We start from the raw sequence: 57,671 nt of genomic DNA, 5'->3' as shown, positions 1-57,671 counted from the left end.
GGATATGACAGTATAGAGGTTTAAAGGGGCAATTCGATAAAAGAATTGGCCTGACTAAATAAAAAATGTGTATTTTTGGTACATTGTATTAGCAAACATAACGACAATTAATATTTATGAATTACGACATTATTGTTATTGGTAGTGGTCCAGGCGGTTATGTAGCTGCCATTAGAGCTTCTCAATTAGGGTTCAAAACGGCTATTATCGAGCGTGAAGCATTAGGAGGAATCTGCCTTAACTGGGGTTGTATCCCGACAAAAGCACTTTTAAAAAGTGCCCAAGTATTCGAATATTTAAATCATGCTGCCGATTATGGTATTAAAGTGAATGGTGGAGAAGCAGACTTTGACGCCATTGTGAAAAGAAGTCGTGGTGTAGCAGATGGCATGAGTAAAGGTATACAGTTCTTGATGAAGAAGAATAAAATCGACGTCATTATGGGAACTGCAAAAATAAAAAAAGGTGGTAAGATTGAAGTGAAAGCTGCCGATGGTACTACAAAAGAATATAGTGCTAAACACACTATTTTGGCCACTGGAGCTCGCTCTAGAGAACTTCCTAATTTGCCACAAGATGGTAAAAAAATAATCGGCTACCGCCAAGCAATGAATTTACCTAAACAGCCTAAATCTATGGTTGTGGTGGGTTCTGGTGCTATTGGTGTGGAGTTCGCTTATTTCTACAATGCTATTGGAACAAAAGTTACGATTGTAGAATTTATGGATCGTATAGTACCTGTAGAGGATGAAGAAATCTCAAAACAATTGGAGAAATCTTTGAAAAAAGCTGGAATCAATATATTAACCAAATCTGAAGTTCAATCGGTAGATACGAAAGGCGAGTTAAGCAAAGTAAATATTAAGTCTGATAAGGGAACAGAGGTTATCGAAGCTGAAGTTGTTTTATCTGCAGTGGGAATTACGCCTAATATCGAAAATTTAGGCTTAGAAGAAGTTGGCGTAAAAACGGACAAAGGTCGTGTATTGGTTGATGATTTCTATAAAACAAACATCGATGGGGTATATGCTATTGGCGATATTGTAAAAGGTCAAGCATTGGCTCACGTGGCATCCGCTGAAGGAATTACCTGTGTTGAAAAGATTAAAGGATTGCATGTTGAAGCTATTGACTATAATAACATCCCAGGCTGTACCTATTGTTCACCAGAAATTGCTTCTGTTGGATATACCGAAAAAGCAGCTAAAGAAGCGGGTTATGATATTAAAGTCGGTAAATTCCCATTCTCAGCATCCGGAAAAGCATCTGCTGCAGGAGCAAAAGATGGTTTTGTAAAGGTTATTTTTGATGCTAAATATGGTGAATTCCTAGGTGCACATTTAATTGGCGCCAATGTGACAGAAATGATTGCTGAAGTGGTGGTTGCTCGTAAATTAGAAACAACTGGTCATGAAGTATTAAAAGCTGTACATCCTCACCCTACAATGAGTGAAGCGATTATGGAAGCGGTTGCAGATGCTTATGGTGAAGTTATTCACTTATAAGAACGCAACAAAACTTATATAAAACAGGGGATATCTTTGGATATCCCCTGTTTTTTTTGAGCTCTTATTCCTAATTTTTTTCACAATTATTTAGCATTATTTTAATTGATGTTTCTTAATACATGGCTATTTTCGACTACAAAATAGTTAAGAAATGAATACCATTATTTTAGTGCTGGGATCAACCAATGACGAAAAAGGAAATTTATCAGTGATGGCTCAAGATCGATTGACCTGTGCATGGCAACTCGCAAAAGAGAATCCTACAATTAAAGTGATTTGTACCGGGGGCTTCGGCGAGCGATTTAACCCTACCTTAAAAGCACATAGTGAATATGGAAAACAATTTTTAATCGGTTTAGGCTTAAAAAATGAACAGTTTTTACCCTATTCCTTATCGACCAATACGATAGAGGATTTTAAATTAGCCCTTCCCATACTCCATACGCATAATCCAGATTGTTTAATCATCATAAGTTCTGATTTTCATATGGCTAGGGTTAAGCTATTAGCAGAACGAATATTACTAGGTTTCAATCCCCTATTTATCTCTGCGAAATCCAGCTTGTCGGACTTGGACTTAAAACCCCTCATCCTTCATGAGAAAAAAGCCATTTCCTTACTGTATGAGCGCAATTTTGATTTTTAAGTACAACTATTTAGCTTATTTCTTTTTCCAAATTTTCTCTGCCCAGCGACCTACAAACCAAAAGGACAATGCTAAAATTAAAAAGAAAATAGTTCGATTGATATTATCCCAAAGGTATTCGACAAATCGAGTGTACAGGTTGATAATAAAAAAGATAAAGCCAATATCTCTTGAAGCATGATCTTTGGTTTTCAAACCATAAATCGCTAAACCTAAGGATATAGCGATACCCAACAGTCCCCAATAAAAGATTTCGTATTGACGTATTTGGGTCCATTTTTCAAAATCACTATAATTTCCAAAAATCGACAAGCACCATAAAGCAATCATGCTGTATAACAATCCAATCACATAAGATGTGGATTGAAAAGCTTGCAGTACTTTTATTTTGGGTTGAAGGAAAAACGCAAATGCAGTCAGAAGGAATCCAAATATGGTAAACCGTAAGGGGTAATTCATGCCCCAAAACCTAAAGCCCCAATTACTGTGATAGGCCGTCTCGGTAGCAAACCAAATTCCTAAGGCTACAAGCGTAAATACCCAGATGAGCTTTGAATTTAATTTGATGGAAAGTACTGCATATATAACAATGGAAAGTAAAAACAAGAGGCTATAATGCGTTTCGTTACGATCGAGAATTTGACCTAAAAAACCTATACAAGCTGCCGTAGAAAATGAGCCCGCGAGCATGAGGGTCTCATTAGAAAATGTTTTATCGGGGTTTTTCTGTTTAAATCGAAATCCTAAAGCATAAAACAAGATGGCTAGACCAGCAAAAAATAAACAAAACACCACATTTGGGGTATCGTAAAATTGTTGGACTAATTGCTCTAAGTAATCATCAGAAAACAAGGAAATCACCGCAAATATCATGGATGCGAGTGCGATCCAGAAGGCATATCTAGCCAATACGCCCCATTCAAAACCTTTATCATCTAAATTGTGAATTAATTCTTTGGCTTTATCTTCGTTTATTAATTGTTGTTCTTGCCAATGTTTAACAGCACTTTCAATTACTTCTCGTTCGTTTTTAGTTACATCGAATTTATTCACTTGCGCATAATTAGTAAATTAAAGGTAATACTTTTCATTTCAGTCTCATAATCTAAAGTTTAGGGGCTTGCATACTCTTCCGTCAATTTAAAAATCAGTAACTTTGCACATTCCAAAAATTAGTTTAATGGCTGAACAAAAAGCAATAGATTTAGGAGAACAGCAGGAAGTAGAAGTATTTGGTGCTCGTGTCCATAATCTAAAAAATATTGATGTATCCTTTCCAAGAAATGAACTTGTTGTAATAACAGGTTTGAGCGGTAGCGGAAAATCTTCTTTAGCATTTGATACGATTTATGCTGAAGGTCAACGTCGTTATATGGAGACCTTTTCGGCTTACAGTCGTCAATTTTTGGGTGGGATGGAGCGCCCTGATGTGGATAAAATATCCGGATTAAGTCCTGTCATCTCTATTGAACAGAAAACTACGTCTAAGAACCCAAGGTCAACCGTGGGGACGATCACTGAAATTTACGACTTTTTACGTTTGTTATTTGCTCGTGCTGGAGAAGCATTTTCCTATGTATCGGGCAAAAAAATGGAACGTATGTCGGATGATGAGATTACGGATCGAATATTAAAAGATTTTGATGGGGAAGGGATTTATATTCTTGCCCCAGTGGTAAAGGGACGTAAAGGCCATTATCGGGAGTTATTCGAACAGATTCGTAAACAAGGATACACGAAAGTTCGTGTAGATGGTGAAATATTGGATTTGGTTGCTAAAATGCAAGTGGATCGATATAAAATCCACGATATAGAAATTGTAGTGGATCGAATTGTTGTAGAAAGCGAATCCCGAAAGCGTTTGTATTCTTCCATTGGACAGGCTTTAAAAACCGCAAAGGGGATTATAAAAATTGCAAATAAGGAAAATAAAGAACAGTTTTTTAGCCGGTACTTGATGGATGCGGAGTCTGGAATATCTTATGATGAACCGCAGCCAAACACCTTTTCTTTTAATTCTCCTTATGGTGCTTGTCCTAAGTGTGATGGATTGGGCTATATCTATGAAATAGATAAAAATATTGTTATTCCAGATCGTAGTTTAAGCATACAAAAAGGAGCTATTGTCCCGCTTGGGCCGCTGAGAGAATCGTGGAACTTCGCCGTATTAAAAGCTATTGCCAAGAAATTTGATTTCTCGTTAACGGCTTCTATCGATAAACTTCAGGAAGATACCATTGATATGCTACTTTTTGGAGCTGAAGAGCCTATTTCATTAACAGTATCCTACGGAACCTATGGTGCCCGGGAATATGCGGTACAATTTCAAGGCGTTTTCAAAATGCTGGAAGAAATGAGTGCTAAACAACAGGAAGATGGGCAGGCATTGGATGATTTTCGCACACAAGTTGTTTGTCCTTCTTGTCATGGCGCGAAACTTAAGAAAGAATCTCTACACATCAAGATAGATCAAAAAAATATTGCTGAACTAGCTGAATTAGATATCGTCGCTTTGAACGAATGGTTCGAAGGAATTGAGGAACGATTATCGGATCGTCAAGTTATCATAGCAACGGAAATTATCAAGGAAATAAAGACTAGAATTGGCTTTTTATTGGATGTAGGGTTAAATTACCTGACCTTAAACCGAAGCTCGAAAAGTCTTTCTGGTGGTGAGGCTCAGCGCATTCGTTTAGCGACGCAAATCGGCTCGCAGCTGGTAAACGTACTTTATATTTTGGATGAGCCAAGTATTGGGCTTCATCAACGAGATAATGAACGATTGATTAAAGCTTTAAAAAACCTACGTGATATTGGTAATTCCGTGTTAGTCGTGGAGCATGATAAAGACATGATCATGAATGCGGATTATGTGATCGATATGGGTCCGGCTGCAGGAATTCATGGGGGTAGAGTGGTTGCTCAAGGTACGCCGAAGCAACTCATGAAAATGCATACGCTTACTACGGATTACATCAATGGAACTAAAGCGATTCAAATTCCTGAAGTGAAAAGAGCAGGAAATGGACATACGCTTTCCTTAAAGGGTGCAAAAGGACATAATTTAAAGAATGTAAGTATTGATATTCCTTTAGGCAAATTAGTATTGGTAACAGGTGTTTCGGGTTCTGGAAAATCCAGTCTAATCACCAATACCTTATACCCTATTTTAAATCATCATTTTTTTAGGGCTAAAGCAAAGCCTTTGCCGTACGACAAAATAGAAGGTTTAGACCAGGTGGATAAGGTGATTGAAATTGATCAATCGCCAATAGGAAGAACGCCACGTTCAAACCCTTCAACCTATACGGGCGTATTTTCAGACATCCGTGCCTTGTACGTACAATTGCCTGAAGCAAAAATAAGAGGCTATAAACCCGGTCGGTTTTCTTTCAACGTGAAAGGTGGCCGCTGCGAGACTTGTCAAGGTGCTGGAATGAAAATTATTGAAATGAATTTCCTTCCTGATGTGCAGGTTCCTTGCGAAACGTGTCATGGCAAACGATACAATCGGGAAACCTTGGAAGTAAGGTATCGTGGAAAATCCATTTCTGATGTCTTAGACATGAGTATCGATGAGGCCGTTTCCTTTTTCGAAAATATACCTACGATCTATCGTAAGATTAAAACCTTACAGGATGTTGGGCTTGGTTACATTACTTTAGGTCAGGCTTCTACTACCCTATCTGGTGGTGAAGCTCAACGGGTTAAACTGGCTACCGAATTATCTAAAAAAGATACTGGAAAAACCTTTTACATCTTAGATGAACCGACTACAGGTTTGCATTTTGAAGATGTAAATGTATTGCTGGGTGTCATCAATCGATTGGTAGACCGTGGCAATACCATTTTGGTCATCGAACATAATATGGATATGATTAAGGCTGCAGATTGGATTATCGATATGGGACCTGAAGGTGGAATGAATGGTGGTCAATTATTGTTTCAAGGTACGCCTGAGGAACTAATAAAACAAACAAATAGCGAGACAGGTCGGTTTCTGAAATTAGAAATGGACTAACCGCGATAAGGTATAGAAAAGGAAAACGCCCAACAGAACGAATTCTGCTGGGCGTTTTTATGACTGAAGTTTTGTATTTATCGCTTATGAAGCGGAAACTTCATTATTGATAAAGCTGGTTGAATAACATCTTAAAGGTACCATGACTTTGTGCCCTATTCGTTGCTTCAGGTCCAATAGCAATTAATTTTCCTTTTCCTAGGTTAGAAACTAGCCCTATACTCACGCCTTTTAAATAATGTTGCCCGTGAGCCCATCCACTTAATAACGATTGTTCTGTGGTAATTTCTCCTAAAGAGTATAAATCTTTGGTTTCTTTAAATTTAAAGACCGGACTATTATTGAAAACGATATTCACCTCTTTTTTCAACCCGTAGTTTTCGGGAAGATTGGGATGCAAGCTAGCTTTTAAAATACTGGTCGGAATGTAATATTTGATATTGGATAGCTTTACGCTTTTCCCCTCTTTATTTAACTCCATTAACGGGTTTTCTACCGGTAGATTAAAATGATATACCAATTCTGAAGAGGATCCTATGGTTATAATTTTCCCTCCGGCTTCTACATACTTTTTCAATACTGGAATGGATTGGTCTACACTAATGGCTCCTAACGTATACCGCAAACTATCTGGCACTAAATCCTTAGCAGGCATACGACTTGCTCTAGTAGCTTCGGTACTTGGTATTCCTGGCCCTATAAATAATAAGACATCGTATTTAGCAATGTGGTTCTGATCAACATCTTGTGGATAGAACAGCTCATAATCATACCCATATTGTTCCAATATCCACCTTACCCATCCGGAGGGCATAGATCCTCCATATTGATCGTACAAACCAATTTTTAGGGATTTCACAGGTTTTAATTCTTTAGGCTTTGCTGGGTAAGGTTTGATGATTAAGGCATTTTTTGAAGCATAAGCCTTCAACGGAGCGGCTGCTTTTGCTTCCACATAGAAATCTTTGCTCTCTAAATCCCGAAATACCTTATACCCATCTTTTAAAAGTTTATTTACTAAGGTAAATGCATCATTTGCTTTGGCATTGATCTGATACCCAAACTTACTTTTAGGGAGTGTTAAGGAAGGGGGTTCTATAAAATCACCAGGAGCTAATTTTTGAAATGGACCGTTTAACTCTTCGAAAACGCGATCATACTGCAGCCCCATTTGCAGGGCTAAAGTCCATCCTGCTGCATCGTAAGGTCTGATCGGTGGACCTCCTTCATAGGCTACATCATGGGGATGGTCCTGAGCTTCAAACATATCGATGACCTGCGGTCGGAAGGCTTGATTGGTTTTTACAATGATGGAATGCTTAGGATATTGCACGCCTCCGTATTCAAATGCTTCAGTCGCCTGATAGGCATATACCCCAGATTTACTTAGCGCATTGACAAACTTGATAGCTGTTCCAAAATCATCCTGATCTGCCGATATAATGTAAGCTCTTGCATCTCTATTCTTCGGATTTTTATAGATATCTTCGTAATAACTATTCGGAATGATGGTAGAACGGTAAAAAGAATTATTTTCCGCTACTTTTACCTTTCCGCTTTTGAGGTCTGAATCGTAATTCTTTTTTAGTTGATCTGCATATTTGGAATAGTTAGTCCAATGATCTTGATTACCACGATCGATAGCGTTTTTACCTGCCTTATAAAAGTTATAAAGCAATTTATCGCCATTCCTGGAGGCATAATCTAATATGGCTAAATTTAATGAAACAGAATAATCGATAGACTTTTTAAAGTTCCAGGCTTGAGGAGCAACTGGAAATGGTAATCCATTTCTAGGTACTTGACGCTCTGCAACTAATGGAATTTCTGACGGGGTAGGATTTCCTGTTATTTCAGTCAATATACCGATCATGTTATGAAAATAGGGGGCTGTTCTTAAGCCGCCATTCCACCAAGTAGAAAATCCAGATTGATCCATGCGTACATATCCAGGTTTGCCTTCTTGATGTAATCGATCGATCATCGAAAATCCAACTCCATCTATCCCTGTAACGACTAAGGGGTCGAATACATGATTAAATGGATCTCGGTAAGGTGGCCCTGCGACAACGGTACCATCTGGAGACGTTTGGTGATGATTGTAGATTATTTGAGGTAACCAATCGATATAAACCACCTTCGCAAAATTGCTTGCCTCCTTCATATTGAACATAAAGAAGTCGCGGTTATTGTCATGACCTACATATTTATGGTATAGGCGAGGTATAGCCATATTCCGTTTGGTTTTATCCTCATATTGCATATACCAATCAGCAAGCAAATCTTGTCCATCAGGATTAACATGCCACATCAATATAACCACCTTATCCAAGTAATTCTTAATTTCTTCTTCTTGACTGCTGGTCAATTGATACAGGGTTTCTATTAATTGATGTGAACCTACAGTCTCATTTGAGTGCATTCCTCCATCGATCCATACAATTGGTTTACCTACTTTAGAGAGTTGCTTGGCTTGTTCTTCAGTTAGCCCTTCTGCTCTTCCTAATTGTTGGGAAATCTTTCGATAGTCTTCTACTTTTGCTAAATTCTCCGGAGATGAAACGATGAGTAAATATTGTTTTCTTCCTTCTTCGGTCAAACCAGCTTCTTGTATTTTTACTCGATTTGATTCCTTGGCAACTGTTAGAAAATAAGATTCCATCAGTTTATAATTCGCCAACATATAATCATCTCCAATATCAAATCCAAAATGCGCCTTTGGGCTTGTTACTTCTTGTGCAGAAATACTGCTTGCTACCCCAATAAACAATGCTATTAGGGAAGCCTTTGCCTTATTCATCCTCATCCGATTACTTCTTGTTTTTAACATGTGTTTCTAACCACTGGTGTTGTTCCCAAAAGGTATGTAAAACACCTTCTCTACTCCGATAACCATGAAACTCTTTTGGCAACATAACTAAACGCACCACACCTCCATGGCCTTTAATAGCAGCATATAAACGCTCACTTTGAATTGGGAATGTGCCTGAATTTTCATCATCCATGCCATGGGTCAAGAGTAAAGGTTTTTTGATTTTAGGAGCATATGTAAATGGAGACATGGCATCGTAAACTTCCTTGGCCTGCCAATAAGTACGTGCTTCTCCTTGGAATCCAAAAGGCGTTAGCGTACGGTTATATGCTCCACTGCGTGCAATTCCTGCTGCAAATAAATCGGTATGCGCTAATAAATTAGCCGTCATAAAGGCGCCATAGGAATGCCCTCCTACGGCAATTCTATTCCTATCTGCAACTCCTAGATCCACAATGTAATCAATTAATGCTACCGCATTATCTTCGATTTGTTGGATAAAAGTATCATTTGGTTCGCTGTTTCCCTCCCCTACAATTGGCATATCTGCTTGATCTAACACCGCATACCCTTGAGTCACCCAATACACGGGTGATCTGAAAGCCAAACGTGGAAAACGATGTGGCGACCCTTTTACTTGGCCTGCCGCTTCTTTCGTTTTAAATTCCCTTGGATAAGCCCATATTAATACTGGAAGTGGCTTATCGCCCTTTTTAAAATCGGCGGGTACATACAACGAAGCCGAAAGGCTTAATCCATCTTTTCTAGGGTAGGAAAGCAGGGATTTCTTCACATTAGCCAAGGAAGGATATGGATCTTGAAAAGTGCTGATTTGTTGTTCTTTCTTTTTCTTTAAATCGATAGCAAAGACATTCGGTGCTTCTTTTGCCGATTCTCTTGCTACATAGAGCAAACCGGTATTGTTAAAAAATAGCGGTTCTTCATAATAATTCCTTTTGGATTTGTATAAGGTATCCTGTTTACCTTTGAGTACATCCCATTTCAAGATGAAAGGTCTATCGCCTTCGGCTGAAGCTCCTAATCCCTGGGTAAAAACAGCTCCTTTCCCATCGCTTAGTAATAATCCTTTGGAATTACTGATAAACGTTCCTGGATCGGTATAGGTGTCTTCTGATTTTCGAGTAGCCAACACTTTAATTAGTGTACCTTTCTCCGCATCTACTAAACTTAACTTCGAGGAGCGATCTTTTCTCCATGATTCAGCTACGATAGCAAATTGTTCTGACCATTGAACATCTCTAATTCGGTAAGATCCTGAATAAATTTTCTTCGCATTGGATACTTCAAACGGAGCAGACAGCGCAAATAATTCATCGCGAACGTCTGTTTCCGTTGCTGGATTTCCTTTATCCTTAGCAACAATATATAAGATTTCAGCAGGCTTATCTTTACGCCAGTCAAAACTTCTTGGCCCTTCGATTACCGCATCAAAACTGGAAGGTAAATTATCTGCTAATGGTTGTGTATAGACTGTTTTCACCAATTGGCCTGCACTTGTATAAATGCTAATTTCTTGCGGAAATAATGGAATAGGTACTAGGTAAGAATATGGTCTTACTACGCGTTGTACAAGGATAAAAGCGCCATTTGGCGAGTAATCAACTTTACTAAACACCCCTTTTACTCCGATAGGCTTTGCGACAGCATTTAAATCTACTTCAACCAATTGAGAAGATAGATAATATTCCATCAATTGTTCATCGTATGCATTGGCGAGTAGGTTTTGATAGGTTCTGGAGGGGGTAACTCCGCCTAAATTCTCTTGAACAATTGGACCTGAAGGTACTGGATTAAACACAGGCAGCTGTCCTCGGTCACTAATCACTTGCTGTACCAATAAACTCGAACCATCTGCATTCCATTGCATGGTATGTCCATAAGTATCGTTGACTTGAGTCAAGATTTTCTTGGCCGATTTACTATTCAAATCCACTACCCAAAGTTCTGTATCTGTTAAGGATTTATTTAAAAAAGCAAATAACCCTTCCTTCGATGACCATAATACATCGGACAATTGCAAATTACTTGGCAATCCAGCAATAGAAAACTCTTGATTTGTCTTTAGATCACGAACCAGCACTTGTTTATATACACCAGGATGCTCAGCAACCGTGGTATTAGTCAAGGGATTTATCCGTAAACCTGCAACGCCAAGTACAGGCTGTGAAATCTGTTCAATGGTTTGATATCCTGGCGCTTCCAACAACAGCATATAGCGACCATCCTTACTAAACTTTTGCACCGGAATTTGTGCAGCATCTACTAAATCAACTATACCCTTAGGCGGTAATTGATACTTAATAGCTTCTTGCGCTTGATTGGTCTGGGCAATCAATAAAAGAGCCATCAAAACACTTGATTTCAACGCTAGTTTGATCATCGTATTATTTTTTCTTATAAAATTCATCAGCATCTAAATTAAGTTTGATCATACAATTTTTCGGCATATAGACCATATGGCCTGCTTCATAATAAGTAAAAGAGACTTGCTTACTTTGTTCTGGTCTCAAATTCATATGTTTAAACACGTATTCTGCAGCATGGTATGGCGTTGCCAAATCATAATAGCCTGCGATAACCCATACTTTTAAGTCAGGATTTTTAGCCATCGCTTGTCGCAGCAACTCCGAAGCATTTAAATATTTATTTTGAACGTTATTATAATTCCATGGATGCACTGATCCGGAGAAATCATAAGGCAAATCATTTTTATAGTTCAATTCCGCACGTAGAATATGGTTTAATGCTGACGCAAATGTACCTGCAGTTTTTCCTGCGGGGTCAAATTCGGTTCGCTCTCCTGTATCATCATAATCTCTTCCCACACTGCGACTATCTAAACGACCAACTGTAATACCCTCATCCCTACGCAATTCTTTACAGAATTTATGAATATTGATTCTTAGGTTAGTCTCTTTAATATAAGCCGCAGATAAACCCGTGTATCTAGCTAATTTACGAGTAATCTCTTCAAATTCCTGATCGGTGATATCAGAGCCTTTATTTAAAGCCAATAAGTACTCCGTATTCGCAAAATGTTCTACTTCCTTCAATGTAGCTTGAAGATCTTTCTGCAAGTCCTCGTCCAATTGTTTATGGTAAAAAGCCGTAGCAGTGTAGGTTGGTAAAAATAAGTGGTAAGGTAAATCATTCCCTATTTCGAAGCGGGCAGTTTGCATATTCAAAATGGAACTAAGCATAATTACTCCGTCGAAATACATACTATAGCGATTCTGCATGTATTGCACTAAACCTGCCGCACGTGGAGTGCCATAACTCTCTCCCATGATATACTTTTTCGAATTCCAACGCTCGTATTTAGTCACATATAAGCGCATAAAATCAGCTACTGATTGTACATCTTCTACAAATCCGTGAAATTGTTTTGGATCCTCTCCCGTTACAGCACGACTATAGCCTGTTGATATGGGGTCGATAAATACCATATCCGTTTTATCTAACCAAGTTTCAGGGTTATCTGTATAATCGTAAGGATAAGCGGCGTCACCTCCATCGGTCAACACGGGACGCTTTGGTCCCATAAATCCTAAATTTACCCATACCGATGCCGATCCAGGTCCACCATTGAATGCAAAGGTGAGCGGTCGGTTTTTGTCGGGAGAATTCGCGATATATGCCATGAAAAACACGTTACCTTTTGGATTTCCCTCCTCATCTTTCAATTGAATATAACCAGATTGCGCCGTATAAGAAAGTGTTCCTTTACGCAGTTTGGCAATATGTTTGGTTTCAACTACATCGGGTATAAACATCGAATTCGAAGTAACTACCGTCGAATCTAATGGAATGGAAACAGCACTTTTCGATTTACTATATTGCGGCCCTTTAGGAATGACAGGCGCTAAACTTTGCGCCTGTAAATTCCCGAAGAATATAATTACTGCAATGATGGTAGCTATGCTTAATTTTATCATATTCTTCATCTTTGTTAATCGTTATTTTCCATTTCTTTATTTAATATCAATTCATCACTTGGAATAGGCAATATATAAGCAGGATCATCGGAAGCAATTGCTTGAATAGCATGTTGACTTTTTGCAGGAATTGTTAATCCTAAGCGCATCAAATCCCCATTACGAATTCCTTCGCCTAAAAACTCTATCCTACGCTCTTCAATTATCCGCTCTAAAAATGCTGTTGCATTGGCAAAATCAGCAGTAGCTAACGATTCACCTTCATTAGACCTCCCATAAACCGCATTAAATAAACTAAGCGATCGGCTATCAATACTTTGTGTACTTCTTGCTAGCGCTTCCGATAAATTCAACAATACTTCTGCATAGCGAATTACAGGCACATAGTCCAAATAAGGCGAAGCTTGATTAAACTTCGATAACCATACTTTTCCAGTACGTGAACCCAATACTGTCAGTCCTTTTCGGGCATCCGTTGCTTTCCAATTGCTAGAAGCATAAATACCTTCTATCTTATTCAATGAATATTCACCAGCCCCATTACTTGTGCTCGTTCCTCCATCGCCTGTACCAGGTAAATAATATCGAGAGATTGCTGATCCTGGATTGTCGTTACTTGTAAATGGCATCGAGAAAATCGATTCATTGCTTGTATATGGTGATTTAAAAACATTCGCCACATTCGCTTCCAATTTATTAGCGACACCAGATCCAGCCACTAATGTTCCCGTGGATGGAACTATTTTATTCGCTTCCGTGATAACTTTCGGGTAATCTCCTATACTAAGATACACCCTAGTTTTCAACGCTATGGCCGTATTTTTATGGGCACGCGAAGTATTTAAAAATGCAGAAGAATACGTGCTTGGCAGGTTTTGTTCCGCAAAATCAAGATCTTCAATAATCTGTGCATAAGTTTCCGCAACCGAGCTTCGTTTTAACGAATAGTCACCAGGGCCCGTATTCCCTTTCAATCGTAAAGGCAATCCTGGCTTACTTCCATTAGCATCCCAATAAGGGCGTGCATACATTTGCAATAAATAATAATAAGCCACTGCCCGTACTAGCTTGGCCTCAGCACGATAAGCATTCGCCACGTCTGCTTGCAATACCGCATCGCCACCCTGATCTAATCCATCCAGAAACACATTCACGCGATTAATTGCAGCATAACCTGCCACCCAGATATTAGTAACATCTGAAGTAGTGGTTTGCGGCAACATAGAATACATCGTTGCTCCAGATGCTGCGTTCATATTACTACAGTGAAACTCTCCAGTTCGCACATCTGATATAATCGTGTACCAACTTCCTAAAAAGTTGCCTGCTTTTAAGCCTGAATATAAACCATTAACCTGATTTAATATCCTTTCAGGGGTGCTGAATGCCGTTCCATCCGTAATATAGGTGCTAGGTTCAGGATTTAGCCATTCGGTTTTTTTACAACTAGCTAAAAACAATGAACAACCTGCCGTAAATAATATAATATGTTTCCTAGTTTTCATCTTTCCTCTATTTAAAATGTCCATTAAAATCCTACAGTTACACCAAAAGTTATGGTACGCGCATTAGGTCCTTGATTCTTATCAATACCCTGTCTGATGGCATTATTTCCATTGGTGGTGATATCCGGGTCATATCCCGTATAGTTCGTCCATAGTGCTAAGTTTTGTCCACTAACATACATCCGAACATTACTTAGATTAGCTTTACTTACCCAAGCCTGTGGTAAGGTATAAGCCAACATGACATTCTTTAGTCTTAAATAATCTGTAGAACTCACATTATGTGTAAGTGGAAGGGTATTCCCGTTAGATACATTATCATTATTTACCACTCGAGGAATATCGGTTTCGTCCCCCGGATTTTGCCACCTATCCATCATATCTACCGAATTGTTCCAAAACCTTAAATCCCTCATTGTACCCTGATTTCCATTCATCATATATCCACCCAATTGGTAAGTCAACAAGATATTTAAGTCAAAATTTCCGTAAGAAAAATTATTAGTCCATCCACCAAACACAGTCGGAGCTGTCGTTTTAAATGGTTTTGCATCATCGGCAGGCGTTATAGCACGAGCTCTCGTACCATCTTCATATTCCCATTGATACTTTACCGCATTGGTCGTAGAAATACTTTGTTGATAAAGCACCTTTCTTCCATCGCCATCTATAAATATTCTTCTACCTGTCGCTGGATCTACTCCTGCCGTTTCAATTGCGTACAACATTCCTGCAGCATATCCAGGCATCGTAATATTCATCCCATCCAGTGTACCAGTAATGATGCTTGGCACACCATTCGCCAAAGACACGACCTCGTTTTTATTGGTAGTTATGTTGAAAGAACTATTCCAAGAGAATTTTTCCTTTTTGATTGGAGATCCCGATAAAGTAAATTCAATACCACTGTTAAACATTTCACCAACGTTTTGTAGAATGGAGTTTGCTGTACTATTCGGAATACCCACAGATGGAGGAAGTGGAACCGCAAATATCAACCCATCAATATTATTTTTATAATACCCTATCTCACCAGTAATTGCACTATTGAACAAACCAAAATCAACACCTATATCAAACTTTTTACTGGTTTCCCATTGCAATTCATTGTTTCCTGTAATCGAATATGCCAAGCCAGATTGCCCACCATACAAAACTGCAGAATAGGTATTCAAAGCACCAAAATCGCCCAATCCACCAACATTACCCACTTTTCCATAACTGCTTCTCAATTTGAAAGCATTTAATTGTTTTCCCAAGGCACTCTCCTGCCAAAAAGATTCCTTCGCTAAATCCCAGCCACCTGAAATACCCCAGAAAACCCCACGTTTATTATTAAAACCTAAGGCTGAATATTCATCTTGACGTAGATTTGCTGTCAAGAAGTACTTTTTCTGAAAATCGTATTGTGCTCTGGAGAATAATGAATATAAGTAGTTGTTAATTTCCTGATTATCGGTACGGTAATCAAACACATTTTGCCAACCCCCTTGAATATTGCTGTAATGTGGATCCGTTTGCCCTGTGCGTTGCAAACCAAACATAGAACCTGTCGTTTTTTGTTGTTCCTGACCCAACAATAGACTGATACTATGGTCCTCAAACTTCTTATCCAAGCTCAATGTATTGGTCCAAACCCAACGTTCCCGTTTCGAATTAACACTGCTGGCAGATCCGTTCGTTGCAATAGCTTCACCACTGATCGGTGCAGAATAATTATCATAATTTACATATCGATAATCAATACCATAAATGGATTTATAAGTCAACCAAGAAAGGGGTTTAATTTGGACATACGCATTCGACTGAATATTATTTCCAGTATTATTAGAATAATTATTATCCAAGGAAACCACCGCATTGTAAAAGCCTAATCGCGACTGGTTTAGGTGGCCTTCATTATCCATTAGGCCCAAAAAACCATTTGAAGTATAATTGTAACTACCGTCATTATTATATGGACCAACGATAGGCGCAGAGATTAAGGCTAGTCGTCCCATGGCACCAGAAGATGAGGAAGACTGGAAAGATCCTGAAGATCCACCACCTGTGGCCATTGCGGTAAGGTTATTTTCATTAGCGAAGTTCAATTTAACACCGAGTTTCAACCAATTGGTTGTTTGGTTATCGATATTAAACATCGCGGACTTGCGTTTAAATCCATTTTTTTGAAATATTCCCTCTTGGTCTACAAAAGAAGCAGATCCATAATAATTGGTCGTTTCGGATGCTCCCGAAATATTGACATTGTGGCTTTGGGAAGCTCCCGTTTGATAGATGTAATCATACCAATTGGTGTTTATTGTATTCCCATTTGCATCTTTACTAAATCCATAATAATTGCTATTATCATTGAATGTACCGTCATTTTTTAAGGCTTCATTTTTTATCTCGACATATTGCTCTGCATTCAATAACTGAGGCAATCTATTGGCCGTTGAATAACCTAACCAACCATCATAATTTACTTTAGCAGCTCCGCGCTTCCCTTTTTTCGTCGTAATAAAGATTACACCATTTGCAGCACGTGAACCATAGATACTCGTCGCCGCAGCATCCTTTGCAATATCAATGCTTTCAATATCTGCCGGATTAATCGCTGACAATGGATTACTTGCCGCATAACTAGGTCCTGAATCATCATTATCATTAAAAGCTGGAACTCCATCAATAACTACGAGCGGATAGGTGCTTAATGATAAGGAGTTTGCACCTCTTATTTTAAACACAGGAGCAGAGTTTAATACCCCAGCACTCGCATTTACTTGAACACCAGACGAACGTCCGGCCATGGCTGCATCAAAACTCTGAACAGGTGTTTTCGCCACATCCTCCCCTTTTACAGAAGTTAAACTTCCGGTGGTTTCCTTTCTAGATTGTGTACCGTAACCAATAACTACTACTTCATCTAATTCTTGATTAGATTCTTTTAATTGGATGGTTATGGCTGCTGAGGTATTCACTAGCTGCTCCTGTTTCTCATAACCCATGTAGGTAATCACGATAACAGAATTTGCCGGAACTTCAAAGGAGAAATTTCCATCCTTATCTGTTGTAGTACTTAAAGAAGAACCTTTAACGATAATTGAAGCGCCTGCAATAGCTTGACCACTTTCATTGAGGACTTTCCCCTGAACACTTAATTGTTGAGAAGCGTAAATAGCATGACTTGCTGATAATGCTGAACTTTTTAGAGGAATTGCAAATAAAGACAAACATGCAATACTTAGAACTGGCCATTTGAGACTAGGCATAGAAATTCTATCCCCCATTTTTTGGGTAGTAATTTTTTTCATAATTAGGATTTAGGACTAAATGTTCTTAAAAGGATACTATATCATAATAAGAATAATTTAAGGGGGTGTCTTATTCATATTTCGTTTTATCGTTTAGTTATCCAAATATAGTAATTATTATATATTTCAAAACGTTTTATTGATTTTTTTATCAATTTATCAACGTAAGCCATAATTTTATCAAAATATAAAAATGACATTTGAAAATTATACAATCCTAAAAATTACCTTATAAAAGATTTTAAAAAATAATTAAGAAATATTTTTTTGCTAAGAAGAAACCATAAGATTTTAAAAAACTTAATCGGGGTGAGTTCGCAATTTATTAGAAAAGAAACAATATAAGCTATTACGCTCAACAGTTAATCAACACAACAGTAAAATAGCATTGAGGTTATAATGAAACCAAAAGGGTTAAAATTATTATAACGGTAGGTTAATTGGCTCAGAATTTATTTATATTCCAATATCGCAACAATCGGCTGTCTAAATCGCGTTTTTACAGTTTGGTTATTTTTAACACCAGGCTTCCATTTAGGGGACTTTTTCATCACGCGCATGGCTTCTTTGGCGTATGCTGGACTAATTTTGCTTTTATTTAATATTTTTATATCACAAACCTCTCCATCTTCACAAACGGTAAATTCTAGGATGGCGGTTTGCTTAGCCCCAAAATCAACGTATTGGGTGCTGTCCATTTGTTCGATAATGGGAAATAAATTCATCTGACCCGTTACAAACTTTTGCCAACTTCGACTTCCTCCCACAAATTGCGGCATTTCATCGAGATCTTTAACTAGGGCACTATCAATAGGCTGAGCTTCCTGCGCGCTGCAAAGAACGCAAGTTAGCATTAGAACTATCGACAATATCAGTTTCATATGTAAAAATATAAGATAAAATTACTAATAATGAATGAATTAGCAATAAAAAAATTACAGTGGCAAAGTAATATCTGTGTTAAAATTACCTTCAGCATCCTTTAAATAACTCATGGGTTCTTCCGGATTCTTTATGATTTCAAAAAGCGTAAATCCCCAAGGCTTCCAAAAGTTTTCTAAAACCTGGCCAAATGTTTTCACCTGCCAATTATCGAAAATCGGCTTCAGCGTCCAATCGTTCAAGGGCATGGGTTCTACAAAAACTTGCTCCCCAACCTCCATATAGGTATATTCCGGCAGGCGGTTAAATAAATAAGCAGAATAAAAGTAGCGTGCGCAAATTTCCTCAAACTGAATAGGATGTAATACCTGATCCTGCTGCACAGCTAGAGCTTCCTCATGATAAATGGCATGGGTACCATTGTCTTGAACTGTTGCAATTAATGCAAAATCATTCATTCTCAGCGAAAAGATCAAGGTATTTATTTCATCGCGATACACAAAGGTATTATCTGGATTGTTGACCGGAAATACAGCAATGCTGAACGGATTTTTATGTTCAAAAATCATCGGTACAGTCAAGGATTGCAACATGGCGTGCAAATTTCTGAACTTTTGCACCAAGGCTTGGGAGAAATTCATCGATTCCCCAGATAAAAATGCTTGACGAATACCTGCTTGAATTTCATTAAAAACAACCCCATATAATATCCGCCCAACCCATTGAAATAAGCGTTGTTGATCCAACTCTTTGACCGCATCATACCCTATTTTTGCAGCTTCTTCCATTTGATCATCTAATGCCGAAATAAGCGTTGCCACTGCATCCGAACAAGGCAAGACTAGCTTATCATAGGTACTAAAAGACTCATCTAGCATTTTGAAAGGTTTATCTCCGAGATCAAATGATTCCATCATCCAGCGAGGAAATACGGGTATTTGTTGCCCATCATGTGTCAGGGATTCACCGGTTAAAAAACAAGTTTTATTGTCAAAATGGAAATCCACAAAAGGATTATAGAGTTTTGTCGTCATAGCTGCCGCAAAGTTAATAGAATTCAAAAGGAACAAAGGCTACTTTTCGACATATTACCAAATCATGACCTGATTTAAGAAATATTACAACAAAAAATTACGAATATGAAAAGAAATTTCAGCAGCCTTATTCCATACCATAAAATGTCCAGCTCCTTTTATACGAATAGAATAATCTACCTGATGAATGGGGATAAGACGATCGCTATCACCATGAATATGTAAACAGTTTTTAGGCACTTGTCGGTTCACCCAGTGCACTATTTTTTCTATAGCCCATTGCTCAAAGTCTGGGTCAGCATCGGCCATAATCTCCCTTAACAATTGTTTTTCTTGTTCCGTTTTAACGCCAAAAAACCAATAAATTAAAGGGTTTGCCCACTTAAACCGACTTGGGCTAGGTATTTTTTTATGTATAGAAAACAATTTGGAAAAAGAAAGCACCTGTGGAAGTTCATCTTTGGTTTTAGCGGATGATATTAGGATGGTTTTGTTGAAATCATAATATTTAGCTAATTCACTTATGCAGATCCCTCCAAAAGACAATCCCAGCACAGATGCACCTTGTTTTGGAATCTGATAATGTGCTGCTAATCGAAAAACATAACTCTCTAAAGCTTCCGCAGGCCTGGGTTTAAGCCAATGCACATGTTTCACCTCAAATCCAGATAAATCTAAATGAGCAAATACACGGTGGTCAGCCCCCAATCCTGAAAAGAGGTAGATTGTTTCCATCTACCGAATATACTCAATTAAGAAACAATAACCTTAAAGTTTTCAAAAACCAATGCCGCATTCACGGTTTGACCTTCTTGGTTTTTAACGCCACTCAATACCGATGTTTTACCTTTCTCGAGTAAATTCTTCATTTCCTTTTCCTCTAAAAATACCCCATTCAATGTTCTCCAAATCTTAAAATCGCAACCGCGAGCGTAATGATCACATTGCGCTATTTTTTCATAGAGATGGATTTGACCCGTTTCACATTTCGGACATTTAATTTTTCCTTTCTGTTGCGGTTTCACTTCTTCCTGAGCAATGGCTACCCGCAATTGCAACAATTCCTTCGTAATTTTGACGGTATAGTCTTTAATATGCTTCATAAACACATCATAACTCACTTGATTGGCCCGCATCTCTTCCAATTTCTGCTCCCATTTACCCGTCAACGTGACCTTAGCAATCGATCGGTCTTTCACTAATAAGTACACGGCCAAGCCTTTTTCTGTAGGAATTAATTTCTTTTTATCGCGTTTAATGTAATCTCGCTGAAAAAGTGTCTCTATGGTTGCTGCACGCGTAGCAGGTGTCCCTAGACCACAATCTTTCATGGCTTGCCTCATCTCCTCATCCTCGATCTCTTTTCCAGAAGTTTCCATGGCTTTCAATAAAGATGCTTCCGTATGGATTGGCCTAGCTTTCGTAAATCGTTCTGCCAGCTCCATGGTTTTGATTTCTAAAGATTCATCTTTAATCAATCGAGGTAACTGAGCATTCTCATTATCTTGCTCATCGTTATTTTTATCTTCATCTGGCAAATCCACCTGATCGGCAGATAATCGCCATCCATACTGCCTAATTACCGTACCTTTAGCGATCAATTCTACGCCAGAAGCATCCATGGTAATGGTTGTAATATCCTTTAAGCATTGTTCCGAGAAACTTTCCACCATACGCTTAGCAATCATATGGTAAATGTTTTGTTGCTCCATAGGCATAGGCCCTGGCTTCTCATCCGTAACTAATAAGGCATGGTGATCCGTTACTTTCTTATCATCAACAGATCGTTTATTCAATTTTGCGCCAATTAAATTTTTGGCAATGACTGCAATATGCTCAGCAGCTGTATTTGCTAAATGTTGAAATAATTCTTCAATCTTTTCAAAAACGTCCTCCCCTATATACCTAGATCCTGTACGTGGATAGGTTATCACTTTTTTCTCATATAGTGTCTGCGCAATTGTTAACGTTTGATCCGCTGAGTATCCAAATTTTTTATTGGCATCCTGCTGCAAGGAAGTTAAATCATACAATAATGGAGGTGGTTCCTTAGTTTCTTTAGCCTCCACTTGCGTGATTACGGCACTCTCGCCAACCTTCAATTTCGAAAAAGAAGCTTCAGCAACCTCCCTTTTATCAATTTTAGCCGAGGTAGCTTTAAAAGAAATCCCTTCTTTTTCAAAACCAGCTTGAATTTTAAAAAACGCTAATGGTTTAAAATCTTTATTCTCCAAATACCTGGAACAAATCATAGCCAAAGTAGGCGTTTGAACCCTACCTAAAGACAGTAAACCCTTATTTCCGGCAGCTAAGGTAAGCGCTTGTGTGGCATTGATCCCGATTAACCAATCGGATTCCGAACGGGACCTAGCCGACATATACAAACTATCGTATGCTGTTCCTTCTTTTAATTTTGCAAACCCTTCTTTGATGGCCTTATCTGTCTGCGAAGAAATCCATAACCGTTTAAATGGAACCTTGCATCCGAGGTAATAATATATATTACGAAAAATAAGCTCCCCTTCTCGCCCAGCATCCGTTGCCACGATAATCTCTTCGGCCTGATCTAATAAATATTTAATGGTGTTCAATTGTTTTAAAGCACCAGAATCGTCCATTTGCTTACCTTCTTTGCGCACTTTCTTAACCTCTAAATTAAATTGGGTTGGAATAATAGGCAAATTGGAAACAGACCAATTTAAAAAGCCATAAGCCTGTGGGGTGCACAATTGTACCAAATGACCAAATGCGTAAGTGAAGGCATAACCATTCCCAGCAATATATCCGTCCTTTACCTCTTTTGCGCCCATTACTCGAGCCAAATCTCGCGCTACAGAGGGTTTTTCTGCTATGACTACTTTCATCTATATTTATTTAGCGTTTAGGCTAAGGAAAAATCTTTATTCATGTAAATACACTGTTTAGAACAGCGTTTTCTGACTTGCTTAATCCAACGATGCAATGGAAATACCTTTAATTTTTCGGAATAAATCCACTGCATATACATCCGTCATTCCAGACACAAAATCCAATACCGCACGAATTTTAGAATAGGCATCTTCTTTATCCGTATGAAATTGAGATGGTATCATCGCCACTATTTTTTTATCAAACATGGTTTTATTTGATTTTAAATAAGCCGGAAGAAATTCCTCTAACAGGGCATTCATCACTTTAAAGCCTGCAATTTCAATTTGTACTACCGTAGGCGCATTATATATCCGTTGCACCGATACATTAGATATCAATTGCATTTGCTCCACAATTTCAGCGGACAATGCATCCATCAAAGGTTTTTCAAAGCTGCCTGCCAAAAATTGTTCCTCAGCATTTACAAAAACCGAGGCACAAGCATGAATCAATGTATTTATTGCTTTTGCCCTGAGTAAAGAGACTTTACTCGCCGTATCAGCCAGGCTATCCAAGCGAGGTTGTAGATCCTCTTGACCACATAAGGGCAATAATAAATTTTCAACTTCCTGATAAGAGAGTATCTTTAAATGATGCGCATCTTCTAAGTCTATAATATTATAACAAATATCGTCTGCTGCTTCCACCAAATAGACCAATGGATGACGTACGAAACCCTTGCTATTTTGAGGATCTTGCGCCAAACCCAATTCTTCAGCAATACGTTGAAATGTTGCTTTGTCCGAATCAAAGTAACCGTATTTTTTTCGATGATGAGCTGTTTTCACATGTCCATCAATCGCTGCACATGGATATTTGACTATAGATGCCAAGGAGGTATAGGTCAATGCAAATCCGCGAGGATCTTTCCCATTGAATGGATGTGTCAATATTCGCAAAGCGTTTGCATTTCCTTCAAAATGAATTAAATCTTCCCACTGCTCTTTACTAACCATTTCTTGGTATTTTTGCCCGATTCCTTCAATAAAAAATGAAGAAATTGCGGCCTCCCCTGAATGTCCAAAGGCAGGATTTCCTAAATCATGCGATAAGCATGCTGCAGAAATGATATTCCCTACTTCCTGCAAATATGGAGCTTCTTGATCAAGATTAGGGTGTTTCTTTTTTAAGAGGTTATAGACCAACCTTCCTAAGGAACGCCCTACAGAGGCTACTTCCAAACTATGAGTCAAGCGATTGTGCACAAACACTGCCCCTGGCAAAGGAAAAACTTGTGTTTTATTTTGCAAACGGCGGAATGGGGAAGAAAATATCAATCGGTCATAATCCCGTTGAAATTCTGATCTAGCATCAAATTGTTCCGTAAGTGCGCGATCTTCATACCCCCAGCGTTTGGCAGAAATTAGTTGTTTCCAATTCATCTTGTCTTAAGCAATTTTAAAAGGCAAATATACTATTTTAAAAATGGAGCTAAATGCGATCATTCCGTCATTTCTATTTTTATTAGGGCCTTGAAACAAACGGAAAAAATCAATTTCCACCGCAACACACAGCCCTAACAACCTGCATATCAAAACCAATAACTCCCTAAGGAATGATAGCTTACATGAGGAATAAGCTGATTTATATTCTTTTGCGTTTATAAAATAACCCCGCGAATAAATTGGCTAGGTAGCTGAACTGCATGAAGATGAGAATAAAAAAAGAACCCGCAAAAAATTGTTGAATCTTTTGAATACGCTCCATTTGCATCACTTGATTTATTTGATCTGCTTGAACATGATAATAACGTTCTATAAAACCGTATGCCCACACATTTAATAGCAAACAGCAAAAACATATAAAATGCATGATAGACCATTGAATAGAAAAAAGAAAGGTGGAGGTAAAATAGTATAAAAATGAAAAAACCAAAGAAATACCTGCTAAGATCAAAAACATTTGCCGCAGCTGAATCACAAAGTATGTATCAAAAAAATGCTGAATTACTAATTGAGAAGTTGAACTCATTACAAATAGCGCAAAGGAAAGGATGAGCAAGCTGCAAAGGAAAAACATTTTTGAGGTTAACATATTTTTTTCTTTAATCACAATTTACAAATAATAATGAAAAAGATAAATAAGAATTACTGTCATTTTCAAAGAGATCCTTACCCGAATTACGCTATGAAAAAAAAATAGCATAAAAGATATATTTCTTGACAGCATTATTACACAAAATCCCATAATGTACCTATGATTTATTATCTTTAGGCTCCATAATCCTAATAATATGAGCACATACAAACTACCACTAGCAACAAATTTTACAACTAAAATTGATAATAAGAACACCCACCTCATTACATTAAAAAATCGTACAGGAATGCAAATTGCATTGACTGATTATGGCGCACGATTGGTGAGTGTTTTGGTACCCAATAACCGTGGAGAGTTGATCGATGTAGTATTAGGATACGACAGCATAAATGGCTATATCGAAGCGCAAGAACAATATCAAGGTGCTACTGTAGGTCGATTTTGCAATCGTATAGCGGCAGGAAAATTCACCTTAGCAGGGGAAAATTATGAACTAGCACAAAACAATAATGGCAATTCCTTACATGGAGGAATTGAAGGATTTCACCGTAAAATATGGGATAGGCAAGTTAGTTTTAATAAACAAGTGGATTTTTATTATGTATCTCCCGATGGAGAAGAAGGTTTTCCGGGAGAACTTAATACTACCGTATCCTACGAATTGACCAACAATAATGAAATTATTATCCGATTCAGAGCAAGAACAACGAAGACAACGGTTATTAACCTTACGAATCATGCTTATTTCAATTTAGAAGGCGAGGGCCATGGCGACAGCTTAGGTCATGAAATCTGTATACATAGCGATGAATACCTTCCAATCAATGAAAAGCAAATCCCTACAGGGGAAATTGCCCCGGTAGCAGGCACCGTTTTTGATTTCAGGACACCTAAAATGCTAGGCCTAGATATTGGAGCAGCAGAGGAACAATTAATATTTGCTAGCGGCTACGACCATACATTTGTAAACAATCAACCTATCAGTCAAGCCATCGCATCGGCCTATTCAAAGACCAGTGGGATTGAGTTAGAAGTTTATACCTCAGAACCGGGTATTCATTTATATTCTGGAAATTTCATGGCTGATGATAAAGGAAAATCAGGGAATAAATACCTGAGGTATGGCGGATTTTGCTTTGAAGCACAACATTATCCTGATAGCCCTAATCAGCCTCATTTTCCTTCGGTGATTTTACAGCCTGGGGAAGAATTTAATAGTGAAATACGATTTAAGTTTAACCTAAAAAAGGAGGCTTAAGCCTCCTTTTTTAGTATTCTATTTGCTGTCCTCAAGATTTGACTAAGCGTTCAATCGCTTGGTCTACCTTATCAAAATTAAAGGAAGACTTCACCGCTTCGAAAAGTTGCGCAATTTCTTTATTATTTAAGTTTCCAATACTTCCTTCATGCGTATGGTTTACTTCTTTCGCTGGCTTAAACGTCCCCTCCTCTATGTCTAATCCAATTTGTTTATAGGCCTCACGAAATGGCACTCCTTTTAACACTTCGTTATTTACAACCTCGACACTAAATAGATAATCGTATTTTGGATCATCCAATATATGGTCTTTTATACTGATATTTTCCAACATATACTTGGATATCGCTAAGCAATCATTCAGCGAATCAAATGCAGGAAATAGGTTTTCTTTCAGCAACTGTAAATCACGATGATAGCCTACTGGCAGATTGGTTGTCATCAATGCTATTTCATTCGGCAAAGCCTGAATTTTATTACATCTGGAACGAATCAACTCAAATACATCTGGATTTTTCTTATGTGGCATAATACTAGAACCGGTAGTCAAATGTGCAGGAAAAGATATAAACCCAAAGTTTTGATTGATAAACAGGGTAACATCCATGGCAAATTTGGCTAGTGTAGCTGCAATAGAACTCATCGCTTGCGCTAAAATACGCTCCGTTTTTCCACGTCCCATTTGCGCATAAACGACATTGTAATTGAGGTCATCAAAGCCTAACAATTGAGTCGTCATTGTTCTGTTTAAAGGGAATGAGGAGCCATAGCCTGCAGCAGATCCTAACGGATTCTTATTACAGATGGTCCATGCCGCTTTCAATAAATGTAAATCATCAACTAAACTCTCTGCGTAAGCCCCAAACCATAAGCCAAAAGAAGATGGCATAGCAATTTGTAAATGGGTATAGCCAGGCATTAAAACCTGCTGATATGTATTGCTTAACTTTTGTAACTGATGAAACAATTGTTCGGTTTGTTCAAATAAGCGTGCAATCTCTGCCCTGAAATAAAGTTTTAAATCCACTAAAACTTGATCATTCCTAGATCTTCCTGAGTGTATCTTTTTTCCAGCTTCCCCAATGCGTTGTGTTAACATCATCTCAACTTGGGAATGCACGTCTTCTACGGAATCTTCGATTTCAAATTTCCCAGCTAATATCTCTTGGTAAATATTTTTTAATTCCTGTTGTACTAGGCTTAAATCTGATGCCGTCATCAAGCCGATACTGGCTAACATTTGCGTATGTGCTAATGAACCTAATACATCTGCTGCTGCTAAATGCATATCCATCTCCCGATCTCTACCTACGGTAAACGATTCTACAAAGGAATCTACATCAATATTTTTTTGCCAAATCTTCATGCTTCATTTATTGTTCCGCAAAAGTACCAATAAAAAGGAAAATATAGGTATTTGGTTTCGCTTCCTTCATCTGCGAACCCTAAGTATGGATCCAATGTTGATTGACTTACTTGTTATTCTGAATTCAAAATACAGCAAATGCAATTTTTTTTTTGGAATTACTTGTTAATGCAACCTTAATATATGATTCGCAATAGCTTAATTTAAGCTATGCTCAATTTTAGCATTATACCTTTAAAAACTCCATGAATGAGGATTTATGGCTGTTTCTCGCCTATCAAACTAGTAAATGACATTAAGTCAACATTAAACAAATGTAAAAGGAATATAAAGTAATCACTTACTTTTTTTTAAAAAACATTTGGTTTGTACCTAAGTAAAGACCTATGTTTGTGGTGTAAGGGAGATGAAAGATTGAAAAAAGTGAGCTTACACTCACGTGATAACCAACGAGAAAATTAAAAATATGATAGACCCAAAAGTCTTTAAACTTTGAAAAAATTATTCTATCCAATTATAAACTAATTTTGATGAAAGACTTGTCACCATGCCCACGACAAGTCTTTTTTTATGCCTTGAATTTTTGTGATTAGTACGGATCAGAATCAAAACCTGTGGACTAAACAATTAATTTAGTCAATCTAAACAAGAAAATTTAATATCTCCTACACCTCCAAATTGACTGCTGTAAGCTTTTATCTTAGCATTAAAGGACTCCGCTGAAGCATTCGTACACTTGTTTGCGAAGTAATTCCATATTTTTTTGTGATGGATATTTATCGTTCTAGAGACGGTATTGAAAGACTTGAATCCAGCTTTCTCAAGCCTATCGGCCCATTTAGCTAGCCTTGGTAAAGGCTTATATCTTATTAATAGTTGTGTTGAAAATCCAAGAGAGTTCCTGGGCTAACCTATAGGACATTTTCTACATCCGGATATCGTTCAAATAGCACAATAGCCTTTTCTCATTGTTCCAAAGTCCATTTATGTTTATTTTTATAGAGCAAATAACGGCTTCTTGCTAACATTTGTTTTACGGTATCTCCATTGGACAATAGCTCTGGCAGATAGGTTCCTTTAGCTTTCCTAGCCATTTCAATCGCTTTGTTTTCCTCATCTATTGCCTGAATCCTTATTTCCTGAAGCGCTTCGGCAGCTCGTTGCTGCGCATGGAAACGGTCTATTACCTGCACAGTAGGTCATTCTTGGTTCATATCTTCGTAAAGTTTATGCATCAATAGCTCAGCGCCTTTCTCCTTTTTTTTAAAACTCGACTCTTTAAATAAAATTTCATAAATCTATTAAAGATGAGTTCATGCGAAAATAAACCTATTTCAGAATAAGACCGTTCTTTCTTATACGGATCTCCTTCGGAGATTAGACGGATATTAAACGGAATTGACTTGAAAACATCCAAGCGAGATCCGTGTTAACAGCGATGAATATCCTTTAATAATTGCCAAAAGTTCTGGACAAAATACCTTCCACAGATTCAGCCCTGAAAAAGAAAACACTGGAATAAGAAAGCATAGGTTTGAAATTCGAATAATGACAATCCTCTGAAAGGTTTAGAAACCCTAAAACAGGTAATTTGAAAAATCCGTATATTTGTCGTCAAGAAAAGTAATTGAGCTTTTCAACAAAGTCGCAGAACATGGGAACAGAAAGTAAAAGACAACAACGATTTGCAGGCGTAATACAACAAGATTTAGCAGAGATGTTTCAACGTGAAGGGAAATCTTGGGCTCCTGGAGCTTTTATAACGGTGACCAAAGTTCGCGTTACGCCCGATTTAGCCATTGTACGGGTATATCTAAGCTTTTTAAATACCCAAACAGCAAAAGCAGATTTAGATCAAATACGTAGCAAAGCAAATGAAATACGCTATAAGTTAGGTGCACGTATTAAAAATCAGGCACGTATCGTTCCTCATTTAGAGTTTTTTCTAGATGACACCAATGAATATGTGGAGCATATGGAAAAAATCTTTGATGTGATCAGCAAAGAACCTCGGCAACCTGATTAATACCAACATTTCATCGAATGATATTTTGGTTAGACGATAAGGACATTCATTTTCCAGACCCTTCCCTATCCGAACCTGATGGTTTATTAGCCGTAGGTGGTGATCTTCAATTGGAACGATTATTAGAAGCTTATCAACATGGCATATTTCCTTGGTACGATGAAGACTCTCCCATCCTTTGGTATGCACCTCAGGAAAGATTTGTATTATATCCTGAAGAATTAAAACTGAGTAAGAGTCTTAGAAAAACAATTCAATCGAGAAAATTTGAAGTTAAGATCGATTACGATTTCCCTCAAGTCATTCGATCATGCGCTACTATCGATCGTAAAGATCAAGATGGCACATGGATAATACAAGAGATGCAAGAAGCTTATATTAAATTGCATCAAGCTGGATATGCGCATAGCATAGAAACATGGCTGGAAGATGAGCTTGTAGGCGGTCTTTATGGCGTACAAATCGGTAACGTTTTCTGTGGGGAAAGTATGTTTTCTAAAGTAGCAGATGCATCAAAGGTTGCTTTGGCCTATTTAGCCCAAGAACAAGGCTTAGATTTGATTGACTGTCAAATTCATTCCGATCATTTAGAACGTTTAGGTGCGCGAATGATTCCACAAAAACAATATTTTACTATATTACAAGCACAAAAATTATAGACACATGCATTTCAAAGAAAATTTCGATATCCCCGAAGAAATAGTATATCTAAATAGCCCTAGCAATGGATTATTACCAAAAGAAACTAAAGCTTGGAGAATGGTATGGGATAAGGAATTTTTTGATACCCAAGGATCATTCAGAGATCAACAACCAGAATTTATTGCAGATGTAAAAGAAACAGTCGCTAAATTCTTCCATTCCGAAATAAAATCAACATTTTTAATTCCAAATTTTTCATTCGGATATTCCACGTTAATAGATTTATTACCTCGGCATTATTCTTATTTAGTGCTTACCGACGAGTATCCTTCCCTACAATATCCTATTGTTAATCGCAGACTGAAACATACGGTTATCAAACCAGAAGAGCATGTAGAACAAGCCATAGAACAAGCGATCGATGAGTATAATCCTGATGTTTTTATTGTCAGCATAGTTCAATACATCACAGGTTTAAAAATAGACTTGGAATTTATTCAAAGATTGAAGCGTAGAAATCCCAGCCTATTAATCATTGCAGATGGAACCCAATTTCTAGGCACCGAACCTTTTAATTTCAAACAATCGGGTATTGATGCGCTTGCCGGATCTGGATATAAATGGTTGTTATCAGGTTATGGAAATGGATTTTTACTCATGAGTGATGGCTTGACCAGAAGGTTACAAAATATATTAAGCGATGTTCCCTTACCTAAAGTGGCCATGTGGAAACATAAAGGCATTTTAAACACCTTTTTTGAACCAGGGCATCAAGAAACACTAAGCCATGGCACTTTAAAACAATCCCTCCTCAAATTAGAGGAATTAGGACTGGAAAACATCCAACAACATATTCAACAAGTTACTCAAGAAGCCTATCAATTATTGGCAGAACGCAATTTGTTATTGCCCGAGATTAAAGAAAGAGAAGTCCGTTCTTCACTTATTAATATACAAGTAGATCCTCAGCTTTACGATCAACTCACAAAAGCAGGGGCTATTTGTTTTCCAAGAGGAACAGGTATACGAATTGGCATTCACTTATACAACGATATCAGTGATGTCCATCGATTAATAGAAATAATAGACAAACTAAGATGAATTTTAAAATAGGCGATTTAGTACGCTTCGTAGACGAACCCATAGAAGGACATATCACTTCTTTCATGAAGGATGGACTAGTAGGTGTTACTGACGATACAGGGTTTGAAATCCCGGTGGCTAGTCAAAAAATCACCTTGGTGCATGGCAATATGCGTCAAGTGGAAGATGAATTGGAAGAACAAAATATTCCTGTAGGAAAATTTATCGAAAAGGGCATATACCTCGCATTAACTGGAGAACAAAAAGATGGATTGGTGAAGTTCTTCTTAGTGAATGAGACGTCCTATGAATTGCTCGTATCTGTTATGGAAGTACAAGGCACCAAACATACAGGTTTATACGCAAATATAATTCCTGCGCGTGAATACCACCAGATTTATACAGCAAACTTCTCCACCATACATAAATGGCCTGGGTTGCTTTTTCAAATCATCAGAACTTCCAGAAAACCACATAACGCCGTTCCAATGATTGAAAAAAATCTGAAAATAAAAGCATTAGACTTGATTAATTCTAAGGAACATTCGGAAGTTCTTCCAGAAAAAGCTTGGCTTTATGAATTGGATAAAGTAGAAGAAAATATAGGAATCGATAAATTGAAAGATCATTTTATCTCGCATAGACCTACAAAAAAATAAGGTACTCTAAGAGTACCTTATTTTTTATCACTAATCTGAAAGAATAAGCCAATAACTAGGCTTCCGTATTCAGAGCAATTTCCTTGCCTTTTCTAACAGAAAAATAGATTAATAAAGCCCCTAGCATAAGTACAACCCAACCCCATCTGAGCTGTAATGTTTTTGCTAGTAATCCATCAATAATTTTCAATCCGAAAAAGTTATTGATTTGCAAATACACCAATACAAAGGAAAGTACTATCCAAAGCACGAGTACAATGGCAGAAATGCGAAATGCATTTAATTTTCGCATAAAAAACAGCAAGACCGATAAGCCTAGAATCCCCAATGTAATGAAGAATAAACCACTATCGACCTGATATAAATTCCAGTTTGCTTGCAGTGGTACCTTAAGAAAAGGGCAAAAAATACTAGCAGTAAATACTACTATAAAACCGATTAATGCGATTGGTTTGTATAAACGAGTCATTCTTTTTTCTTCAAAGATGGGAATTAGCGAGGAAATTATCTGCTGAGAGGCAGAAAAATTCATTCGATTTAATGTAATCTTCATCACAATTTCATATTGAGATAAATGATCTTCATCACTACAATTTCATTTTATATCTACAACACACTGTTTTACAATACTTTATAATTTTTCTAATGCTATTTATAATCGTTCTAAATTCGTTCTATTGACAGATTCTTGACAATCGGCATGATGTTTTAATCTACATTTGCATAACAAAATTATTGGCGAATAAATTAAGCTTTGAAGAATTTAAAAGTTATAGCGTTTACCCACAAACACATTGACCTAAAAGATTTGGGAAATTTGGTTATATGCAATGAAGAGTTGGATAGTCGCTTGATTAACCTTAAAAATAGTTTAGACATTCCTGAGATATTTTACATTGGTACTTGTAACCGTGTGGAATTTGTTTTTTATGGACCTCATGAATTAAACGATGATTTTGTTGTTCAATTTTTGGACAAAATGAATTTCTGTGTCCCAGCAGAACGGATGCAATGTTACTTAGGCCAAGTAAATCGTTACGAAGGGTTAGAAGCATTGAATCATTTATTCCGCACCTCTTGTTCATTAGAAAGTTTAGTAGTTGGGGAAAAAGAAATTTTGGCCCAAGTACGTCGCGCATATGATCGTTGTAAAGCAGCGGGATTTACGGGTGATTTTTTACGTTTAATGATGGACCGTTTAGTAAAAACGGCCAAAGAAGTTTATACGTACACGAACATTTCTAGAAACCCAATATCAGTTGTTTCATTGGCCTATCGTAAACTGCGAGAGCTTAAATTCAACGATAATCCAAGAATCTTATTGATAGGATCAGGGGAAACGAATCAAAACTTAGCCAAGTACCTTAAAAAACACAAGTATAGTAACTTTACTATATTCAATAGAACTTTAGCAAATGCTCAGCCATTAGCTCGAGAACTACAAGCCAGAGCATTCCCATTAAGTGAGTTAAAAAACTATAAGGAAGGTTTTGACGTGATGATTACTTGCACAGGAGCACCTGAGGCAATTATTCATGAAGACCTATACCGTTCTTTACTTAATGGTGAAGAAGATAGAAAAGTGATTGTTGACTTAGCGATCCCTAATGATATTGACGCGGAAATCATCGCGAAATACCCAATTCAATACATCGAGGTTAGTGGTCTTCAACAAGTAGCCGAAAAAAATATCCAAGAGCGTTATTCCGAATTGGAGAATGCCGAAAAAATTATCGAAAAAAATATTCGTGAGTTTCTACCCCTTTTAAAACAAAGACGTGTGGAAGTGGCTATGAAAGAAGTTCCTGAAAAAATCAAGGAAATCCGATCGATGGCGATGACTGAAGTTTTTGCTAATGAGGTGGAACAATTAGATCCTCAGGCTCGTGAAATATTAAATAAGGTTATTAACTATATGGAGAAAAAATACATCAAAGTTCCGATGGTTATGGCTAAAGAAATTTTGGTAAAATCTGTAGAATCAGAAAATAATTAATCGAACTTTCTTCAAAAATTTAGGTAATCTGACACAATTCGGGCAGAACTAATAGCCTATTTCCTTAACTTTGCCCTCAACATATTTATTTGTAAAACTTTGACCGTGAATAGAACACTAATAATTGGAACGCGTGGAAGCGAATTGGCCCTTTGGCAAGCAAATTTTGTAAAAGACCGATTGGCAGAAATTGGAATTCAAGCTACGTTGAAAATCATTAAAACTCAAGGGGATATTATTCAACACCTGCGTTTAGATAAATTAGAAGGGAAAGGTTTTTTCACCAAAGAATTAGAGGAAGAATTATTATCAGGGAGCATAGATTTGGCGGTACACTCGCACAAAGATTTACCCACTAAAAATCCTCCTGGCTTAATCATTGCCGCAGTATCGGAACGCGAAAATCCTGCTGAATTATTAATTATTCATAAGGATTGTGTGGATCTAAGCAAAAGACTATCCCTCAAACACAATGCAACCATAGGAACCTCTTCTAACCGTCGGAAAGCACAACTGCTTTCTATACGTCCGGATTTGGAATTCGATGATTTACGTGGTAATCTACAAACGCGAGTGCAAAAACTACGCGATGAGAAATACGATGCCATTATGCTTGCGAAAGCGGGTATCGCTAGAATAAACATGGAGCTTAGTGATTTTCATTTGGAAGAAATTGCGCCAGTAGAACTTATTCCTGCTCCTGCACAAGGCGTACTTGCTATCCAAATTCGCGAAAACGACCAAGAATTATTCGACACCTTACAGTCTATTCATAACCACGAAGTTGCGGAAGCAATTGCAGTAGAGCGTAAAGTACTCAATCTATTTGATGCAGGTTGCCATGCCCCTTTGGGGTCTTATTGCCGTAAAAAAGATGGCAAGTATCAGTCTTGGACTTCCATAGCTGATACCAATGAAGATTTTCCTGATCGTGTATTTTTAACCTCAGATACTACGGAAGGGATGGCAGAAAAAATCTTTGCCAAATACGATAAGCAACGAAAATTACCAAGTTCGGTATTCATCACTCGTGATTTAGATGAAAACTCCTACTTAGGCCGATATTTAAAAAAACACGAAATTCAGGTAGACGCCAGGTCATTGATCCGAATATTCCCAACCATCAATAAATTAGATTCTTTTATTCTTAAACGTGCCGATTGGATATTCTTTAATAGTAAAAATGCTATTGAACATTTCTTCAATTTGGAACCCTTAATCTTAAAGAAAACTAAAATTGCTGTATTAGGAAGAGGATCTGAAAGCACCTTAAGAAAATTCAATCGAATTGCTGACTTTTCAGGAGATGATTTAGGCATTGAAACAGCGGATATTGCTCAGGAATTTTCAAAATTAGTCGATGGAAAAACGGTGTTAATCCCTCGTGCTGAAGGTTCTTTAATGACTATTCAAAAATCATTAACAGAAAACACGAAAGTCATTGATATGCCAATCTATGAAACAGTGATTGAAGAGCAGGTCGATAAAACCAATGCCGAAGTGATGATTTTTACAAGCCCTAGTAATGTGGAAGCCTACTTTAAAGAAAATTTAGCAGATCCAGGACAAAAAATCATTTGTATCGGGCATTCAACAGCAAAAGCCATAGAAGCCTTGGGTCTGACTTACACCCTTCCATTTTCACCAGATGAGATGGGCTTAACGGAAGCCATATTTGGATTAAATTATTAAATCAATATAGTTAACAGGGGGAGCAATCCCCTTTTTCAGGATATATAATACAACGAGCATGTTACATCGTCCAAGAAGAAATAGAAAATCAGCTGTCATTCGTGACATGGTTCAAGAAAACCACTTATTTGCTGCAAATCTAATCTTCCCATTATTTATTGTTGAAGGAGAAAATCAACGAGTAGAAGTCTCTTCCATGCCAGGCATATACCGGTATTCGGTAGACAACTTATTACGGGAGGTAGAGAGTTGCATGAATTTAGGTTTAAAATCTTTTGATTTATTCCCAGCCGTAGAAGAATCCTTAAAAGATAAATATGCGACCGAAAGTTACCGACAAGGGACTTTGTATTTACGTGCTATCGAAGCGGTAAAGAAAAACTTTCCAGAAGCCTGTGTCATTACAGATGTGGCCATGGACCCTTACAGTTCGGATGGCCATGATGGTATCGTTGAAAATGGAGAAATCTTGAATGATGAGACCCTAGAAGTATTAGGTAAAATGGCCTTAGCACATGCTGCTGCTGGAGCGGATATCATTGCTCCCTCCGACATGATGGATGGACGAATAGGCTATTTAAGAGCGCTACTAGACGAGCAAGGTTTCAGCAATGTATCCTTAATGTCCTATACCGCAAAATACGCCTCTGCATTTTATGGTCCATTTCGCGATGCCTTAGGCTCAGCACCAAAGAATGGCGATAAAAAGTCGTATCAAATGAATCCTGCAAATAGCAAAGAAGCCTTAATAGAAGCACAATTGGATGCGCAAGAAGGCGCGGATTTTTTAATGGTAAAACCTGGTTTGCCTTACCTGGATATCATCAAATTATTAAGCGATAATTTTGACCTACCGATTGCGGCATACAATGTGTCTGGTGAATATGCGATGCTTAAAGCGGCCATTGCCAATGGTTGGTTGAGCGAGCAGGCTATAATAGAAACCTTACTCAGTTTCAAACGTGCCGGAGCGACTTCCATTTTAACGTATCATGCGAAGGAAGTCATCCAAAAAGGTTGGATAAAATAAAATTAACAAACGTCATTTCTAACAAAATGACGTTTTTGTTTTATATAAAACCACGGACAAAGCACTTAAATTTAATAATAGAAACCGACAGCCTTGTACCAGTTCAAAGCCGTGCAAGGATTCGTTGTCTTCGTAAATATTTATCATTAACAAATTGACATTTATAGCTAAAAAACCAATTTATTGGCTATTTTTGTAAGCTAGGAAATCAAGCAGTACTATTATTTTTTCTTTAAAAATGGAACATACACGAATAAAAGAATTATTAAAATCTGAGGAGTTCGGAAAAGAAGTTATTATCAAAGGTTGGGTTCGTACCTTCCGTAATAATCAATTTATTGCGATTAATGACGGATCTACCATCAATAATATTCAAGCTGTCATTGATTTTGAGCATACGCCAGATGAGTTGTTAAAAAGAATAACAACAGGTTCTGCACTTCGCGTGAAAGGTACATTAGTAGCATCTTTAGGAAAAGGACAACGGGTAGAAGTTAAAGCAACAGAAGTGTCTGTAATTGGGGACTCAGATCCTGAAAAATTTCCATTACAACCTAAAAAACACAGCTTAGAATTTCTACGCGAAATTGCGCATTTAAGGTTCAGAACTGGAACGTTTAATGCTATTTTCAAAGTACGTAATGCGTTATCCTTTGCAGTTCATCAATTTTTCAATGAACGTGATTTCGTCTATATGCACACCCCTATCATTACGGGTTCGGATGCAGAAGGTGCTGGAGAAATGTTTAGGGTAACTACCATAGATTTAAATAATATTCCAAGAACAGAACAAGGGGAGATAGATTTTAAAGAAGATTTCTTTGGCAAATCGACAAATCTTACGGTGTCTGGACAACTAGAAGGTGAATTAGCCGCTTTAGCATTTGGAAACATCTATACCTTTGGGCCTACATTCAGAGCAGAGAATTCCAATACAACTAGACATCTGGCAGAATTCTGGATGATCGAGCCTGAAATGGCATTCTACGAATTGGAGGATAATATGGATTTAGCCGAAGCATTGCTAAAATACGTGATTCGCTATGCCTTAGAAGCTTGTCCTGAAGAGATTGAATTCTTAAAGAATAGGTTGTTAGAGGAAGAGAAATCTAAACCGCAACAAGAACGTTCGGAATTGAATTTAATTGAGAAATTAAATTTTGTATTGGAACATGATTTTGAAAGGGTAACTTATACCGAAGCTATCCACATATTAAAAGCGAGCAAACCAAATCAAAAGAAGCAGTTTAAATACCTAATTGAAGAATGGGGTGCAGATTTACAATCGGAGCACGAACGCTATTTGGTCGAAAAACACTTTAAAAAACCTGTTATCTTAACGGATTATCCTCGGGAGATTAAATCATTTTACATGAAACAAAATCCTGTAGATACTGAAGGTAGACAAACCGTTCGCGCGATGGATATCTTATTCCCAGGAATTGGAGAAATGGTAGGAGGATCACAACGTGAGGAGAATTTGGAAAAACTATTGACTCGCATGGATGAAGTAGGTATCCCAGCAGAAGAGATGGATTGGTTTTTAGATACTCGAAGATTTGGCTCTGTTCCGCATTCGGGATTTGGAGTTGGTTTTGAACGATTGGTGTTATTTACCACCGGGATGACCAATATAAGAGATGTAATTCCTTTCCCTAGGACACCAAAAAACGCAGAATTCTAGGAAACAACAGATCAGCTAAACAAACCGTCAAAAAACTTCTTTTGACGGTTTTTGTTTAAACTATATCGGATATTTCTTTGCGAAGAGGTATCAAGCAAAAAAATAGAAATAATAAATAATCTTATGCTTTTAAAAATTTACAATGATAACCCTAATCCTAAAGCCATTGAAGAGGCAGTAGCTATACTGAAAAAAGGAGGTGTCATCATTTATCCAACGGATACTGTTTATGGTATGGGTTGCGATATCAGCAATCAAAAAGCGATTGAACGAGTGTATGCGTTGCGAGGTTTAAAACCTGAAAAAAGCAATCTTTCCTTTATTTGTTATGACCTAACCCATATATCGCAATACACCAAACCATTTGATACTGCGGTATTCAGGGTCTTAAAAAAAGCACTTCCAGGACCTTTTACGTTTATTTTTAACGCGAGTTCTCAGGTCCCCAAACTGTTAAGCTCCAAAAAGAAAACCGTGGGTATTCGTATCCCTGATAACAACATCGTTCGAGAAATCGTTCGTGTTTTAGGCAATCCTATCGTGACCACTTCTATTCATGATGATGATGAAATCTTAGAATATTCTACGGATCCCGAATTAATATATGAGAAATTTCAGGATAAGGTCGATTTGGTGATCGATGGTGGATATGGCGATCATGTGGCTTCCACCATAGTGGATGTTACCTCAGGTGAGTTTGAAGTAATCCGTGAAGGTAAGGGAGAACTTGATCAATACTTATAACAAGTCCTCTACCCTCTTCTTTATCGCTTTATTAAATGTATTAAAGCCTTGTTTGGTATTTACATTTATCATTTTTTTTAAAAATGGAATTAGGATTCCCGAGAAGTTCTCCCCTTGGGTAAGTTTGGTTTGATTAGGCCCTGATGCTTCTAATTTAAAATAATGTTCCCCATCAAATATACCTGGAATAACTAATTTTCCTTTCCAACGAATTTCTTCCTGTTCCGCAATAACAAGAAAAACAGGATTCATAACTATTTTCATCGACTCTGGAGCTTCCAAATGGACCTTAGTTCTTCGACCTACCTCAGGAATACCATCAAATTGCTTGATAAACTCGCTCCATAGGGGATAGCTTTCAAAATCACTTAATACATCCCAGACGTTCTCTATAGGAGCGAAAATCTGTATTTGGGTTTCAATTTTTGCTTTCATAAAACAAAGTTAATGGGAAGATCCTGCTAGACACTTGACATTTATCAAGAATAATTTTTTATAAATTCCGTTAATATTGAAATGTTTAATCATGGAAGAACTGATATTAGATAAAGTCTCTAGCACCTTATCCAACTTCGCATTTATTCAGGGTATTGTATTAGGGGGATCCAGAGCAACAAATACAGCTACTAGCCAATCGGATATTGATATTGGTATTTATTATGATCCTATAGGATTAGAATATCCTCCTTTACAAAAGCAAATACAAGATTTAGATGATGAGCACCGAGATAAATTATTGGGAAAAGAAGGGGATTGGGGAAATTGGGTGAATTTTGGTGCTTGGTTAAAAATAGAGGGGATAGCTGTTGATTTAATATTTCGGGATATTAATCGCGTGGCCAAGGCAATGCAAGAAAATGCTGCAGGAATTTTTTCCAGCAACTATCAAGTGGGTCATCCTCATGCTTATTTTAGCCATATGTATCAAGGAGAACTTGCTTCAAGTAAACTTATATTCTCAAAAGATCAAAACTTTATAAATCTGAAGACAAAAGCTGAAAACTATCCATTGAAGTTACAGGAAGCGATTATTCAACAGCAGTTGTTTGAGGCTGTCTTTTCTTTAACATTGGCGAATAAAGCCTTTGAAACAACTGATTTATATTATATTACTGGGCATATATTCAGGTCGATCTCTGCATTAAATCAGGTGCTTTTCGCCAAGAATAAAGTGTTTTTTCTAAATGAAAAAAGGGCATTAAAAAGAATTGATCATTTTGACTACGCTCCAAGCCATTATGAAGATCGGGTTCATATTATTTTGAACCTATTAACAAAAGATACTCGTATTGCCTTTGAACAATTGAATGAGCTCATTGCTGAAATAGAAATTATACATACCAAATTAGGCGATTAAGCCTTAAATTTTCTTCCGTATTCTACTTAAAGTCTCTGGACTCATCCCTAAAACCGAGGCGATGTATTGTAAAGGAACATGCTGAAAAAGGGTTTTATGATGCTCAAAATATTGTTGATATCGTTCTTCTGCAGTTAAAGCTATAAAATCAAAAATTCGATTTTCCATTTGTATAAAGCACTTGGCGACAAATCGTTTTTCAAAGATATTCCAATCAGGTATTTCCTGCTCAAAAAGATGATAATCTGATTTCTTCAAGGTCCATAAAGTCATCGGAGTTAATGCTTCTATGTTCCAATTGGCTTTCTGATCAAAAAGGAAAGACGATAAATCAGTAAGGAAATATCCAGGGCTACCAATCCATTGCGTCACCTCCTTGTCCTCAGTTGACTTGTATACCCTACAAAATCCTGAGGCTATAAAACTCAATTCTTGACAAAGTTTGCCCGACTCTAAGATAAGATCAGCACGTTGGATATCTCGTCTTTCAAACTTAGCTTGTATCGTACTTATATTTTGAGTCGATGTTTCGAATAGATGAAACAAATGATCTTTTATTTCCATACCCATCCTTTAAGACAGTTGATTTTTCCTCTTCTCATACCAGTAAGAGATATTAAAGATACAAATAGCTAAAATAATTAAAGAGAAGGCACTGATCTGATATATATTAATGGGCTCTTGATAGTACCAAACGGCTAAGCAGAAACTGATAATCGGATTAATATACAGCAATATACCTACTAATGATGAATCTAAGCCTTTTAATGCATATATGTTTAGAAAAAGTGGTACGATGGTATAGAAAATAGCGATAACAGCAATCAACAAATAAAACAAATCTGTTTTAGGCGTTTCGGTGTCCACAAAATTTAGAATAGGTAATAACAATATCGTACTCACCAAAATGTGAATGCTCAGTGTAAAAAATTTATCTAATTTGAAGGTGTTTTTTTGAAGAACCAAATAAGCAGCATAGGACAATGCAATAAGGAAACTGTAGAATAAATCGACAAAATGCCCATAAGCCATAATAATGCAGCTTATTAGACTTAATCCTACGGCAATCCATTGGCCCCGATTTAAATGCTCTTTAAGGAAGAGGTTTGCTAATACAGTCGTTAAAATGGGGCATATAAGATACGCTAAGGAAGTCGCATTGACGCTAACATTGTTCATCACGTAAATAAAAAGAAACCAATTTAAACCTAATAAAATCGCACTTCCTAGAATATTGATCAATAGCTTTTTCCTTTCAGCGGAAGAGCTGTTTCTTAAGTATTGAATACTCTGAAGGGTGGGTTTTCTTCTAAATAGAAAGCAAGCCAGTAAAATAGAGACAGAAGCAAAAAGTACACGGTAGATTAAAATGTCTAGAGCTGCAAAAGCCCCAAGAGGTTTAAGAACTAGAGCGAAAGTACCCCAAATCAAAAAACCTGTCATGGCCGACAAATAATATTTCATAAAGAAAATTACTTAAGGATGTATAGTATTATAGAATGATAAACTCTTCGATGATCACCTGCCCGACATGTTCATTCACTCGCCCGATTATTTGCTTACGCATCATGGCTAATTCATTTTTAATAACAGCAGATTCCACGCGTACAAAGAGTTTTTTGTCTTTTATAAAGATTTGTTGCGTGCGGTTTGCAATGGCAATTCCAATAATTTCTGGCCAGGCAGATACAATCGAAGTCTCGTCAAACTTTCTACGAAGTCGATATACATCCAACAATTTCTCTACTGCTTGTTTGATGGTAATATCATCGCTTCTTCGAAAAGTATCCTCATGCTTATATTTCGCCATTTACCTGTCCTCCCTTTACATCAAATATACGAATAGGCTTCCCTATTTCATTAAATATTTTCCTTATCCGCTCTGCGTCGGTATCGGTAAGAAATATCTGTCCAAACTCTTCTTCAGAAACCAGTTGCATTAATTTTTTGGTACGCTCCTCATCCAACTTATCAAAAATATCATCTAATAGCAGCAGTGGTTTAAACTGCTTTTTATTCTTAAGAAAAGCATACTGCGCCAATTTCAACGCAATAAGAAATGATTTTTGCTGTCCTTGAGATCCAAATTTCTTCAATGACATTCCCTCGTGAATACTAAAAACTAAATCATCTTTATGTATCCCAACGGTAGTTCGTTCCAAAGCTCTATCTTTATCCAGATGACTCTCGAGAAGTGCTAGGAAATCCGAGGAGGTCATTTGCGACTCATAAATTAATGAAACCTGCTCTGCATCATCCGATAAAAATTGATAATAACGCTGAAACTCCGGCAGAAATTCCTGCATGAATTGTTTCCTACGTTTATATATATTGTCGCCACATTCTACCAATTGTAGATTGAGCACCTCCAACAAGCCTATATCAAATATTCCAGTATCCCGGATATTCTTTAATACGGTATTTCGTTGCAGCAATATTCTATTGTAAGAAATGAGGATATCCAAGTAATGATTATCAGTTTGCGAGATAACATTGTCAATAAATTTTCGGCGTTCTTCACTCCCGTCCATAATAATAAAACTATCATTCGGGGAAATCATCACCAATGGAAATTGACCAATATGATCTGCTAATCGGGAATATTCTTTCTTGTTTTTTTTGAATTGTTTCTTTTGGTTTCTTTTCATGCTGCAAGAAATTTGATCGAATTTTAATGCCCGATCAAACTCTCCTTGTACCATAAACCAATCTTCCCCTTGACGAATATGTTGGGAGTCTATGGGATTAAAATAGGATTTACAAAGCGATAAATAATGGATAGCATCCAATAGATTCGTTTTACCTGAACCATTTTGTCCTGTAAACGCATTCGCTTCAGACGAAAACTCTAAGGTAGATTCCGAGTAATTCTTGAAATTTAATACAGAAAGATGCTTTAGCCACATAGAAAAACAAAGATAGGCTTTTTAATACGGCTTATCCTTATTTTACCTCCTCAAAATCGATAAACTCCCCAGCAGTAGCTGTTCCCTTTTTATGCTCTTCCTTCGGCGGCATGTATTCAACTTTAATTTTACCCTCTGGACGAGCATTCTTTTGTTGAAATTGGGAGAAAGGATCAGCATATGGATTTTGTTGCGGACCTTGGTTGGCATATTGTCCCTGTTGGCTATTCATAACTTTCTCTGCTAACTTCCTCATAAAGAAAGGCAGCAAAAGTCGCATTCCAAATTTGAATACGTAATAGATTATTACAACAGATATAATGAAATATAGTAGTGTCATAGTAAATGCTTTTTACCAAAAATAACAATTTATTTAAAGTTAAGTAAACGGAATTGTCAGAGGAATTTCAATTAACAAAATTTTCACTTTTGCAGTAGTGCCTTTTGTATGGCCTGCAAGAGTTGCACAGGGTGCTGAGAACCAATTACATAAATTAGTCCATCCTTATCGGTTAACCAAACGGCATCCTTTCCTCCAGAGTAAAACCGAATCTTGCCATTCTTATGAAGATTATAAACTGGATTATTGAAAAAATAGCTGGAATAACGATCTTTCTCTGCTTTAACGATGGAATTTAAGTCTATTTTCACCAGACTGGTTGTCCAAAGACCACTTAAAATCACGTGAGTGGAGGTCACCTTAGTCCGATAACTAATCATATATAGCATAATGATGGATACGATGAGTATACCTACGCCAACAATAAAGAAAAGTTGTCTAGAGATGAGGTGTTCTAAATTAATGTAATAGGCAATAAAACAAAATAAAGCTAATATCAGTCGGACACTAATCCAAGTCATATCGCGACCTAGGTATTGTTTCTCTTGATATAGTAATTGATCTGTCATAGCTTTTAATTGAATACTAATGTAAGTACTTTCTTTGTATTTTCAGTCACTTTGAAACGATTATCTAATCGATAGCCAACCACCCAAATAATTTCTCCATCGGCATTGCATAATATTGGAATTGCTTCCTTTTCAAATCGATTAATCTTTTGCTGGATAAAATAATCGCTTACTTTTTTCTTTCCTGTCATTCCTAATGGGTAAAATACATCTGCAGGTTTCCAATACCTCAATTGCAATGGGAAGCGTAACTTATCGAAATCGACTTGTGCGTATTCTTTGGGGAGCTGTTTATTGAACTCCATTGTAAAATCAAAGGATAAGGATAAATTTCCTATAGAAATTGGTTCAAATAAATCCAAAATGGTATAACCATCTCGATCGACAATGCTACGTTCTTTTAAAATTAACTGATCGCGATTTAATAAGAGTAAATAGCTTGTGGATTCAAACAGTTGACCCATCGGTCTATCGAAGACTTCTTGGAGTTCTTTTAAGATGTTTTTTTGAAATCCATAGGGTTTGAAGAGTTCAAAAAGCAGGTATGAATCCTGGATATATTCTTTTATTCTGTGCCTGGAAATCATTACCTGATTGTTTTGATACACAAATAAATTAGCCCGTAAATCCTCAACATGACGATGAATAAACTGCATGCTCTCTTCAAAATGTTTGATATTTTGAATCATTGTTTTTTCAAAGTTTTCCTGAATTTCCTTGAACTTTGGAATGATCTCTAGTCGTATTTTATTTCGTGCATATTTGGTTGAGAAGTTGGATTGATCATCCCGATAGGGAATTTCCAATTGTTCCACAGTTTGCAAGACCTCAGCGGCAGATATTCCTAATAATGGACGTATTATCTTCCCTCTTTTTACAGGAATACCCAACAAACCCTGTAAGCCTGTAGAACGTGTAAGATTGAGCATTACAGTCTCTATATGATCATTTTGATGCTGTGCTATGGCTATTTTTTGACAGGATTGCTCTTGACTTAATTCCTCAAACCAGGCATATCGCAATTCGCGAGCAACCATCTGTATAGACATGCCTTGCTCCTCAGCTTCTTGACTCGTATTGAAATGATTAACATAATAAGGTAAACCTAAATGCTGTGCATAGGAACGAACCAACTCTTCATCTAGATCTGAAGCTTCCTCTCGCAATTTAAAATTACAATGTGCTACGATGCAAGATATACCCAAGTCATGAAAAACACGCATCATCAGCATGGAATCCTTACCCCCACTTACCGCCAATATAACTTTTTCATGAGGTTCTAGTAATGAATTTTCTGCTATAAATAGCGCAATTCTATCCGTTATGGTCATGATTCAAAAATACTCAATTCTACGAATCTTCTCTATTAGCTACTAAAATTAATTGTTTAACAAATTTTTGCTAATTAATTGCATATTTTTGCGCTTGTGAGATACCTAATAATACTGTTATTGAGTCTTTTTTGTGGTGTGACCTTGGCACAAAACACACCCCTTGCTGCAGGATCAAATTCCGCACCTATGCGTCTTGTTTCTTCCTCCAGTAGCAAATTTATCAATCAAAAGATTTTCCGAAGCTATAATGCTGTCTACGAGCACAATGGGTCTACACTAGCGGCCGACTCGGGAGATTTCTATAAAGACGATATCGGTAACGAATACTTTGAAGCACATGGAAATATCGTAATCACCCAACCTTCTGGCTCCGTGATTCAGGGTACTCATCTTCATTATGATGCTTCCTCTCAACATGCAGTATTAACAAGAAATGTAAAAATGGTTGATGGTCAAACGACGTTAACGACTAATTACATGACTTATAACATGCGTAATCAAGAAGGAACATATACAGGTGGAGGTCGAATAGTAGGGCAAGGTGACACGATTACTTCACAAAAAGCGTATTATTTTGAGAAAACAAAAGATTCTTACTTCCAAAAAGATGTGGTCGTGCGCACGGAAAGTGCGATCATTTTGACCGATACACTGCAATACAATACGTTATACAGGGATGCCATCTTTCATGGACCTACCAATATCAATGGTCGAAAAGGAGAAAAACTGTATACCGAAAGCGGTACTTACAATACCGAATTTGGAATTGCTAAATTCAATAAAAACAATTTGTATACAGAAGGGAGTCGATTTCTAAAAGGTGATAGTCTATTTTACGATCGGGATCAAGGAATCGGTGAGGCGTTTAAGAATGTATTGTTCGTAGATACCCTAGATAAATTTTATGCCAGTGGCCAATATGGAAAGTACTTGCAATCCGACCAATCAATCTTATTGCGGGATAAGCCATTGATAAAATATGTCATCAATACAGATTCTACCAAAAAAACACAAGATTCTTTAAATACCGATAGCCTGAATAACAATCCACAACTATCCAAAAAAGAACTTAAAAAACAAGAGAAAGCGCAAGAGAAAGAGGTCAACTTGGTTGGAACAGATTCCATTCCTAAAACCGATAGTATTCCACTAGTTAATAATACTTCTACTTCTAAAATAGATACGGCCTATATGACCGCTGATACGATCTTTTCGAAAGTCATCCTCGTAAAAGATTATAAACCTTTAAATCTAAAGCTGGATCGAAATGGTGGCGAAATCATTGACAGCAAAGAAATCGAATATGGAGATCCAGAAGAATTAGAACTTATTAATACCACAGATTCTACCGTCATAGATTCCATTCCAACAGTAGCTAAAAAGGAAGTCTTAGAGCTGAAGAAAACCGTGGAAAAACCCGTGGAAATCGCGAAGAAGACTCCAACAGCAAAGCCCAAGCCGGTAGATGTTGCTAGTTTACAGCAAATCAATAAATCCGATAGTTTATTGCGGCAAAAGGCTGTTATACCTACAGGAAAGGAGGCCGACAGTTTAATGAATCAAGCGATGGAAAAAGCATTAACTGCCGACACCTTACTCAAAGATTCTACCCAGCTATATACAGACACAGCAAAAACGAGAATAGTACGTGCCAATTATAATGTGCGGGTCTTTAAGTCAGATTTACAAGCAGTAGCTGATTCCGTATATTACGGCATGGTGGATTCCATGTTCCGCTTTATGGGCAAACCTATGCTTTGGTCTGATGGTTCACAAATATCCTCTGACACGATCTATATGCAGATTAAAAATGGCAGAATGGATAATGCCCTTTTAAAGGACAATGCTTTTATGGTAAACGTCGTTCTCGACTCCCTGAAATTCAACCAACTTAAAGGCAGGAAAATTACAGCCTTCTTTGCCAACAATAATATTGATAGAGTTTTTGTCGATGGAAATGCAGAAAATTTAATCTTCACCAGCAATGAGAAAACCAAAAAAATAACCGAGATGTTTCATAATCGAAGTAGTCGCATCAAAATCTGGATGGAAGGTAAAAAGATTATTGATTATGTCTCAGAGCGTAAAGTAGATCAAAAACTATATCCATTTAAGATGGTGAATCAAGAAAATGAAGTTTTACCTGGCTTTATTTGGAAACCCGAGGATCGACCTAAATCATTAGAGGACATGATGAATCGTGTTCGAGTGAAGACGGCTCCAGTTGCTGAAGAAAAAAAAGAAGGCGATAATCCAGACGTAGAAGTTAAGCAAGAGGCCGAAACTCAAGAAGGATCCAAGGAAAACAAAACATTGAAATTAAAAGAAGCTAATTAAAAATCGATTAGCCAGAAAATAAAAAAAGGAACATTACTGTTCCTTTTTTATTTTATAACTATTTTCTACTCTTTTACTTTTTAAACAGTTGCGTAAACTGCTTCTTTACTTTCTAGAACGGAACTTCCCATTAAGAATTCATCTACTTTACGAGCACATTCTCTCCCTTCGGAAATAGCCCATACCACCAACGACTGTCCACGACGCATATCTCCTGCCACAAATACATTATCTGTGCTGGTCTTATATTCACCCTCTGTCGCCAATACATTGCCTCTAGGGTCTAGTTTTACGCCTAACTCAGCCAACAAACCTTCTTGTTGAGGATGTAAGAATCCCATGGCTAGTGTTACGAGTTCACAAGGAATTTCTCGCTCAGAGCCTTCTACTTCTTTAAAAGAAGTTGGTCTTCCTAAAGCATCTGTTTCCCAAGCTAAGTCCACCACTAATGCTGCTCTTAAATTCCCTCGCTCATCGCCTAAAAAGGATTTGGTACTAATACTCCAGTGTCTATTACAACCTTCCTCATGTGAGGTTGTTGTTTTCAGCAACATCGGATATGTAGGCCAAGGCATCGCTTCGCTACGGGACTGTGGAGGCATTGGCATTAACTCAAACTGTGTCACTGATTTTGCACCATGCCTGTTGGATGTACCCACACAATCAGATCCTGTATCACCACCACCAATCACCAATACATTTTTTCCGGTCGCTAGGATTTCTTCCACTTCAATTGGGGAGTTTCCTACGCGTTTATTTTGTTGCTTAAGGAATTCCATTGCATAATGTACCCCTTTCAATTCTCTTCCAGGAATATTCAAATTACGCGGAATTGTAGAACCACCAGATAACACGACAGCATCATATTCAGCTAATTCAGAGGCAGGAACATTCTTTCCTACTTCAGCATTCGTGCGAAATTCCACACCCGATTCTTTCATAACTTCGACACGACGATCAATAACCGACTTATCTAATTTAAAATCTGGAATGCCATAGCGTAATAAACCACCCACCTTATCATCGCGTTCGTATACAACCACATCATGACCCGCTTTATTCAACTGTGCAGCAGCTGCCATACCTGCAGGTCCAGAACCCACTACAGCAACTTTCTTACCTGTTTTCAGGAAGCTTTTATTCGGTTTTACAAAACCTTTTTTAAAGGCAATTTCAATGATGTGTTTTTCAATCTCCTCAATAGCGACTGGGTTTTTATTAATCCCTAATACGCAGGCAGACTCACAAGGTGCCGGACAGATACGACCTGTAAACTCCGGAAAATTGTTGGTTGAGCTTAATATATCATAAGCTTCTTCCCATTTACCGTCGTATACGGCGTCATTAAATTCCGGAATAACATTACCAAGCGGACATCCCGAATGGCAAAATGGAATCCCGCAATTCATACAACGTGCGGCTTGTGTATTCAATTGTTCATCGCTAAATGAATGGACAAATTCTTGATAATTACTTTTTCTGCTTTCCACAGCATCTTTCTGAGGAAGCGCTCTTTCAAATTCTAAAAATCCTGTTGGTTTTCCCATAATATGATACCCTTCCTTATGCTGTAACTAATTTTTTCAATAATACCTGTTTGTACTCACGTGGAAACACCTTAATAAAGCGATGTTTTTCCGTAGCCCAATTGGTCAGAATGAAATTAGCTCTCTCACTATTGGTTAATAAAATATGTTTCTTCAATAAAGCGATGATAGCGTTCTCATCTTCGGTATCCAATGGATCCAAATCCACCATTTCCTTATTGCAATTCTCTTTAAATGTTCCTTGAATATCGTATATCCAAGCAATACCACCACTCATACCTGCAGCGAAGTTTCTACCTGTTTCACCAAGGATAAGCGCATGTCCACCAGTCATGTACTCACAACCGTGATCGCCAATTCCTTCAACCACTGCAGTAGCTCCTGAGTTACGAACAGCAAAACGTTCACCCGCCATACCATTGATAAATAAATACCCGGAAGTAGCACCATACAATGCAACGTTACCAATAATGATATTTTCATGTGGTACTAATCCACTTTCTTTGGCAGGATAAATTGCGAGTTGTGCTCCAGATAATCCCTTACCTACATAGTCATTCGCTTCCCCTTCCAATTCAAAGGAAATCCCTTTCGTATTGAATGCACCAAACGATTGTCCTGCAGAACCTTCAAACTTAAAGTTGATGGTATTATCAGGTAAACCTTCCGAACCGTATATTTTCGATATCTCATTGGATAATAAGGTTCCTACAGTACGATCGGTATTTTTAACATGGAAAGTACCAAAGACAGGAGTTTTATTTTCTAAAGCGGTTTTCGCCATTTTCAATAATCCCCAGTCTAAGATCATACTCATTCCATGGTCTTGTTCTTCCGTATTGTATAGCGTTTCATGAGCTGAATTAGAAGCTACATGAAGGATATCTTTAAAGTTGATTTTTTTCGCTTTCCAATGGTTAATATTTTCACGTTTCTTTAAGAATTGTGCTTTACCGACCATCTCATTGATGCTTCTAAAACCAAGGTCAGCCATGATCTCGCGCATTTCTTCCGCTAAGAAGTGGAATAAATGAACTACATCCTCCGGTTTTCCTGAAAACAATTTACGTAAATCTGGATCTTGAGTAGCCACCCCTACAGGACAGGTATTCAAATGACACTTACGCATCATGATACAACCACCAGCCACTAATGCTGCTGTTGCAACTCCCCATTCCTCTGCACCTAATAAAGTAGCGATAATTAAATCCCGACCAGTCTTCATTTGACCATCTGCTTGAAGAACTACACGACTACGCAATTTATTTTGCACCAATGTTTGATGCGCTTCTGCCAGTCCTAATTCCCAAGGAAGTCCAGCATGTTTGATCGAACTAATTGGAGATGCTCCAGTACCGCCATCATAACCGGCAATCAAAATAACATCCGCATGTGCTTTTGCCACACCTGCTGCAATGGTACCAACCCCAGCCTTAGACACTAACTTCACATTGATCCTAGCCTCACGATTTGCATTCTTTAAGTCAAAGATCAATTGCGCTAAATCCTCAATCGAATAAATATCATGGTGTGGAGGCGGAGAAATCAATCCCACTCCTGGTGTAGAATGTCTTACTTTTGCGATCCAATCATCCACTTTATGCCCCGGTAACTGACCACCTTCTCCAGGCTTAGCCCCTTGAGCCATTTTAATTTGAATTTCATCCGCTTGCGTCAAATAATTTGAAGTTACACCAAAACGAGCCGATGCCACTTGTTTAATTGCAGAACGCATAGAATCACCATTTGGTAATTTCGTATAGCGAAGTTCATCCTCACCACCTTCACCCGTATTCGATTTACCACCGATTCTATTCATGGCAATCGCTAAAGTACTGTGCGCTTCATGAGAAATCGAACCGAAAGACATCGCACCAGTAGCAAAGCGTTTTAAGATATCACTTGCAGGTTCAACCTCATCAATCGATATTGGTGTGCGGTGTTTAGCAAATTCTAACAATCCTCTGAGCGTATACATATGCTCTTTTTGATTGTTGATTAATGCTGAATATTTTTTATAAGTCTCGAAATCTCCAGTTCGACATGCTTGTTGCAATAAGTGAACCGTTTGCGGATTCCATAAGTGACCTTCGCCACGGCGTTTCCATTGGTATAAACCACCTTCAGGCAATAATTTAGGCGTTACACGAGCATGTTCAAATCCTCGCCAATGTTTCTCTAACACTTCCCTAGCAATATCGTCTAAGCTTAAACCGCCAATCCTAGATACTGCTCCACAGAAATAGTTATCAACCACTTCTTTATCAATACCCAGCACTTCAAAAATTTGAGCACCATGATACGATTGAAGCGTAGAAATACCCATTTTAGAGAAGATCTTTAATAAGCCATTGCATACCGCTTTCACATAGTTCTTTTTCAAGTCATCCCAAGTAAGATCAGTATCCAATTGACCAATCTCTTTCATGGTACGTATACTTGCAAGCGCCATGTACGGGTTAATAGCAGTAGCACCAAATGCCAATAAACAAGCAAAATGATGAACTTCCCAAGCATCCCCTGCTTCTACCACCAAACCTACTGCTCCACGATTTCCTGTTTTAATCAAGTGATGATGAACAGCCGAAACAGCTAATAAGGAAGGTATCGCACAGTGTTGAGAATCGATAGCACGGTCGGATAAAATGATTACTTCAAATCCATCACGTACAGCATCATCCGCATAACGGCATAAGCGATCTAAACCTGTGGCTAAAGAACCTGGATTTCCATCGGCTCTAAAATAACTTTGAATGGTTTTAGCTTGAAATACACCTGTATCTATAGAGCGTAATTTCTCCAATTCACTAGAAGTCAATATTGGATGCTCCAGCGTCACACAGTGACAGAATTTCTTATCTTCAATCAAGATATTCCCTGCATTTCCGATGAAAGTAGCCAAACTCATTACCAAACGCTCACGAATAGGATCGATTGGAGGATTAGTTACTTGTGCAAAAAATTGCTTGAAATAACTAGATAGGTGTTGTGCTTGGTCTGAAAGTACAGCCAAAGGCACATCGGTACCCATAGAACCAATAGGTTCATAACCTGTCAATGCCATTGGTGTTAAAATGGTATCGATATCTTCGCGTGAATACCCAAAAGACTGCTGATATTTAAAAACAGACTCTTTAGATAAATAAGTAAACGTGACGCGAGGATTAGCAAGCTCTTCTAATTTAATTTTATAGTTGTTTAACCATTCCCCATAAGGTTGTTGACGTACTAATGCACCTTTCACTTCCTCATCCGAACGGATTTTTCCTTCTTCCATATCAACCACGAAAATCTTTCCGGGTTGTTGTCTACCTTTTTTAATGATGGTAGATTCATCAATAGGCAATGCCCCTGCCTCTGATGCCACTACGACACGGTCATCATTCGTTATTGCATACCGTAATGGACGTAAACCATTTCTATCTAGGGTAGCACCAATTACTTTACCATCCGTAAAACATAAGGCTGCAGGACCATCCCATGGTTCCATTAAGGTCGCATGGTATTCGTAGAAAGCTTTTTTCAATGGATCCATTTGCTCATTACCATCCCAAGCTTCAGGAACAAGCATCAACATCACATGCGGTAAGCTACGACCACTGTGCAACAAAAGCTCCACAACATTATCTAAACAAGCAGAGTCCGATTGTCCACGGTCTACTACAGGCAATAAGATTTCCATTTCTTCAGCCGTAAAATACGGTGAAGAATATGCTCTTACGCGTGCATAAAACCAGTTTAAGTTTCCTGTCAAGGTATTAATTTCCCCATTGTGCGCAATCATGCGGAACGGTTGTGCTAATGACCAGGATGGAAAAGTATTGGTAGAGAATCTAGAGTGTATAAGTCCAAATGCAGAAACCACACGAGGATCGTGCAATTCTTCAAAATAAGTACCCACTTGATAAGTCGTTAACTGACCCTTGTAAATAATAGTTTTACAAGATAAAGAGGCAATATATAATGGCAATGGAAATTCTTGGTGTTGCTTAATCATTTGAATGATTAAACGACGCAATACATATAATTTACGTTCAAAATCTTCCGTATTCGCAACCCCATCAGGTCTAGCAATAAAAAATTGCACGATTTCAGGTTCAGCACCTAAAGCTGTAGGGCCAATACCTGTACGATTAACTGGAACGGAACGAAATCCTAAGAGTTCCATTTGACGATCAGCAGCTGCCTCTGCAATCACTTCCCGGCAAATTTTGTTCATTTGTTCTTCCTTAGGAAGAAACACCATACCTACTCCGTAGTATCCTGGTTCTTGAAGTTGGATACCTAAATTTATACATTCTTCCCATAGAAATTCATGTGGCAATTGAATCATGATACCAGCACCATCACCTGATTCTGGATCACAGCCACATGCACCACGATGTTCCATGTTTTCTAACATGGTTAAGGCATCCTTTACCTGTGCGTGTGATTTCTGCCCTTTAATATGAGCGACAAATCCTACTCCACAGGCATCGTGTTCAAACTCTGGGTTATAAAGTCCTTCTTGCTGCATTGTAATTGATAAATTGATTAAATAACAAACGAGTTTGCTAATATATGAATAAATTCTATTATTTATTGAAATAATATTAAAAAATCACATCAAACATTAATTTTAATTCAAAATTAGCGCCATAAAATAATTGATTTTGCATTTGTTTCGCTGTATAGCTATTAAAATGGAATATCATTCGTTACTTTTGTTAATCGAACAAATAAATTATGGTAATCAAAGAAATTGAAATTTATCGACTAAGTATTCCAATGGAACCATTTGTTATTGCGACTGGAGTAATGGATTACGCCCAAAATACGTTTATCAGAATCATCAGTGATGAAGGATTGACAGGCGTCGGTGAGTGTTCCGCATTTCCTATGATTGTGGGCGAAACACAAAATACCTGCATCAGTATTGCGAAAGATTTTGCGCAACTTTGGATTGGCAAAGATCCATTAGCGATTTCCGAGCGCATGGCAGAACTTCATTTATACATCGCAAGAAATAACACCATCAAGTCTGCATTTGACATGGCTTTGTATGATCTTGCAGCAAAACATGCGCAAATGCCATTGTACCAATTTTTAGGAGGTAAACCAAGGGAAATCATCACCGATATCACCTTAGGCATTGCTAGTCCCGAAGAGATGGCCGCAAAAGCTAAGATCCTACATGATCAAGGTGCATTTGCATTAAAAGTTAAATTAGGTAAAAAACCATTAGACGATATTGCTCGCATACGAGCAATCCGACAAGCCGTAGGGTTTGATTTACCTATCCGCATTGATGCCAATCAGGGTTGGTCATTTGAAGATGCAATTATTGCTTTAAAAGGATTAGAACCTTTAAAAATTCAATTCTGCGAGCAGCCATTACGAACCTATAACGATCACCTCTTAGCTCAATTACGCACTGAAACCATCGTGCCTATCATGGCTGATGAATCGGTTTATGACCATCACGATGCCGATAGAATATGTCGTACCGATTCATGTGATTACATCAATATCAAATTTTCTAAATCATCAGGAATTGCGGAATCTTTAAAGATTCAAGCCTTAGCTTATGAATATGGTATTCCTTGCATGATCGGTGGCATGCTCGAAAGTAGACTTGCCTTAGCGGCAAAGGTACATTTTGCCTATGCCGCGCCCAATGTCAAATACTTTGATTTAGACACCTGTATGGTAGGACATTTGGAAGATCCAGTCATTGCTGGTGTACAATATGATGGCTTTAAAGTATCCGTTTCATCCGATTACGGTATTGGAGCAGATATGGATCCCGCATTTTTAGAAACCTGCGATAAATGGGTTATCTCTTAATAATAATTAAATTTGTTTGAAATAATTAAATATGTTAAACAACGACACTTGGAATTTAGGGACCAATGAAGTCATCATTTTGTTGATTTTAGTCATTATTGTCCTCTTCTTTGCATACATCTTTTCTAAGCTGCTAAAAAGAAAGTAAATCGCTTTAAATAGGGTATTATTGAATAATTCAGTAACTTTACAGACACTTATCAGAAAAAAAGATTATGAGTACACAAAGAGGACCAATTTCTCAGTTCATAGAGAAAAATTATCTTCATTTTAATGCAGCTTCATTAGTTGATGCTGCAAAGGGTTATGAACAACACCTTGCAGAAGGTGGCAAAATGTTAGTATCATTAGCAGGTGCTATGAGTACCGCCGAATTAGGTATTTCATTGGCTGAAATGATTCGTCAAGATAAAGTGGCTATAATCTCCTGTACAGGTGCCAACCTGGAGGAAGATGTCATGAATTTAGTTGCACACTCCCACTATAAGCGTGTACCCAACTATAGAGATCTTACTCCTCAGGACGAATGGGAATTATTAGAAAACCATTACAACCGAGTTACAGATACTTGTATCCCAGAAGAAGAAGCTTTCCGTAGACTTCAATCGCATTTGGAAAAAGCATGGAAAGATGCAGAAGCAAACGGCGAGCGTTATTTCCCACATGAATTCCTTTACCAAGTTGTACTATCAGGAGATTTGGAACAATATTATGAAATTGATCCAAAAAACTCATGGATATTGGCAGCTGCAGAAAAAAATATTCCAATTATCGTACCCGGATGGGAAGATTCAACCACAGGAAATATCTTTGCTTCATACGTGATTAAAGGCGAGTTAAATGTACATACCGTAAAATCAGGTATCGAATATATGATTTATTTGACAGAATGGTATCGTGCAAATTCCGGAGGAAAAGGTGTTGGATTTTTTCAAATAGGTGGAGGTATTGCAGGCGATTTCCCAATTTGCGTAGTACCTATGATGTACCAGGATTTAGAGTGGCATGATGTCCCTTTCTGGTCTTACTTTTGTCAAATATCTGACTCGACTACTTCATACGGATCATACTCTGGTGCTGTTCCAAATGAAAAAATTACATGGGGTAAATTAGATACGCAATCACCTAAATTTATTGTTGAATCAGATGCAACCATCGTTGCTCCATTAATCTTTGCTTGGGTATTGGGCCAATAAGCGCACAAAAGCTAAACAAACATAAAATAGCATATACATTGGAGAATAATTTGATTACCACCAACCCCATCGCTTTACAGACTTTAATGTCTGAAACCCTATTTTCAATGGGTCAAGCAGATGCAGTATCCGATAATCATACTCCAACAAACCGTATAGAAACTCCTTCAGCAGCTGCAAACCAAGCAGCACTGGAGGAGTTTATTTATAAAGGAGACAAAAGTACCGGCGTATTATTCATTCTACGGTATCCCGAGTTCCCATATTTCTCTCCAGCTGCTGAAGAAGCATTTGTTAAGACCATAGGTGCTTTACAGCTTCATAGTGGTAATGTAGCCATTGTAAATTTAGCAAACCCTCATAACCCAAACGATTGGAAGCGCATAATGGACTTCTTTCAGCCTAAAAAAATCACCTTATTAGGGGTAGATCCAATATCCTTAAATTTGCCTGCTATAGGACATAATGCATATATGCATGGTAAAGTTGCTACGGTATTCAACACCTTTAGTTTTGAAGAAATGTTTTCAGACCTTAACAAAAAGAAATTGTTCTGGACAGAGTTCAAATCTTTTATCCAATCATAATCCTTTCAAACAACCTACATTTCCTTTTTAGAATAGTATTTTTGTGTATAATAAATACATAGAATGGAATTAATATTTGCGACAAACAATGCCCATAAACTAGCAGAAGTACAAGCCCTAGTTTCCGATAAATTTATTTTAAAATCCCTAAGCGATATAGGATGTACCGAAGATATTCCAGAAACCGGAATCACTTTTTCTGAAAACGCGAAACAAAAATCAGATTACTTAGTTCAGCATTATCAGTTAGACTGCTTTGGAGATGATTCAGGCCTAGAAATAGATGCCTTAAATGGAGAACCCGGTGTATATTCTGCACGGTATTCAGGAACACGCGATATGTCTCAAAATATAGCATTAGTACTCGAAAAGCTAAAAGGTAAAGAAAACCGAAGCGCTAGGTTCAAAACAGTGATCTCCCTACAACTAAATGGAAACCAACATTTCTTTGAAGGTGCTGTAGAAGGAAAAATAATCGATGAATTGCGCGGAACAGAAGGTTTTGGTTATGACCCGATCTTTATTCCTAATGGTTATGATGAAACCTTTGCTGAAATGCCTTTGGAACAAAAGAACAAAATCAGCCATAGATCAATCGCTGTACAGAAACTTTGTGCATTTTTGAATAGTCAATAAATATATTGGCTATTCAACTATTAGACTTGAAGTCAAATCACTCCTTATGATCCCCTAAGGTATTTCCTAAGACCAGGAAGTTAGCTATTACAATACTATTTTATTAGCAAGATTTGTGAACCTTTGGATAGGAGCTGTTAGCACATTAACAACTCCCATCCCAAGGTCCACAAGTATGTACTAAGGTCTTAACGATAAAGGTATAAAACGCAAAAAGCCCATGATCATATGATCACGGGCTTTCCG

At 37.6% G+C, this 57,671-nt stretch carries 45 protein-coding genes; 19 read left to right on the top strand and 26 right to left on the bottom strand.

What is annotated here, in order from left to right; genetic code table 11:
- Window positions 1-116 precede the first annotated feature (116 nt).
- Window positions 117-1,505, top strand: a complete 1,389-nt coding sequence (lpdA, locus tag ACFRAE_RS15135; protein WP_422798010.1) for a dihydrolipoyl dehydrogenase — start codon at window positions 117-119, stop codon at window positions 1,503-1,505.
- Between the two features lie 154 nt (window positions 1,506-1,659).
- The gene (locus ACFRAE_RS15130) at window positions 1,660-2,154 is read left to right on the top strand and encodes a YdcF family protein (RefSeq protein WP_422798009.1); all 495 of its coding nucleotides are present in this window, start codon (window positions 1,660-1,662) and stop codon (window positions 2,152-2,154) included.
- A 15-nt stretch (window positions 2,155-2,169) separates the two neighbouring features.
- On the opposite strand, the gene ACFRAE_RS15125 is transcribed toward ACFRAE_RS15130, so the two are convergent.
- Window positions 2,170-3,207, bottom strand: a complete 1,038-nt coding sequence (locus ACFRAE_RS15125) for a DUF2157 domain-containing protein (RefSeq protein WP_422798008.1) — start codon at window positions 3,205-3,207, stop codon at window positions 2,170-2,172.
- Between the two features lie 127 nt (window positions 3,208-3,334).
- Here ACFRAE_RS15125 and uvrA point away from each other — a divergent pair, with 127 nt between their 5' ends.
- Window positions 3,335-6,175 (top strand): excinuclease ABC subunit UvrA, encoded by a 2,841-nt coding sequence (gene uvrA / locus ACFRAE_RS15120; protein ID WP_422798007.1) that lies wholly within the window; start codon window positions 3,335-3,337, stop codon window positions 6,173-6,175.
- Between the two features lie 103 nt (window positions 6,176-6,278).
- Here uvrA and ACFRAE_RS15115 read toward each other — a convergent pair whose 3' ends face one another.
- The 11 genes from ACFRAE_RS15115 to ACFRAE_RS15065 all read right to left on the bottom strand — a co-directional run bounded on the left by ACFRAE_RS15115 (window position 6,279) and on the right by ACFRAE_RS15065 (window position 24,472).
- On the bottom strand, window positions 6,279-8,975 hold the full coding sequence (locus tag ACFRAE_RS15115) for a M14 family metallopeptidase (protein ID WP_422798006.1): 2,697 nt from the start codon (window positions 8,973-8,975) through the stop codon (window positions 6,279-6,281).
- 10 nt (window positions 8,976-8,985) lie between these two features.
- Window positions 8,986-11,415 carry an alpha/beta hydrolase family protein gene (locus tag ACFRAE_RS15110; RefSeq protein WP_422798005.1) on the bottom strand — a complete coding sequence of 810 codons (2,430 nt, stop codon included), beginning with the start codon at window positions 11,413-11,415 and terminating at the stop codon, window positions 8,986-8,988.
- Window positions 11,393-12,943 carry a S10 family peptidase gene (locus ACFRAE_RS15105; RefSeq protein ID WP_422798004.1) on the bottom strand — a complete coding sequence of 517 codons (1,551 nt, stop codon included), beginning with the start codon at window positions 12,941-12,943 and terminating at the stop codon, window positions 11,393-11,395. The genes ACFRAE_RS15110 and ACFRAE_RS15105 overlap by 23 nt, the downstream gene beginning before the upstream one ends.
- A gap of 14 nt (window positions 12,944-12,957) precedes the next feature.
- Window positions 12,958-14,448, bottom strand: a complete 1,491-nt coding sequence (locus ACFRAE_RS15100) for a RagB/SusD family nutrient uptake outer membrane protein (RefSeq protein ID WP_422798003.1) — start codon at window positions 14,446-14,448, stop codon at window positions 12,958-12,960.
- A gap of 23 nt (window positions 14,449-14,471) precedes the next feature.
- On the bottom strand, window positions 14,472-17,744 hold the full coding sequence (locus ACFRAE_RS15095) for a SusC/RagA family TonB-linked outer membrane protein (protein ID WP_422798002.1): 3,273 nt from the start codon (window positions 17,742-17,744) through the stop codon (window positions 14,472-14,474).
- A 452-nt stretch (window positions 17,745-18,196) separates the two neighbouring features.
- Window positions 18,197-18,598 carry an energy transducer TonB gene (locus ACFRAE_RS15090; RefSeq protein ID WP_422798001.1) on the bottom strand — a complete coding sequence of 134 codons (402 nt, stop codon included), beginning with the start codon at window positions 18,596-18,598 and terminating at the stop codon, window positions 18,197-18,199.
- An 81-nt stretch (window positions 18,599-18,679) separates the two neighbouring features.
- On the bottom strand, window positions 18,680-19,660 hold the full coding sequence (locus ACFRAE_RS15085; RefSeq protein WP_422798000.1) for a hypothetical protein: 981 nt from the start codon (window positions 19,658-19,660) through the stop codon (window positions 18,680-18,682).
- Window positions 19,661-19,744: 84 nt separating this feature from the next.
- A complete protein-coding gene (locus ACFRAE_RS15080; protein WP_422797999.1) occupies window positions 19,745-20,395 on the bottom strand; it encodes an alpha/beta fold hydrolase in 651 nt (216 codons plus the stop codon).
- Window positions 20,396-20,412: 17 nt separating this feature from the next.
- Window positions 20,413-22,524, bottom strand: coding sequence for a DNA topoisomerase 3 (locus ACFRAE_RS15075; RefSeq protein WP_422797998.1), 2,112 nt, complete (start codon window positions 22,522-22,524; stop codon window positions 20,413-20,415).
- A gap of 81 nt (window positions 22,525-22,605) precedes the next feature.
- On the bottom strand, window positions 22,606-23,952 hold the full coding sequence (locus tag ACFRAE_RS15070; protein ID WP_422797997.1) for a deoxyguanosinetriphosphate triphosphohydrolase: 1,347 nt from the start codon (window positions 23,950-23,952) through the stop codon (window positions 22,606-22,608).
- Between the two features lie 202 nt (window positions 23,953-24,154).
- A complete protein-coding gene (locus tag ACFRAE_RS15065) occupies window positions 24,155-24,472 on the bottom strand; it encodes a hypothetical protein (protein WP_422797996.1) in 318 nt (105 codons plus the stop codon).
- Between the two features lie 331 nt (window positions 24,473-24,803).
- Between ACFRAE_RS15065 and ACFRAE_RS15060 the strand changes: the two genes are divergently transcribed.
- On the top strand, window positions 24,804-25,868 hold the full coding sequence (locus ACFRAE_RS15060) for an aldose epimerase family protein (protein WP_422797995.1): 1,065 nt from the start codon (window positions 24,804-24,806) through the stop codon (window positions 25,866-25,868).
- A 31-nt stretch (window positions 25,869-25,899) separates the two neighbouring features.
- Here the strand turns inward: ACFRAE_RS15060 and argH are convergent, their stop codons facing one another.
- The 3 genes from argH to ACFRAE_RS15045 all read right to left on the bottom strand — a co-directional run bounded on the left by argH (window position 25,900) and on the right by ACFRAE_RS15045 (window position 28,427).
- Window positions 25,900-27,234 (bottom strand): argininosuccinate lyase, encoded by a 1,335-nt coding sequence (gene argH / locus ACFRAE_RS15055; protein WP_422797994.1) that lies wholly within the window; start codon window positions 27,232-27,234, stop codon window positions 25,900-25,902.
- A 636-nt stretch (window positions 27,235-27,870) separates the two neighbouring features.
- Window positions 27,871-28,104, bottom strand: coding sequence for a transposase (locus tag ACFRAE_RS15050; RefSeq protein ID WP_422798047.1), 234 nt, complete (start codon window positions 28,102-28,104; stop codon window positions 27,871-27,873).
- Between the two features lie 95 nt (window positions 28,105-28,199).
- Complete coding sequence (locus ACFRAE_RS15045; RefSeq protein WP_422797993.1) at window positions 28,200-28,427, bottom strand: transposase; 228 nt, start codon at window positions 28,425-28,427, stop codon at window positions 28,200-28,202.
- A 461-nt stretch (window positions 28,428-28,888) separates the two neighbouring features.
- On the opposite strand from ACFRAE_RS15045, the gene rbfA reads away from it, so the two are divergent.
- Genes rbfA through ACFRAE_RS15025 form a run of 4 tightly spaced genes read left to right on the top strand, consistent with a single transcriptional unit; the run spans window position 28,889 to window position 31,644 of the window.
- Entirely contained in the window at window positions 28,889-29,260 is a 372-nt protein-coding gene (gene rbfA / locus ACFRAE_RS15040; protein ID WP_422797992.1) for a 30S ribosome-binding factor RbfA, read from the top strand.
- Window positions 29,261-29,277: 17 nt separating this feature from the next.
- Window positions 29,278-29,919, top strand: a complete 642-nt coding sequence (aat, locus tag ACFRAE_RS15035; RefSeq protein ID WP_422797991.1) for a leucyl/phenylalanyl-tRNA--protein transferase — start codon at window positions 29,278-29,280, stop codon at window positions 29,917-29,919.
- 4 nt (window positions 29,920-29,923) lie between these two features.
- Window positions 29,924-31,003: an aminotransferase class V-fold PLP-dependent enzyme gene (locus tag ACFRAE_RS15030; RefSeq protein WP_422797990.1), complete on the top strand. Its 1,080-nt coding sequence runs from the start codon at window positions 29,924-29,926 to the stop codon at window positions 31,001-31,003.
- The gene (locus ACFRAE_RS15025) at window positions 31,000-31,644 is read left to right on the top strand and encodes a hypothetical protein (protein ID WP_422797989.1); all 645 of its coding nucleotides are present in this window, start codon (window positions 31,000-31,002) and stop codon (window positions 31,642-31,644) included. Before ACFRAE_RS15030 ends, ACFRAE_RS15025 begins: the two co-directional genes overlap by 4 nt.
- A gap of 55 nt (window positions 31,645-31,699) precedes the next feature.
- Here ACFRAE_RS15025 and ACFRAE_RS15020 read toward each other — a convergent pair whose 3' ends face one another.
- A complete protein-coding gene (locus tag ACFRAE_RS15020; RefSeq protein ID WP_422797988.1) occupies window positions 31,700-32,197 on the bottom strand; it encodes a hypothetical protein in 498 nt (165 codons plus the stop codon).
- Between the two features lie 201 nt (window positions 32,198-32,398).
- Here ACFRAE_RS15020 and hemA point away from each other — a divergent pair, with 201 nt between their 5' ends.
- The 5 genes from hemA (at window position 32,399) to ACFRAE_RS14995 (ending at window position 38,790) form a co-directional block, all read left to right on the top strand.
- The gene (hemA, locus tag ACFRAE_RS15015; protein ID WP_422797987.1) at window positions 32,399-33,640 is read left to right on the top strand and encodes a glutamyl-tRNA reductase; all 1,242 of its coding nucleotides are present in this window, start codon (window positions 32,399-32,401) and stop codon (window positions 33,638-33,640) included.
- 105 nt (window positions 33,641-33,745) lie between these two features.
- Window positions 33,746-35,332, top strand: a complete 1,587-nt coding sequence (hemC, locus tag ACFRAE_RS15010; RefSeq protein WP_422797986.1) for a hydroxymethylbilane synthase — start codon at window positions 33,746-33,748, stop codon at window positions 35,330-35,332.
- A gap of 58 nt (window positions 35,333-35,390) precedes the next feature.
- Window positions 35,391-36,362 carry a porphobilinogen synthase gene (gene hemB / locus ACFRAE_RS15005; protein ID WP_422797985.1) on the top strand — a complete coding sequence of 324 codons (972 nt, stop codon included), beginning with the start codon at window positions 35,391-35,393 and terminating at the stop codon, window positions 36,360-36,362.
- 238 nt (window positions 36,363-36,600) lie between these two features.
- A complete protein-coding gene (gene asnS, locus ACFRAE_RS15000) occupies window positions 36,601-38,046 on the top strand; it encodes an asparagine--tRNA ligase (RefSeq protein ID WP_422797984.1) in 1,446 nt (481 codons plus the stop codon).
- A 123-nt stretch (window positions 38,047-38,169) separates the two neighbouring features.
- Complete coding sequence (locus ACFRAE_RS14995; RefSeq protein WP_422797983.1) at window positions 38,170-38,790, top strand: L-threonylcarbamoyladenylate synthase; 621 nt, start codon at window positions 38,170-38,172, stop codon at window positions 38,788-38,790.
- Here the strand turns inward: ACFRAE_RS14995 and ACFRAE_RS14990 are convergent.
- Window positions 38,785-39,225, bottom strand: a complete 441-nt coding sequence (locus ACFRAE_RS14990; protein WP_422797982.1) for an SRPBCC family protein — start codon at window positions 39,223-39,225, stop codon at window positions 38,785-38,787. The genes ACFRAE_RS14995 and ACFRAE_RS14990 overlap by 6 nt on opposite strands.
- Before the next feature lie 91 nt (window positions 39,226-39,316).
- Between ACFRAE_RS14990 and ACFRAE_RS14985 the strand changes: the two genes are divergently transcribed.
- Window positions 39,317-40,147, top strand: a complete 831-nt coding sequence (locus ACFRAE_RS14985) for a nucleotidyltransferase domain-containing protein (protein WP_422797981.1) — start codon at window positions 39,317-39,319, stop codon at window positions 40,145-40,147.
- A gap of 3 nt (window positions 40,148-40,150) precedes the next feature.
- On the opposite strand, the gene ACFRAE_RS14980 is transcribed toward ACFRAE_RS14985, so the two are convergent.
- From ACFRAE_RS14980 to tilS, 7 genes are all read right to left on the bottom strand, one after another.
- Window positions 40,151-40,711, bottom strand: a complete 561-nt coding sequence (locus ACFRAE_RS14980) for a Crp/Fnr family transcriptional regulator (protein ID WP_422797980.1) — start codon at window positions 40,709-40,711, stop codon at window positions 40,151-40,153.
- Window positions 40,712-40,720: 9 nt separating this feature from the next.
- A complete protein-coding gene (locus ACFRAE_RS14975) occupies window positions 40,721-41,611 on the bottom strand; it encodes an EamA family transporter (protein ID WP_422797979.1) in 891 nt (296 codons plus the stop codon).
- A gap of 28 nt (window positions 41,612-41,639) precedes the next feature.
- Entirely contained in the window at window positions 41,640-41,957 is a 318-nt protein-coding gene (locus tag ACFRAE_RS14970) for a DUF721 domain-containing protein (protein ID WP_422797978.1), read from the bottom strand.
- The gene (recF, locus tag ACFRAE_RS14965) at window positions 41,944-43,053 is read right to left on the bottom strand and encodes a DNA replication/repair protein RecF (RefSeq protein WP_422797977.1); all 1,110 of its coding nucleotides are present in this window, start codon (window positions 43,051-43,053) and stop codon (window positions 41,944-41,946) included. Before recF ends, ACFRAE_RS14970 begins: the two co-directional genes overlap by 14 nt.
- 37 nt (window positions 43,054-43,090) lie before the next feature.
- Window positions 43,091-43,393 carry a DUF4834 family protein gene (locus ACFRAE_RS14960; RefSeq protein ID WP_422797976.1) on the bottom strand — a complete coding sequence of 101 codons (303 nt, stop codon included), beginning with the start codon at window positions 43,391-43,393 and terminating at the stop codon, window positions 43,091-43,093.
- Window positions 43,394-43,476: 83 nt separating this feature from the next.
- Window positions 43,477-43,962, bottom strand: coding sequence for a hypothetical protein (locus ACFRAE_RS14955; RefSeq protein ID WP_422797975.1), 486 nt, complete (start codon window positions 43,960-43,962; stop codon window positions 43,477-43,479).
- Between the two features lie 5 nt (window positions 43,963-43,967).
- A complete protein-coding gene (gene tilS / locus ACFRAE_RS14950) occupies window positions 43,968-45,293 on the bottom strand; it encodes a tRNA lysidine(34) synthetase TilS (RefSeq protein ID WP_422797974.1) in 1,326 nt (441 codons plus the stop codon).
- A 138-nt stretch (window positions 45,294-45,431) separates the two neighbouring features.
- On the opposite strand from tilS, the gene ACFRAE_RS14945 reads away from it, so the two are divergent.
- Window positions 45,432-47,633, top strand: coding sequence for an OstA-like protein (locus tag ACFRAE_RS14945; RefSeq protein WP_422798046.1), 2,202 nt, complete (start codon window positions 45,432-45,434; stop codon window positions 47,631-47,633).
- Window positions 47,634-47,713: 80 nt separating this feature from the next.
- On the opposite strand, the gene ACFRAE_RS14940 is transcribed toward ACFRAE_RS14945, so the two are convergent.
- Together ACFRAE_RS14940 and gltB are read right to left on the bottom strand one after the other, a co-directional pair.
- Window positions 47,714-49,180, bottom strand: a complete 1,467-nt coding sequence (locus tag ACFRAE_RS14940) for a glutamate synthase subunit beta (RefSeq protein WP_422797973.1) — start codon at window positions 49,178-49,180, stop codon at window positions 47,714-47,716.
- 16 nt (window positions 49,181-49,196) lie between these two features.
- Window positions 49,197-53,696 carry a glutamate synthase large subunit gene (gene gltB / locus ACFRAE_RS14935; RefSeq protein ID WP_422797972.1) on the bottom strand — a complete coding sequence of 1,500 codons (4,500 nt, stop codon included), beginning with the start codon at window positions 53,694-53,696 and terminating at the stop codon, window positions 49,197-49,199.
- Window positions 53,697-53,905: 209 nt separating this feature from the next.
- Here gltB and ACFRAE_RS14930 point away from each other — a divergent pair, with 209 nt between their 5' ends.
- The 4 genes from ACFRAE_RS14930 to ACFRAE_RS14915 all read left to right on the top strand — a co-directional run bounded on the left by ACFRAE_RS14930 (window position 53,906) and on the right by ACFRAE_RS14915 (window position 57,425).
- The gene (locus ACFRAE_RS14930) at window positions 53,906-55,006 is read left to right on the top strand and encodes a mandelate racemase/muconate lactonizing enzyme family protein (protein ID WP_422797971.1); all 1,101 of its coding nucleotides are present in this window, start codon (window positions 53,906-53,908) and stop codon (window positions 55,004-55,006) included.
- A gap of 215 nt (window positions 55,007-55,221) precedes the next feature.
- Window positions 55,222-56,202: a deoxyhypusine synthase family protein gene (locus ACFRAE_RS14925; RefSeq protein WP_422797970.1), complete on the top strand. Its 981-nt coding sequence runs from the start codon at window positions 55,222-55,224 to the stop codon at window positions 56,200-56,202.
- Window positions 56,203-56,240: 38 nt separating this feature from the next.
- On the top strand, window positions 56,241-56,789 hold the full coding sequence (locus ACFRAE_RS14920; RefSeq protein ID WP_422797969.1) for a hypothetical protein: 549 nt from the start codon (window positions 56,241-56,243) through the stop codon (window positions 56,787-56,789).
- A gap of 63 nt (window positions 56,790-56,852) precedes the next feature.
- Complete coding sequence (locus tag ACFRAE_RS14915; RefSeq protein ID WP_422797968.1) at window positions 56,853-57,425, top strand: non-canonical purine NTP diphosphatase; 573 nt, start codon at window positions 56,853-56,855, stop codon at window positions 57,423-57,425.
- Window positions 57,426-57,671: the final 246 nt, after the last annotated feature.

The organism is Sphingobacterium sp. HJSM2_6 (assembly GCF_049316305.1).
GTDB lineage: Bacteria > Bacteroidota > Bacteroidia > Sphingobacteriales > Sphingobacteriaceae > Sphingobacterium.
The sequence above is the reverse complement of the archived record's forward strand: the minus strand, read 5'-3'. Positions and strand labels throughout refer to the sequence as shown.

What these genes read in the sequence shown, in the direction of transcription:
- lpdA (WP_422798010.1), top strand. Translation starts at nt 117, where the DNA reads ATGAATTACGACATTATTGTTATTGGTAGTGGTCCAGGCGGTTATGTA.
- ACFRAE_RS15105 (WP_422798004.1), bottom strand. Translation starts at nt 12,943, where the DNA reads ATGATAAAATTAAGCATAGCTACCATCATTGCAGTAATTATATTCTTC.
- ACFRAE_RS15020 (WP_422797988.1), bottom strand. Translation starts at nt 32,197, where the DNA reads ATGAAGATTACATTAAATCGAATGAATTTTTCTGCCTCTCAGCAGATA.
- ACFRAE_RS14975 (WP_422797979.1), bottom strand. Translation starts at nt 41,611, where the DNA reads ATGAAATATTATTTGTCGGCCATGACAGGTTTTTTGATTTGGGGTACT.
- argH (WP_422797994.1), bottom strand. Translation starts at nt 27,234, where the DNA reads ATGAAGATTTGGCAAAAAAATATTGATGTAGATTCCTTTGTAGAATCG.
- ACFRAE_RS15075 (WP_422797998.1), bottom strand. Translation starts at nt 22,524, where the DNA reads ATGAAAGTAGTCATAGCAGAAAAACCCTCTGTAGCGCGAGATTTGGCT.
- ACFRAE_RS14915 (WP_422797968.1), top strand. Translation starts at nt 56,853, where the DNA reads ATGGAATTAATATTTGCGACAAACAATGCCCATAAACTAGCAGAAGTA.
- rbfA (WP_422797992.1), top strand. Translation starts at nt 28,889, where the DNA reads ATGGGAACAGAAAGTAAAAGACAACAACGATTTGCAGGCGTAATACAA.
- ACFRAE_RS15115 (WP_422798006.1), bottom strand. Translation starts at nt 8,975, where the DNA reads ATGAATAAGGCAAAGGCTTCCCTAATAGCATTGTTTATTGGGGTAGCA.
- ACFRAE_RS15095 (WP_422798002.1), bottom strand. Translation starts at nt 17,744, where the DNA reads ATGAAAAAAATTACTACCCAAAAAATGGGGGATAGAATTTCTATGCCT.
- ACFRAE_RS14990 (WP_422797982.1), bottom strand. Translation starts at nt 39,225, where the DNA reads ATGAAAGCAAAAATTGAAACCCAAATACAGATTTTCGCTCCTATAGAG.
- ACFRAE_RS14985 (WP_422797981.1), top strand. Translation starts at nt 39,317, where the DNA reads ATGGAAGAACTGATATTAGATAAAGTCTCTAGCACCTTATCCAACTTC.
- ACFRAE_RS15090 (WP_422798001.1), bottom strand. Translation starts at nt 18,598, where the DNA reads ATGCTAACTTGCGTTCTTTGCAGCGCGCAGGAAGCTCAGCCTATTGAT.
- ACFRAE_RS15060 (WP_422797995.1), top strand. Translation starts at nt 24,804, where the DNA reads ATGAGCACATACAAACTACCACTAGCAACAAATTTTACAACTAAAATT.
- ACFRAE_RS14970 (WP_422797978.1), bottom strand. Translation starts at nt 41,957, where the DNA reads ATGGCGAAATATAAGCATGAGGATACTTTTCGAAGAAGCGATGATATT.
- ACFRAE_RS15110 (WP_422798005.1), bottom strand. Translation starts at nt 11,415, where the DNA reads ATGAATTTTATAAGAAAAAATAATACGATGATCAAACTAGCGTTGAAA.
- ACFRAE_RS15100 (WP_422798003.1), bottom strand. Translation starts at nt 14,448, where the DNA reads ATGAAAACTAGGAAACATATTATATTATTTACGGCAGGTTGTTCATTG.
- ACFRAE_RS14995 (WP_422797983.1), top strand. Translation starts at nt 38,170, where the DNA reads ATGCTTTTAAAAATTTACAATGATAACCCTAATCCTAAAGCCATTGAA.
- ACFRAE_RS14925 (WP_422797970.1), top strand. Translation starts at nt 55,222, where the DNA reads ATGAGTACACAAAGAGGACCAATTTCTCAGTTCATAGAGAAAAATTAT.
- ACFRAE_RS14955 (WP_422797975.1), bottom strand. Translation starts at nt 43,962, where the DNA reads ATGACAGATCAATTACTATATCAAGAGAAACAATACCTAGGTCGCGAT.
- aat (WP_422797991.1), top strand. Translation starts at nt 29,278, where the DNA reads ATGATATTTTGGTTAGACGATAAGGACATTCATTTTCCAGACCCTTCC.
- ACFRAE_RS15080 (WP_422797999.1), bottom strand. Translation starts at nt 20,395, where the DNA reads ATGGAAACAATCTACCTCTTTTCAGGATTGGGGGCTGACCACCGTGTA.
- recF (WP_422797977.1), bottom strand. Translation starts at nt 43,053, where the DNA reads ATGTGGCTAAAGCATCTTTCTGTATTAAATTTCAAGAATTACTCGGAA.
- gltB (WP_422797972.1), bottom strand. Translation starts at nt 53,696, where the DNA reads ATGCAGCAAGAAGGACTTTATAACCCAGAGTTTGAACACGATGCCTGT.
- uvrA (WP_422798007.1), top strand. Translation starts at nt 3,335, where the DNA reads ATGGCTGAACAAAAAGCAATAGATTTAGGAGAACAGCAGGAAGTAGAA.
- ACFRAE_RS14960 (WP_422797976.1), bottom strand. Translation starts at nt 43,393, where the DNA reads ATGACACTACTATATTTCATTATATCTGTTGTAATAATCTATTACGTA.
- ACFRAE_RS15030 (WP_422797990.1), top strand. Translation starts at nt 29,924, where the DNA reads ATGCATTTCAAAGAAAATTTCGATATCCCCGAAGAAATAGTATATCTA.
- asnS (WP_422797984.1), top strand. Translation starts at nt 36,601, where the DNA reads ATGGAACATACACGAATAAAAGAATTATTAAAATCTGAGGAGTTCGGA.
- ACFRAE_RS14930 (WP_422797971.1), top strand. Translation starts at nt 53,906, where the DNA reads ATGGTAATCAAAGAAATTGAAATTTATCGACTAAGTATTCCAATGGAA.
- ACFRAE_RS15085 (WP_422798000.1), bottom strand. Translation starts at nt 19,660, where the DNA reads ATGACGACAAAACTCTATAATCCTTTTGTGGATTTCCATTTTGACAAT.
- ACFRAE_RS14940 (WP_422797973.1), bottom strand. Translation starts at nt 49,180, where the DNA reads ATGGGAAAACCAACAGGATTTTTAGAATTTGAAAGAGCGCTTCCTCAG.
- ACFRAE_RS14980 (WP_422797980.1), bottom strand. Translation starts at nt 40,711, where the DNA reads ATGGAAATAAAAGATCATTTGTTTCATCTATTCGAAACATCGACTCAA.
- tilS (WP_422797974.1), bottom strand. Translation starts at nt 45,293, where the DNA reads ATGACCATAACGGATAGAATTGCGCTATTTATAGCAGAAAATTCATTA.
- ACFRAE_RS15070 (WP_422797997.1), bottom strand. Translation starts at nt 23,952, where the DNA reads ATGAATTGGAAACAACTAATTTCTGCCAAACGCTGGGGGTATGAAGAT.
- ACFRAE_RS15025 (WP_422797989.1), top strand. Translation starts at nt 31,000, where the DNA reads ATGAATTTTAAAATAGGCGATTTAGTACGCTTCGTAGACGAACCCATA.
- ACFRAE_RS15065 (WP_422797996.1), bottom strand. Translation starts at nt 24,472, where the DNA reads ATGTTTTTGATCTTAGCAGGTATTTCTTTGGTTTTTTCATTTTTATAC.
- ACFRAE_RS15130 (WP_422798009.1), top strand. Translation starts at nt 1,660, where the DNA reads ATGAATACCATTATTTTAGTGCTGGGATCAACCAATGACGAAAAAGGA.
- hemB (WP_422797985.1), top strand. Translation starts at nt 35,391, where the DNA reads ATGTTACATCGTCCAAGAAGAAATAGAAAATCAGCTGTCATTCGTGAC.